Annotated in this window: 46 protein-coding genes and 5 pseudogenes (1 of these 51 running past the window's edge); 26 read left to right on the forward strand and 25 right to left on the reverse strand. The window is 40.8% G+C overall.

Annotated features, from left to right (window positions below; translation table 11 throughout):
- Positions 1–261: 261 nt before the first annotated feature.
- From AAY47_RS04055 to AAY47_RS04065, 3 genes are all read right to left on the reverse strand, one after another.
- On the reverse strand, positions 262–771 hold the full coding sequence (locus AAY47_RS04055; protein ID WP_047767143.1) for a DUF6622 family protein: 510 nt from the start codon (positions 769–771) through the stop codon (positions 262–264).
- A gap of 406 nt (positions 772–1,177) precedes the next feature.
- Positions 1,178–1,990, reverse strand: coding sequence for a VOC family protein (locus AAY47_RS21170; protein ID WP_235428283.1), 813 nt, complete (start codon positions 1,988–1,990; stop codon positions 1,178–1,180).
- 84 nt (positions 1,991–2,074) lie between these two features.
- The gene (locus tag AAY47_RS04065; protein ID WP_047767145.1) at positions 2,075–2,761 is read right to left on the reverse strand and encodes a helix-turn-helix transcriptional regulator; all 687 of its coding nucleotides are present in this window, start codon (positions 2,759–2,761) and stop codon (positions 2,075–2,077) included.
- A 241-nt stretch (positions 2,762–3,002) separates the two neighbouring features.
- Here AAY47_RS04065 and AAY47_RS04070 point away from each other — a divergent pair.
- The 3 genes and pseudogenes from AAY47_RS04070 to AAY47_RS04075 form a co-directional block, all read left to right on the forward strand.
- Positions 3,003–3,257 (forward strand): annotated as a pseudogene (locus AAY47_RS04070) (CDP-alcohol phosphatidyltransferase family protein); the annotation flags it as partial.
- Between the two features lie 16 nt (positions 3,258–3,273).
- The gene (locus tag AAY47_RS19905) at positions 3,274–3,504 is read left to right on the forward strand and encodes a hypothetical protein (RefSeq protein ID WP_053014203.1); all 231 of its coding nucleotides are present in this window, start codon (positions 3,274–3,276) and stop codon (positions 3,502–3,504) included.
- A pseudogene (locus AAY47_RS04075) lies at positions 3,492–4,085 on the forward strand (class I SAM-dependent methyltransferase family protein); the annotation flags it as partial. The gene AAY47_RS19905 and the pseudogene AAY47_RS04075, both read left to right, overlap by 13 nt.
- 171 nt (positions 4,086–4,256) lie before the next feature.
- On the opposite strand, the gene AAY47_RS04080 reads toward AAY47_RS04075, so the two are convergent.
- The gene (locus tag AAY47_RS04080) at positions 4,257–4,634 is read right to left on the reverse strand and encodes a hypothetical protein (RefSeq protein ID WP_047767245.1); all 378 of its coding nucleotides are present in this window, start codon (positions 4,632–4,634) and stop codon (positions 4,257–4,259) included.
- A gap of 314 nt (positions 4,635–4,948) precedes the next feature.
- Here AAY47_RS04080 and dauA point away from each other — a divergent pair, with 314 nt between their 5' ends.
- Both dauA and AAY47_RS04090 read left to right on the forward strand, forming a co-directional pair.
- On the forward strand, positions 4,949–6,637 hold the full coding sequence (gene dauA / locus AAY47_RS04085; protein ID WP_047767147.1) for a C4-dicarboxylic acid transporter DauA: 1,689 nt from the start codon (positions 4,949–4,951) through the stop codon (positions 6,635–6,637).
- 126 nt (positions 6,638–6,763) lie between these two features.
- On the forward strand, positions 6,764–7,675 hold the full coding sequence (locus tag AAY47_RS04090) for an aspartyl protease family protein (protein WP_047767149.1): 912 nt from the start codon (positions 6,764–6,766) through the stop codon (positions 7,673–7,675).
- Between the two features lie 68 nt (positions 7,676–7,743).
- On the opposite strand, the gene kdsA is transcribed toward AAY47_RS04090, so the two are convergent.
- From kdsA to hemA, 5 genes are all read right to left on the reverse strand, one after another.
- Positions 7,744–8,598, reverse strand: a complete 855-nt coding sequence (kdsA, locus tag AAY47_RS04095; protein WP_047767151.1) for a 3-deoxy-8-phosphooctulonate synthase — start codon at positions 8,596–8,598, stop codon at positions 7,744–7,746.
- Between the two features lie 85 nt (positions 8,599–8,683).
- Entirely contained in the window at positions 8,684–9,493 is an 810-nt protein-coding gene (gene sirB1 / locus AAY47_RS04100) for an invasion regulator SirB1 (RefSeq protein ID WP_047767152.1), read from the reverse strand.
- Entirely contained in the window at positions 9,477–10,337 is an 861-nt protein-coding gene (gene prmC / locus AAY47_RS04105) for a peptide chain release factor N(5)-glutamine methyltransferase (RefSeq protein ID WP_047767154.1), read from the reverse strand. The genes sirB1 and prmC overlap by 17 nt, the downstream gene beginning before the upstream one ends.
- Positions 10,337–11,419 (reverse strand): peptide chain release factor 1, encoded by a 1,083-nt coding sequence (gene prfA / locus AAY47_RS04110; RefSeq protein ID WP_047767156.1) that lies wholly within the window; start codon positions 11,417–11,419, stop codon positions 10,337–10,339. Before prfA ends, prmC begins: the two co-directional genes overlap by 1 nt.
- Positions 11,420–11,454: 35 nt before the next feature.
- Positions 11,455–12,717, reverse strand: coding sequence for a glutamyl-tRNA reductase (gene hemA, locus AAY47_RS04115; RefSeq protein ID WP_047767158.1), 1,263 nt, complete (start codon positions 12,715–12,717; stop codon positions 11,455–11,457).
- Positions 12,718–13,014: 297 nt separating this feature from the next.
- Between hemA and lolB the strand changes: the two genes are divergently transcribed.
- The 5 genes from lolB to AAY47_RS04140 all read left to right on the forward strand — a co-directional run bounded on the left by lolB (position 13,015) and on the right by AAY47_RS04140 (position 20,552).
- A complete protein-coding gene (gene lolB, locus AAY47_RS04120) occupies positions 13,015–13,632 on the forward strand; it encodes a lipoprotein insertase outer membrane protein LolB (protein ID WP_047767160.1) in 618 nt (205 codons plus the stop codon).
- Positions 13,632–14,552 (forward strand): 4-(cytidine 5'-diphospho)-2-C-methyl-D-erythritol kinase, encoded by a 921-nt coding sequence (gene ispE, locus AAY47_RS04125; protein ID WP_047767162.1) that lies wholly within the window; start codon positions 13,632–13,634, stop codon positions 14,550–14,552. The genes lolB and ispE overlap by 1 nt, the downstream gene beginning before the upstream one ends.
- Positions 14,553–14,606: 54 nt before the next feature.
- A complete protein-coding gene (prs, locus tag AAY47_RS04130; protein ID WP_120211349.1) occupies positions 14,607–15,554 on the forward strand; it encodes a ribose-phosphate diphosphokinase in 948 nt (315 codons plus the stop codon).
- A gap of 777 nt (positions 15,555–16,331) precedes the next feature.
- On the forward strand, positions 16,332–18,323 hold the full coding sequence (locus AAY47_RS04135) for an autotransporter domain-containing esterase (RefSeq protein ID WP_047767164.1): 1,992 nt from the start codon (positions 16,332–16,334) through the stop codon (positions 18,321–18,323).
- A gap of 246 nt (positions 18,324–18,569) precedes the next feature.
- Positions 18,570–20,552, forward strand: a complete 1,983-nt coding sequence (locus tag AAY47_RS04140) for an autotransporter domain-containing esterase (RefSeq protein WP_047767166.1) — start codon at positions 18,570–18,572, stop codon at positions 20,550–20,552.
- 61 nt (positions 20,553–20,613) lie between these two features.
- Here AAY47_RS04140 and ychH read toward each other — a convergent pair whose 3' ends face one another.
- A complete protein-coding gene (ychH, locus tag AAY47_RS04145) occupies positions 20,614–20,889 on the reverse strand; it encodes a stress-induced protein YchH (protein ID WP_047767168.1) in 276 nt (91 codons plus the stop codon).
- Between the two features lie 263 nt (positions 20,890–21,152).
- Here ychH and pth point away from each other — a divergent pair, with 263 nt between their 5' ends.
- From pth to AAY47_RS21610, 3 genes are all read left to right on the forward strand, one after another.
- Positions 21,153–21,743 carry an aminoacyl-tRNA hydrolase gene (gene pth, locus AAY47_RS04150; RefSeq protein ID WP_047767170.1) on the forward strand — a complete coding sequence of 197 codons (591 nt, stop codon included), beginning with the start codon at positions 21,153–21,155 and terminating at the stop codon, positions 21,741–21,743.
- A gap of 110 nt (positions 21,744–21,853) precedes the next feature.
- Positions 21,854–22,945, forward strand: coding sequence for a redox-regulated ATPase YchF (ychF, locus tag AAY47_RS04155; RefSeq protein WP_047767172.1), 1,092 nt, complete (start codon positions 21,854–21,856; stop codon positions 22,943–22,945).
- Between the two features lie 420 nt (positions 22,946–23,365).
- Positions 23,366–23,548: a hypothetical protein gene (locus AAY47_RS21610; protein WP_152669758.1), complete on the forward strand. Its 183-nt coding sequence runs from the start codon at positions 23,366–23,368 to the stop codon at positions 23,546–23,548.
- A gap of 238 nt (positions 23,549–23,786) precedes the next feature.
- Here the strand turns inward: AAY47_RS21610 and AAY47_RS04160 are convergent, their stop codons facing one another.
- Positions 23,787–24,617: an alpha/beta fold hydrolase gene (locus AAY47_RS04160; RefSeq protein ID WP_047767174.1), complete on the reverse strand. Its 831-nt coding sequence runs from the start codon at positions 24,615–24,617 to the stop codon at positions 23,787–23,789.
- Positions 24,618–25,236: 619 nt separating this feature from the next.
- Positions 25,237–25,380: pseudogene (locus AAY47_RS21175) on the reverse strand (IS5/IS1182 family transposase); the annotation flags it as partial.
- 603 nt (positions 25,381–25,983) lie between these two features.
- Between AAY47_RS21175 and AAY47_RS04165 the strand changes: the two are divergent.
- The gene (locus AAY47_RS04165) at positions 25,984–26,970 is read left to right on the forward strand and encodes a methyltransferase (RefSeq protein WP_047767175.1); all 987 of its coding nucleotides are present in this window, start codon (positions 25,984–25,986) and stop codon (positions 26,968–26,970) included.
- 42 nt (positions 26,971–27,012) lie between these two features.
- On the opposite strand, the gene AAY47_RS04170 is transcribed toward AAY47_RS04165, so the two are convergent.
- Together AAY47_RS04170 and AAY47_RS04175 are read right to left on the reverse strand one after the other, a co-directional pair.
- Positions 27,013–30,105, reverse strand: a complete 3,093-nt coding sequence (locus AAY47_RS04170; protein WP_047767177.1) for a MexW/MexI family multidrug efflux RND transporter permease subunit — start codon at positions 30,103–30,105, stop codon at positions 27,013–27,015.
- Between the two features lie 13 nt (positions 30,106–30,118).
- Entirely contained in the window at positions 30,119–31,255 is a 1,137-nt protein-coding gene (locus AAY47_RS04175; protein ID WP_369813293.1) for an efflux RND transporter periplasmic adaptor subunit, read from the reverse strand.
- 448 nt (positions 31,256–31,703) lie between these two features.
- Between AAY47_RS04175 and AAY47_RS04180 the strand changes: the two genes are divergently transcribed.
- Positions 31,704–32,834 carry a thioester reductase domain-containing protein gene (locus AAY47_RS04180; RefSeq protein ID WP_047767181.1) on the forward strand — a complete coding sequence of 377 codons (1,131 nt, stop codon included), beginning with the start codon at positions 31,704–31,706 and terminating at the stop codon, positions 32,832–32,834.
- Positions 32,835–32,935: 101 nt separating this feature from the next.
- Here AAY47_RS04180 and AAY47_RS04185 read toward each other — a convergent pair whose 3' ends face one another.
- Both AAY47_RS04185 and AAY47_RS04190 read right to left on the reverse strand, forming a co-directional pair.
- Positions 32,936–33,826: a GNAT family N-acetyltransferase gene (locus AAY47_RS04185; RefSeq protein ID WP_053014204.1), complete on the reverse strand. Its 891-nt coding sequence runs from the start codon at positions 33,824–33,826 to the stop codon at positions 32,936–32,938.
- Between the two features lie 38 nt (positions 33,827–33,864).
- Positions 33,865–35,352, reverse strand: coding sequence for a class I adenylate-forming enzyme family protein (locus tag AAY47_RS04190; RefSeq protein ID WP_047767183.1), 1,488 nt, complete (start codon positions 35,350–35,352; stop codon positions 33,865–33,867).
- Positions 35,353–35,523: 171 nt separating this feature from the next.
- Between AAY47_RS04190 and AAY47_RS04195 the strand changes: the two genes are divergently transcribed.
- From AAY47_RS04195 to bhsA, 4 genes and pseudogenes are all read left to right on the forward strand, one after another.
- Positions 35,524–36,702, forward strand: a complete 1,179-nt coding sequence (locus AAY47_RS04195; RefSeq protein WP_047767185.1) for a Cmx/CmrA family chloramphenicol efflux MFS transporter — start codon at positions 35,524–35,526, stop codon at positions 36,700–36,702.
- Between the two features lie 239 nt (positions 36,703–36,941).
- A complete protein-coding gene (gene trxA / locus AAY47_RS04200) occupies positions 36,942–37,262 on the forward strand; it encodes a thioredoxin (RefSeq protein WP_047767188.1) in 321 nt (106 codons plus the stop codon).
- Positions 37,263–37,527: 265 nt separating this feature from the next.
- Positions 37,528–37,650: pseudogene (locus AAY47_RS21625) on the forward strand (thioredoxin-disulfide reductase); the annotation flags it as partial.
- 184 nt (positions 37,651–37,834) lie between these two features.
- Positions 37,835–38,086, forward strand: coding sequence for a multiple stress resistance protein BhsA (gene bhsA / locus AAY47_RS04210; RefSeq protein ID WP_047767192.1), 252 nt, complete (start codon positions 37,835–37,837; stop codon positions 38,084–38,086).
- A gap of 275 nt (positions 38,087–38,361) precedes the next feature.
- On the opposite strand, the gene AAY47_RS04215 is transcribed toward bhsA, so the two are convergent.
- The 6 genes from AAY47_RS04215 to AAY47_RS04240 form a co-directional block, all read right to left on the reverse strand.
- A complete protein-coding gene (locus tag AAY47_RS04215; RefSeq protein ID WP_235428285.1) occupies positions 38,362–39,372 on the reverse strand; it encodes an omptin family outer membrane protease in 1,011 nt (336 codons plus the stop codon).
- 235 nt (positions 39,373–39,607) lie between these two features.
- Positions 39,608–40,177 carry a HutD family protein gene (locus tag AAY47_RS04220; RefSeq protein ID WP_047767195.1) on the reverse strand — a complete coding sequence of 190 codons (570 nt, stop codon included), beginning with the start codon at positions 40,175–40,177 and terminating at the stop codon, positions 39,608–39,610.
- 378 nt (positions 40,178–40,555) lie between these two features.
- On the reverse strand, positions 40,556–41,308 hold the full coding sequence (locus AAY47_RS19910) for an energy transducer TonB (protein ID WP_053014205.1): 753 nt from the start codon (positions 41,306–41,308) through the stop codon (positions 40,556–40,558).
- A 28-nt stretch (positions 41,309–41,336) separates the two neighbouring features.
- Positions 41,337–44,141, reverse strand: a complete 2,805-nt coding sequence (locus tag AAY47_RS04230; protein ID WP_047767197.1) for a M16 family metallopeptidase — start codon at positions 44,139–44,141, stop codon at positions 41,337–41,339.
- On the reverse strand, positions 44,138–45,835 hold the full coding sequence (locus AAY47_RS04235) for an ABC transporter ATP-binding protein/permease (RefSeq protein ID WP_235428286.1): 1,698 nt from the start codon (positions 45,833–45,835) through the stop codon (positions 44,138–44,140). Before AAY47_RS04235 ends, AAY47_RS04230 begins: the two co-directional genes overlap by 4 nt.
- Positions 45,836–45,955: 120 nt before the next feature.
- Complete coding sequence (locus tag AAY47_RS04240; protein WP_047767201.1) at positions 45,956–48,304, reverse strand: TonB-dependent receptor plug domain-containing protein; 2,349 nt, start codon at positions 48,302–48,304, stop codon at positions 45,956–45,958.
- 409 nt (positions 48,305–48,713) lie between these two features.
- Between AAY47_RS04240 and AAY47_RS04245 the strand changes: the two genes are divergently transcribed.
- The 5 genes from AAY47_RS04245 to efeB all read left to right on the forward strand — a co-directional run bounded on the left by AAY47_RS04245 (position 48,714) and on the right by efeB (position 52,725).
- Positions 48,714–49,268 (forward strand): iron transporter, encoded by a 555-nt coding sequence (locus AAY47_RS04245; protein ID WP_047767203.1) that lies wholly within the window; start codon positions 48,714–48,716, stop codon positions 49,266–49,268.
- Positions 49,269–49,358: 90 nt separating this feature from the next.
- Complete coding sequence (locus tag AAY47_RS04250; protein WP_255334751.1) at positions 49,359–49,685, forward strand: cupredoxin domain-containing protein; 327 nt, start codon at positions 49,359–49,361, stop codon at positions 49,683–49,685.
- A gap of 22 nt (positions 49,686–49,707) precedes the next feature.
- Positions 49,708–50,547 carry an FTR1 family iron permease gene (locus tag AAY47_RS04255; RefSeq protein WP_047767205.1) on the forward strand — a complete coding sequence of 280 codons (840 nt, stop codon included), beginning with the start codon at positions 49,708–49,710 and terminating at the stop codon, positions 50,545–50,547.
- Positions 50,537–51,436, forward strand: coding sequence for an EfeM/EfeO family lipoprotein (locus tag AAY47_RS04260; RefSeq protein WP_047767206.1), 900 nt, complete (start codon positions 50,537–50,539; stop codon positions 51,434–51,436). Before AAY47_RS04255 ends, AAY47_RS04260 begins: the two co-directional genes overlap by 11 nt.
- Positions 51,433–52,725: an iron uptake transporter deferrochelatase/peroxidase subunit gene (efeB, locus tag AAY47_RS04265; protein WP_047767208.1), complete on the forward strand. Its 1,293-nt coding sequence runs from the start codon at positions 51,433–51,435 to the stop codon at positions 52,723–52,725. Before AAY47_RS04260 ends, efeB begins: the two co-directional genes overlap by 4 nt.
- Positions 52,726–52,886: 161 nt before the next feature.
- Here efeB and AAY47_RS04270 read toward each other — a convergent pair whose 3' ends face one another.
- Positions 52,887–54,296: a PLP-dependent aminotransferase family protein gene (locus AAY47_RS04270; RefSeq protein ID WP_047767210.1), complete on the reverse strand. Its 1,410-nt coding sequence runs from the start codon at positions 54,294–54,296 to the stop codon at positions 52,887–52,889.
- Positions 54,297–54,432: 136 nt separating this feature from the next.
- Between AAY47_RS04270 and AAY47_RS04275 the strand changes: the two are divergent.
- Positions 54,433–54,747: pseudogene (locus AAY47_RS04275) on the forward strand (molecular chaperone); the annotation flags it as partial.
- Between the two features lie 545 nt (positions 54,748–55,292).
- Positions 55,293–56,258: a hypothetical protein gene (locus tag AAY47_RS04280; protein WP_047767215.1), complete on the forward strand. Its 966-nt coding sequence runs from the start codon at positions 55,293–55,295 to the stop codon at positions 56,256–56,258.
- 487 nt (positions 56,259–56,745) lie between these two features.
- Here the strand turns inward: AAY47_RS04280 and AAY47_RS04285 are convergent, their stop codons facing one another.
- Both AAY47_RS04285 and AAY47_RS04290 read right to left on the reverse strand, forming a co-directional pair.
- A complete protein-coding gene (locus AAY47_RS04285) occupies positions 56,746–57,147 on the reverse strand; it encodes a hypothetical protein (RefSeq protein ID WP_047767217.1) in 402 nt (133 codons plus the stop codon).
- A 25-nt stretch (positions 57,148–57,172) separates the two neighbouring features.
- A protein-coding gene (locus AAY47_RS04290) for a hypothetical protein (RefSeq protein WP_047767219.1) crosses the window boundary here: on the reverse strand, positions 57,173–57,671 show its final stretch. It continues 611 nt past the right edge of the window; 499 of the gene's 1,110 nt are visible here — the last part of the coding sequence; its start codon lies beyond the right edge, outside the window — the gene reads right to left on this strand; the stop codon is at positions 57,173–57,175.

The following is a 57,671-nucleotide window of genomic DNA, read 5'->3' on the forward strand; positions in this document are numbered from 1 at the left end:
GAAAGTGTGTATACGTGAAAACGTATCGAGGGTTCGAATCCCTCCCTCACCGCCATTTTCTATAAAAGAGCCTGACTATCCGTTCAGGCTCTTTTTCATTCCCAATACCCAATAAAATCGCCTATACCACCAGCCATAAGATCAACCATCACATTGGCACCACGTCTATTAGGCGCTTGATTTATTTCTCCTTATTCGATCATATGAGTGTTACTATCGGACAGCCATTTTTATTAAAATGAAATATAAAATATATTCAACTTATTCCTTTTTATTATTTTTATAATAAGGAATAAATAAATTAAGCGTTCCTCCCCAAAAGACACCATCCGATAGACCACAGATAAAACCGAACAGCAAATTAAAATTGAAAGAATATAACAAATTAGAGTTAATACTCATCATGGCAGAAATAATAAACTTCACTATAAAAACAGTAAGAATCAGACTCAAACTCAAAGGGGTTCCTGAACGAATGATTGAGCCATCTTCATTACCCTTTCTTAACCTTGGTTGACTACGCCATAAGCCCCATCCGACACCCCCTCCCACAACAATACCTGCAATAAGCGCCAGGAATGCCGAATTTGGAAATGTCGTTTCATTTAATACACTGTAAACAGCCCATATTAAAAACAAAACTGGCATAAAAAACAGTCGATCAATACGCATTTCTCTGTCATATAACGCATCGATACCCCGTTTAATCAGAAAAACAAATAAAATCCAAACCCAGATAGGCGTACCTTTAATAATGGCTAAAATTGACATATTACTCACCCTTCTTACATTGAGCATTAAGCCCTTTACATTTTAAATAGTCCATTCGTCATACTTATTCATCATTAAACGGTTAATTCTTAATATGATATGGACAAAATCGTTATGTCAGTATCAGTTACTGATAACATTCAAGGTTAATAGTAACAAATGGAAACAATATCAAATATAAACCAATTGTACTTTGATTTACATTATCAGTAACCTTATGACAAATAAAAACTTACTCAATAATCACCTTCTACTTTTAACCACAACATAGGGATAAGCAGTGACATTTTGAGGAGTAGCCAATAGTAAAGAATAGAAGAATACGCCTACCGCGTGTGCCAAGCGGGTTGAGGTATGCCTGGATACCTCGTCGGAAAGATTTTCACCCAACGTATCTTCATTTCCCTTAATCCAAAAGACAAACCCGAATCATATGACCATCGGGATCTTTCGCGAGAAAAGTGCGACCAAACACGTCAGTATAGGGTTCCTGCTGAATGTCAATATTTGGATTTCGTTGCCATTTTTCAAAGAGTTGATCAACCTCTTCGCAAGTGGGTAACATAATACCAATTTCTGAAAACCGTGGCATTGTGTTGTCTGGCTTTGTTCCTCCACTCCAAATAGCAAAAATAGCTTCTTTACCTACAGTAAATGCGACATAACGCGGGCTGGAAAAAACCGGTTCCGCATTAAAAATAGTTGAATAAAAGGCCGTAGAACGTTCGATATCAGAGACATAAATCAGTTGAAGATTAGGTTTAACAACAGAAATGGGGGTTTTTGTCTCGGTTTTTTCAACCACAGCTTTAAGCCTTGAAAGTGTTTCTACCAAGTCTTGCGTCACTTGCTTAAAAAAACTGACTGCCTGGGAATCAGAAAGATGCTTTTCAGGCTCAAAAGAAACACGCACCTGAATGCCATTTGCCCTGTTACTTTCGTCGGTCAAAATTTGGTGACAGAAAGTTAACTCTCCCATCTGTGGCAGATTGACCTGATCAGTGAATTCTTTATTGATTTCAATATTTGCAAGATAGAAACGAATTTCCGGCATACCACTCAATACCATTTTGCCGTATTGTCCTGTTTTCACTTCACTTTCAAATTCAAAATATTCAAGATCCACTTCCCATTTTTTTCGTAAGTCAAAATCGACATAATGGGACCAAATATGAGAGGGATTTGCATTTACCGATGTAGAAAAAGTGAGGGTTAACATAAAAAAACTCCAACAGTCAGATAGCGGGCTAGTACATTAAGAACCTTCAAGGTAACAAACCCGTGTGACAGTTTTTGTCAGTAGTTAACGCGATATTTTTTCCATTTCCCGCCATTCTTTAAGTAAAGACTGCCTTGAACGGGGATAACACTGTTGTTCTATCTTCAAATGGCTCATTCTATCCGATCTGAAATGGCGAAATGATTTTCTTAATTCACACCAGCCAATAACAATACTGATATTCTCAAAATATCCCAATGCAAATGGCCAAATTGTTCTTGTCGATTGATTGTTTTTCAGATCTAAATAAGTGAAAGTGATTTTATGCCGATGACTGATCGCTTGCCGTATTTGCGGAATATCAACGGAGGGTTCAATTTTCGCAGCCGCAGGCCCAATTAATAATGCGTTCGTTTCAAGATATTGTCTGAGTTCTGTTGGGATAACTGAGGCAATTTTATTGATTGCACTATTGGCAGAGGCGTTTAATTGTGAATCAGCGCGTCTAGCCACCCAACCAGCCCCTAATGCCAGGGCTTCTATCTCACTTTGCGTTAACATCAATGGGGGTAAAACAAATCCCGGTCGTAAAACATAACCAATACCCGCTTCTCCCTCGATATTTGCCCCTTGATCCTGCAAAGTCACAATATCCCGATAGAGAGTTCTTAAACTAATATTCAACTTTTGCGCCAATACCTTGCCCTGTACGGGAAAGTGATAACTCCGCAATATTTCCATCAGAGTTAACAAACGTTGTGTCCTAGACAATTTATCATATCCTTAAATTAAGCCATTGATTCATCTAAAATTTGTAACAGAAACCATCATGTCTCCGTAATAATTTCTGTTATTGAATAATTAAAACATTTAATTATGGATAAAAATCAATAACACATCATCTACCTCAATAAATTATTAATCACCAAAAAAAAAATCTATTTTATTTGTTCACTCTTTTCTGTTATTTATTCTATTGATATCAGTTTGGCCTATAAAGGACTTAGGTAAGATGACCCTCTATCATCTAAAACCACTTTTCCAAAACCTATTACGCCCTCTCGTCATTTGTCTACAAAAATATGGGATCACTGCCAACCAGGTCACATTAAGTGCGATGTTCCTGTCAATCGTCGTTGGCCTATTGTTGAGCCTGTTTCCTTCTACCCGTTTCTATTGGCTACTGCCTATTTTTCTTTTCATTCGTATGGCACTCAATGCCATTGATGGTATGTTGGCACGAGAATATCACCAGAAATCTCAAATCCAAATAAGGCATTAACATGACACTCTTGGCAAAAACACCAGCTTCAAAAACGCAAGCATTAAATCAACGCATTGCCGAAGAACATGATTTCACCACATCAGATCAGGCTTCCCTGTTTTATCGTTATTGGCCCCAGGAGCAGGATAAGGCAGAAAAAGCGATTATTATTTTTCACCGAGGCCATGGACATTCGGGGAGAATTCAGCATGTTGTTGATGAACTCAATCTTCCTGTATGGAAACCTTAATCCGTCAAGCAATTCACCAGCTACATCAACAAAACCAACCGATTCATATTGTAGATATCGCGGCCGGACATGGACGCTATATTTTTGATGCGATCAACGATTTCAGCAAAATTGACTCGATTTTGTTAAGGGATTACAGCGAGATTAATGTTAATCAAGGCCAGGCTTATATTGAAGAACGTAATCTTACCGATAAAATCCGTTTTGTCATCGGTGACGCTTTTGATACTGAAAGCATGACAGCCATTTTCCCCACACCAACTCTGGGCATAGTTTCCGGTCTTTATGAACTGTTTTCTGACAATACGCTAATTAAAAATTCCCTGCGTGGTCTTGCTGATGCAATCGCCGAAAATGGGTATCTGATATATACCGGACAACCTTGGCATCCACAACTTGAAATGATCGCCCGCGTTCTTTCCAGTCATCGCGAAAATCAGCCGTGGATCATGCGACGACGTACCCAAGGCGAAATAGACGCATTGGTAGAAACAGCGGGGTTTGAAAAACAGTATCAAATAACAGATAACTGGGGGATTTTTACTGTATCGATTGCCAAGAAAGTCCATATTGAGAATTGATTTATTATCGCCTACGCCTCCTCAGAGGCGTAGAAATTAACCGATTAGTTTGATACTGGAAGATTATATTGGATCTTTAGAAAGTCGTTTTCATTAAATTCAATGTTTGCTTTTTCTCCCTTATCATTTAATATTTTTTCCACAATAAGATTGTTCAATGGCCTAATAATATTAAGAAGCTGATTGATCATTATCAGCAGAGTGCTCAGACCAGAAAAAGTCATCATTACCAATGCCGCCATATCCTCCTGTTAACCAAATTATCGCCGGATATTTTTTAGTCTTATCGACTGGTGGTGTGCTAAGAAAGGCAGCCATGTTCCCATCTTCAGCAGGATAATGTATTAAAGAAAAAATATCTTTTGGCGGTATGGCCGGTTGTCCATCACCAACAAAACTGCTATCAACAATTTGAGTTTTGAATTTATTATGTGCTTCAGCATAAGCATCTTCACGTAATTTAAAACTGTAATTGTCTTCATCACACGCCGAGAGTAAAGAACTAAAAACAAGAGGAACAACTTTTAACCATTGGTATTGTTTTTTCATAAAAATTAGCCTAATAATTCTTTGTTAAACGTTATATTTTCTTCTCTTTATTTTTATCATTTAGACCTAGACTTTAAAAGCTCAAATATAAGTGTAATCCAACAATTATCTGACTGTTTTAATAACTTCAATACAATTTCCCCATCGATAAAACTCGTACTACAATGATTGAGAAAGAGCATTTTCCAAAAGCTGACAAGTAAAATTAGTTAACTTTTTGACATATAACACTTTTCTTAGCTGATAAAAGCGATATGCTAATATCACTTTTATCAGCTCATCACTTGCTATCTTATTTTTGGGTTCTCAATTAAATGAATACTCGTAAAATTAAGGGAATACGTCCATTTAGTGCGCTTATTGACGCTTGTTGGAAAGAAACTTACTCTTTCCACCGTTTTATTAAAGACCTGATTGCCGGGATCACCGTGGGAATCATTGCTATCCCACTGGCGATGGCGCTGGCAATCGGCAGTGGTGTTGCACCACAATACGGCCTGTATACTGCGGCCATTGCCGGCATGATTATTGCTGTGACCGGAGGATCACGCTATAGCGTTTCCGGCCCTACTGCGGCTTTTGTTGTGATACTCTATCCTGTATCACAACAATTTGGCCTCAGTGGCTTGCTCATTGCCACGCTCATGTCAGGCATCATTCTGCTTATCATGGGATTAGCGCGATTAGGCCGACTGATTGAGTACATTCCATTGTCTGTTACGCTTGGATTCACTTCTGGTATTGCTATTACCATCGCTACCATGCAAGTGCAGAATTTCTTCGGCCTGAAATTAGATCCTGTGCCGGAAAATTATATTAATAAGGTGATTGCCCTCTCCCAAGCGTTTCCTTCATTACAACTCAGCGATACCCTCATTGGTTTAACAACCCTGCTGGTATTGATTTTCTGGCCAAAGCTTGGGTTAAAGTTACCGGGTCACTTACCGGCTTTGATGGCAGGTACGGGTATTATGGGGATCATGCATCTGCTAGGCCACGATGTGGCAACGATTGGTTCATCATTTAGCTATACGCTGGAAGAAGGTACACAAGGCCAAGGTATTCCCCCTATTCTTCCTCAATTTGTCCTGCCGTGGCAATTACCTGATACTCATCCGTTTGATATGAACTGGAATACAGTATCAGCATTACTGCCCGCTGCATTTTCGATGGCAATGTTAGGGGCAATTGAATCCCTGTTGTGCGCTGTTATTTTGGATGGCATGTCCGGAAAAAAACATCATTCCAACAGTGAATTAATCGGTCAGGGAATGGGTAATATTGTCGCCCCTTTCTTTGGCGGGATCACCGCAACTGCGGCTATTGCGCGTTCAGCCGCCAATGTGCGGGCAGGCGCAACCTCACCCATTGCCGCTGTTGTTCACTCCCTGCTGGTATTATTAGCGCTGCTGGTTCTTGCCCCAATGCTTTCTTATCTACCGCTTGCCGCCATGTCAGCCATTTTGTTGATTGTGGCGTGGAATATGAGCGAAACCCATAAGGTGGTGGATCTCATCCGCCGTGCTCCCAAAGACGATATCATCGTGATGTTGCTGTGTATGTCATTAACTGTTCTGTTTGATATGGTAGTGGCAATCACGATAGGCATTGTGCTGGCTTCACTGCTGTTTATGCGCAAAATTGCCAATATGACCCGAATCAGCATTTCTCCTGTCACAAATCAGGATACGGGTTTGTTGGTTGTGCGAGTTAATGGTCCTCTGTTTTTTGCAGCTGCGGAGCGCATTTTTGCTGAGCTGAAAGAACAAGGAACCGATTATCACACCATTATTATGCAGTGGGATGCGGTTCCGGTTCTGGATGCAGGCGGGTTACATGCCTTTCAAGGGTTTGTTCGGGAGATGGGAAAAGAGAAACATCTCGTTGTGTGCGATATCGCCTTCCAGCCCTTGAAAACGCTGGCACGCGCCAAAGTCGAACCGATCAAAGGGCAATTGAGTTTTTATGCCACTTTATCCAACGCGCTGAAAGAAATAAATTAACCTAAATCTCCGGATAAGAATATTAGATGATTTTTTTGGTCTAATATTCTTCTTGTCAGTCTCAAAATAAACTCACTTTTCACCCCGAATTTGACATAACTATGAATGCAGATAGGGAGAATTTTCATGCTTTTTTCACTCAATAAACATCTTACGGCAATTATATTAATTGTTTTCTCTTCCGTTACGCCAGGGTTTGTCACAGACTCCATGGCTGCTGAAGAAGTCATACATATAGATTTTCAGTTTGATGAATTTTCTACACCAATAGCAAATCTCGAAATTGATGGAAAAAAGCAAAATTTAATGTTCGACACGGGGGCATCTCAAAGCCTCCATTTAACGAAAGAGTTTATGTCGGAAATCCCAGGCTTAGAGATAGATCCTGAAAAAGCACGCTCTACCGACGTTACAGGCAAAGTTTATTTTAATGACCAATTTAACATTCCAAAACTTTCAATAAACGGGATGATATTTAAAGATATTACCGGCGTTTCGCTAAAACCATGGGGAGTGACCTTATTAGGTAAAGAAAAGAAACTTCCCACTTCGATGGTAATAGGCCTTGGTTTATTCGAAGACAAAGTTATTCTTATTGATTACAAAAAACAACGATTGTCAGTTTCTGACCATTTACAAGCATTGAGCGTCAATATATCTGATGGTTGGAACGAATTACCGCTGAGGCTCACGCAAGAAGGCATTGCTGTCAAAGTTTCACAAAACGCCAAGAGTTACAACATGATCCTGGATACTGGTGCGTCAGCTTCGGTTTTTTGGAGAACAAGGCTGCAATCACCTCCCGTTATCCTTCCCTGTGGGGCGTTAAGAGAAGATCTGGCCAATGAAGAATGTACTGTATCGGCATTTCAACTTGATGAGGCAGGCGCTAACGCCATAAAACTGAATTCATTACTGGTTGATGGGGAGTTTAATCAGTTAAATGCTGATGGACTCATTGGCAATAACTTCTTCAATCAATATGCAGTATTAATTGATTTTCCTGGCAAGAGATTATTTATTAAAAATAATACGTAAAAAAATCAGCGGTTACAGAGTCAAGTATCTGTAACCGCATTCTCAAAAAAATTCGAAAGCTCAAATGATTATTTGCTGGTATCCAGCTCTGGGAAATTTTTCACCACATCATCAATGGCTTTTATCTGCATCAGGAATGGCTCCAGTTTTGCCAGCGGCAGTGCTGACGGACCATCACATTTTGCATTTTCTGGATCAGGATGGGCTTCAAGGAACAAACCGGCAATTCCTACCGCCATACCCGCACGGGCCAGTTCTGACACTTGCGCACGACGCCCCCCGGAAGCTGCACCAAAGGGATCACGGCATTGCAATGAGTGAGTGACATCAAAAATCACGGGTGAGCCATTGGTTGCCTGTTTCATGACACCAAAGCCCAACATATCGACAACCAGATTGTCGTAACCAAAATTACTGCCACGGTCACACAATATTACCTGATCGTTGCCGCCTTCTTGAAATTTGTCAACGATATTCCCCATCTGGCCCGGGCTAACAAACTGCGGTTTTTTGACATTGATCACTGCACCCGTTTTCGCCATCGCTTCAACCAGATCAGTCTGGCGGGCAAGGAAAGCGGGAAGCTGGATAACATCCACCACATCTGCAACAGGCTGGGCTTGCGCGGGTTCATGTATATCAGTGATGATTTTCACGCCAAAAATCTGTTTCAGATCCTGAAAAATTCTCAGGCCCTCTTCCAAACCAGGCCCGCGATAGGAATGAATAGAAGAACGGTTAGCCTTATCAAAAGACGCCTTAAAAACATAAGGAATGCCCAGTTTTTGCGTTACGGTCACATAGTGTTCACAAATGCGCATGGCCAAATCCCGTGACTCAAGGACATTCATACCACCAAACAGTACAAAAGGCAGATCATTTGCGACCTTGATGTCACCAATATTAACCACTTTCTGTTGCATGTTTATACCTTCTCTTGTTAAGGGCAAATAAATTTGTATCTATAAAAATAAATAAAGGGCAAAGAAATGCTGCCTTATAACGCCTTTAATGGAGGATGAGCGTTCTCTGATCAATAGAGTTAATCTGCATTTTTATCATTTCTGAGATAGGGTCTTCAGGACAATGCTCCACGAAATAACTCAAATCTGAAACAGCAATGTGATTACAATCGAGCTGCGCATAAATCAACCCTCGGTCGCGGATTTCATATGGATCATCGGGATCGAACATCAGCACGATTTCGCTGGCTTTTAACGCCAACTCCATCTTTTTCTCTTCCATTAAGGAAATTTTGATAATATCGGTAACTTTTCGCACAATGCTGTTATTATCGGCTTCCTGTAAATCCTTATTTTCCAAACGGATCATCGGGCCAATATTACCTTTCAACCAGACATCAAGGATATGTTCGTTGAGCGTATCGCCATTCATCGGGTTAATAAACCATGTCGGCTCATCAGCCAAATCAAGTCGCAAGATTAACTGGGTCGGGAATATAACAGGCTGTACGGGCAATGCCAGCGCCTGAGCAATATGGGTAAATATTGTTCCCAATGTTACGGGAGCGCCCTGGCGTGAACGCAATACATTATCCAACCACAGGGTATCAGATAAACAATACACTCCATTCGCGCCGCCAAATTTCCATTCTCGATAGAAAAGTGTCAATAGTGCTTGTAATTTTGCTTTGGCATCAGTAATAGAGGAAAGTTTTTGGCGTGCTTCTTCAATCAATACAATTAACTGCTCAGTCACCATTGTGTGGTGGAAATCAGGACGAATGGCCCGCGTTACCAGAATAATACCCTCTATCAGGGAAGCATTATTGAATTCATAATTAACTATGGTTTTCATCTTTATTCCATCGACCTACCGTGATACGTTCGTTACCACCATAATCCTGAAAAGTTGCTATCTGTTGATAACCTTTTTCCAAAAATAGGTTTCTGACAACGATTCCCTGTTTCCAGCCATGTTCCAATAATAGCCATCCGTTTGGTAACAGGAAGTGGCGAGCCTGCTCTATAATTGTCTGCAAATCGGCTATACCATTTTGTGCAGCGATCAATGCAGCGGCTGGTTCAAACCTGACATCTCCTTCGCGCAGATGAGGGTCAAGCTCATCAATATAGGGAGGATTACTGACAATCATATCAAATTGTCTTTCCCCAACCGCAGAAAACCACTCACTTTGCAGAAAATTCACATTGTGAACAGGCAATTTTCCCGTGTTTCTTGCCGCATTATGTTTTGCCAATGCGACTGCATCAGGATTGATATCCACGCCAGTGACACCGCAATCCTGCCGCTCACTTGCCAGCGCCAGTGCAATGGCTCCGGTTCCCGTGCCGAGATCCAGGATCTGTGCCGATGATTCAGGCAATAGTTCCAAGGCTTTTTCAACCAGGCATTCCGTATCAGGACGTGGGATTAACGTTGCGGGTGATACCGTAAGAGACAGCGACCAAAATTCACGCTCCCCCACAATATAAGCAATCGGCTCTCCCTGAATGCGACGAGCCAGCAAAATATCAAGCTGGCTCGCTTCCTCTGGGGAAACAGGCGTTTCATTGAATGCAATTAAATAAGTACGGGAACGCCCTGTTACATGTTGCAACAGGATTTCTGCATCACGCTTCGGGCTATCACTTGTAATCAACTGCGCAGCCGCATGCTGGAGCCAGTGTTGATAATTCATCAATCCTGCTCTGACAATGCAGACAGTTGGTCTGCCTGATATTCAGTAACAATAGGCTGGATAAGCATATCCAGTTTGCCTTCCATCACTTCCTCAAGACGGTATAACGTCAGGTTGATACGGTGATCAGTAACCCGCCCTTGTGGGAAGTTATAGGTACGGTTGCGATCTGAACGGTCACCGGAGCCGAGCAAATTACGCCGTTCGCAAGCTTCAGCTTCTTGACGCTTCCGCATCTCAGCGGCACGAATACGCGCACCAAGCACCGACATTGCTTTTGCTTTGTTCTTATGCTGGGAGCGCTCATCTTGGCACTCGACGACAATTCCCGTTGGTAAGTGGGTAATTCGAATTGCAGAATCCGTGGTGTTGACGTGCTGTCCACCCGCACCGGAAGAACGAAAAGTGTCAATTTTCAGGTCGCCCGGATTGATTTCCGGTAATTCTGCTTCTGGAATTTCTGGCAGAACAGCCACGGTACACGCAGAAGTGTGAATACGCCCCTGTGACTCTGTTTCCGGCACCCGCTGAACACGATGACCACCAGACTCAAATTTCAGGTGACCATAAACTTGCTCGCCCGAAATTTTGGCAATCACTTCCTTATATCCACCATGCTCACCCTCATTAGCACTCATAAGCTCCACTTTCCAACGACGGGATTCTGCATAACGGCTATACATACGGAATAAATCGCCAGCAAATATCGCCGCTTCATCACCACCGGTTCCGGCACGGACTTCAAGGAAACAGTTGCGCTCATCATCCGGATCTTTCGGCAATAACAGCAGTTGCAGTTGCTGTTCCAGCTCTTCATTACGAATTTTTGCGCTTTTGAGTTCTTCCTGTGCCATTTCCCGCATTTCGGGATCATCAAGCATCATTTCAGCTGTTCCAATATCATCCTGAACGCTTTTCCAGGCTTTAAAACAGTTAGTCACATCGGTCAGCTGGGCATATTCCTTTGATAACGCGCGAAAACGTTCTTGATCAGAAATGACTTCTGCATCACCGAGGTGAGCCAAAACTTCTTCATGGCGTTCTTGTAGTGCTTCCAATTTAGCGACAATAGAAGGCTTCATTCGTAATATCAGACCTTATTTAGAATAGGGTTAGGTTAGTTATGATCCAGCCCGAGGCTGTCCCGTAATAGATTCAGGCGTTCCAAATCGCCATCACTGGCAGCCTGTTGGAGAGATTTAGTCGGTGTATGGATCAGACGATTCGTCAATTGGTGGGTCAATTGGTTAATGATCTGTTCGGCATCAGCACCCTGCCGTATGGACATCAATGCCTTTGCCGTCATCTCAGCCCTGATTTTCTCTGCCTGTTCTCGATATTCGCGAATTGTATTAACCGCGCCTTGAGAACGCAACCAATCCATGAAATAGCTGCTTTCTTGTTGCACAATCCCTTCCGCAACCACTGCCGCAGCTTTACGTTGGGCAAGATTTTGCTGAATGATAGCCTGTAAATCATCCACACTGTACAGATAAACATCACTCAATTTTTCCACATCCGGTTCAATATCACGAGGAACGGCAATGTCAATCAGCAACATGGGTTGGTTACGACGTAATTTCAACGCCCTTTCGACCATGCCTTTGCCGATGATCGGCAAGGGGCTGGCGGTGGAGCTAATAACAATATCCGCTTCAGCCAATCGGGTATCGATATCTGGCAGGGAAATGACTTCTGCATTGACTTCACTGGCAAGCATCTGTGCCCGTTCTTTTGTCCGGTTGGCGATCATCATGTGATTCACACCATGCTCTTTTAGATGACGGGCAACCAGTTCGATCGTTTCCCCCGCGCCCACCAGCAGGATATTCAATTGGGAAAGGGATTCGAAAATTTGCCGTGCAAGTGTACAGGCCGCAAATGCTACGGAAACGGCATTGGCGCCAATTTCTGTTTCTGTTCTGATCCGCTTCGCCACCGAGAAAGATTTTTGGAATAAACGTTCCAGTTCACTCGACAGAGATTGATAATTTTGCGACTCAGCGAAAGCCTTTTTCACCTGTCCCAAAATCTGCGGTTCCCCCAATACAAGGGAATCCAGGCCACTCGCAACCCGCATTAAATGGCTGACGGCCGCATTGTCTGAATACCAGTAGAGGCTTCCTGTCAAATCATCAGGGTTAAGTTGATGATATCGGCATAGCCAATTAATCAGCTGTTCTTCAAAATTACCCTGTTGTTCAACACTGAGGTAAAGCTCTGTACGGTTGCAGGTGGACAGCACAACGCCGCCTCGCACCATCGGTTGCTGGAGCAAGTCATCAAGCGCTAATCCTATCGTGTCAGGAGAAAAGGCCACCCGCTCACGTAAAGAAACAGGCGCGGTTTTATGGTTAATACCGAGTGCTAATAAAGTCATCTTAACTGCATTGAGTTATCATAGGAGGCAAGGTTATGATGATATCGATAATTATTCTCATAAACTCACACCCTTCATAAGGACTCTCATTGGTCGAGCATTCTACTTGATGCATCAGTGCAATAAAAGTCAATCAGGTGATTATGCGGTAATTTTATTTGAGAATTCTCAGCGAACTTTCGCTAAATTACGTTATATGATTATAGGCTTGGGGAGCATACTTTAAGTTGTTATATAAATATTGCCATATTTATAACCGATAAAATACCACGCTCTCTTACTACCAAGGGTTACCGTATGAAAATGTCTGTTTTTTTTCGCTTACTTCCTCTCTCCGGCGTTTTACTGACTGCCTGTACCGTCACGCAACCCCCTATGGGCACGGGATCAGCGGATACACCACAATGGCACGCCCGTGAACAGCAATTGCAAAAATTAGGGCATTACCAAACCCGAGGTTCTTTCGCTTATCTGGCAGATGAAAAAAAAGTGTACGCCCGATTTTTCTGGCAACAATATTCGCCTGACAATTATAAATTATTGCTGCTCAATCCCCTGGGTACAACAGAGTTGGAATTATTCGTTAAACCGAATATGATTCAGGTCACGGATAATAATGGTAAAAAATATCTCAGTGATAAACCCGAATCTTTAATTTACCAACTGACCAATATGAATATTCCTCTGGATAATCTACGGAGCTGGATCATCGGACTGCCTGGTAGCGCTAACGTTTTTCAGTTGGATGCCAATTACCTGCTTAAATCCGTTAGTGACAAAAATGATGGTGAAGTTTGGCGAGTGAATTATCAAGGATACGATACCTCGATCACGCCAGCCTTACCCACCCGACTGGAGCTGACGCAAGGAAACAACCGCATAAAATTAAAGATGGATAACTGGACAATTCAATAATGACGTTAACCTGGCCTTCTCCGGCAAAATTGAATTTATTTTTGTATATTACCGGGCAGCGGCCTGACGGCTACCACGAACTGCAAACACTGTTTCAATTTTTAGATTATGGCGATGAAATCACCATTTCACCGCGCCAAGATAATCAAATCCGCTTACTGACGCCGGTTGCGGGTGTAGCCCATGATGACAACCTGATCGTACGGGCAGCCCGATTATTGCAGAACCATCTATTACAAAAACGCACATTACAGCATCACCATGCAAACACTCAATTCGGCACCGGGCAATCTGTCACCGAACATTTGGGCGCCGATATCTGCGTTGATAAATGCCTGCCGATGGGCGGAGGTTTAGGCGGCGGCTCTTCCAATGCTGCAACGATATTGATTGCCCTGAATTACCATTGGCAAGCCAATCTGCCCGATGATGAATTGGCACAGCTTGGCGTCTGCCTTGGGGCAGACGTTCCCGTATTTGTCAAAGGCCATGCCGCTTTTGCCGAAGGTATTGGAGAAAAACTCCAGCCTGCTTCACCGGAAGAAAAATGGTTTTTGGTTGCCCACCCTGGAATTGAAATATCAACTCCGACAATCTTCACAGATCCTGAATTAAAAAGAAATTCTCCGATTCGCTCTCTACCCGCATTATTACAGGCACCATTTGCCAATGATTGTGAACCAATCGCAAGAAAACGTTTTCGTGAGGTTGAACAGCTTCTTTTATGGCTGTTAGAATACGCACCGTCACGCCTGACCGGAACCGGTGCATGTGTTTTCGGCGAGTTCGAATCAGAAGCATCGGCCCGTAAGGTGTTAAATGAAACTCCAGAGTGGATGCAGGGTTTTGTTGCGCGTGGCGTTAACATTTCGCCATTGCATACATTCCGCTCTGGGATACCCGTGTTATTGAACCAATGAGTTTGTTTGATTGGTCAACAATATCTCTCTGGACGCAAGCCTGAGGTTTTTCTCGTGCCCGATATGAAGCTTTTTGCTGGTAATGCCACACCTGAACTAGCACAACGTGTTGCCAACCGCCTGTACACTAATCTGGGAGACGCTGCTGTCGGTCGTTTCAGCGACGGTGAAGTCAGTGTTCAAATCAATGAAAATGTACGTGGTGGTGATGTTTTCATCATTCAGTCCACCTGTGCACCGACCAATGATAACCTGATGGAATTAGTTGTTATGGTCGATGCGCTACGTCGTGCTTCTGCTGGTCGTATTACCGCTGTTATTCCTTACTTCGGTTATGCCCGTCAGGATCGCCGTGTCCGTTCGGCACGTGTACCTATCACTGCAAAAGTTGTTGCTGATTTTCTGTCCAGCGTTGGTGTAGACCGTGTTCTCACTGTTGACCTACACGCCGAGCAGATCCAAGGTTTCTTTGATGTTCCAGTTGATAATGTATTTGGTAGCCCAATTCTTCTGGAAGATATGCTCCAGAAAGAGCTGGAAAACCCCATAGTTGTCTCCCCAGATATCGGCGGTGTTGTTCGCGCCCGTGCGATTGCCAAGCTACTGAATGATACAGATATGGCTATCATCGATAAACGTCGCCCACGAGCAAACGTTTCTCAGGTCATGCATATTATTGGTGACGTTGCTGGCCGTGATTGCGTTCTGGTTGATGACATGATCGATACAGGTGGCACACTGTGCAAAGCAGCTGAGGCATTGAAAGAGCGCGGAGCGAAACGGGTATTTGCTTATGCAACCCACCCTATTTTCTCTGGCAATGCAGTGGAAAACATCAAGAACTCAGTGATCGATGAATTTGTGGTCTGTGACACCATTCCTCTGTCTGATGAGATTAAGGCGTTGAACAAAGTTCGCACTTTGACACTGTCTGGCATGCTTGCTGAAGCTATCCGCCGTATCAGTAATGAAGAGTCAATCTCTGCGATGTTTGAGCACTAATGTTTTAGTTTTTAGCTTAAATGTTGAGCTAAAACTTATTCAAGTGATTAAATAAATCATTGCCTGAAAAACCCCGTTGTTGCATTTGCAGCAGCGGGGTTTTCTGTTTATTTGATATATTTAGCTAATGTTTTCGCCTTGAATTAATTATCATTATCAATAGTTTTTATTTGAAAATGATTAATTTTTTCAAAAAGTTACCTAACCGTTGTAAATTTCATTCAATAAAATAAAACGATTAAATTGACATACAATCTAATATTAATATCCCACAATTATTCCAACTCATCTGGTACGTCCAGTTCCAAACTCTCTAACAATACTGGTGTCATTGGATAGTTGCTGCTAACCTGTCGCACGCTTAATGGCGGGGGTTTTATTTCCTTGCATCACACAATAGTATTGAAAAACAGGTATTATTTCTTATCTAAAAAAATAAATTATCTTAATATATAAGCTATCAATATCCAGAAGCGAAAAGAATAATTTTTGACTGGTTATTTTATATTCAGGTTTAAGAGCGGAACTTTTTAAGCTCACATTATCCATAAAAAATGCAAAGCAACATGGCAGTTCAATAACCAGAAACCATAATTAATCGTAGGCAGCCGTTATTAATAAGTCAGCTGTCTTATATGGGGTTATTTCAATATTAAACATATCAACATCTCTAACCTGCTGAGGAAGAGTTGCAGGATGCTTTTTGTCCAAAAACAAGCTTTTCCAAAGACAAGATGTTGATTAATAGCAAAAACGACCTTTTTAAGGAGAGTGCCAATGAAAAAGGCATTTTTATTTACACCTGCACTGCTAGCGCTTTCAATCAATGCTATTTCTAATGCTCATGCTTATAGCCAAGTTTATGTTTTTGGTGATAGTTTGAGTGATAGCGGGAATTTGGGCCGTTTTACCAGTGATGGCAAGAATAGCGTATTGTATGATGAATACTTTACCCAGCAAATAATCGGCAAGACATTGATGCCTTCCAACCGTAAAGGAACTAATTATGCTCAGGGAGGCGCAACCGCTCTTGAAATTCACCGCCAAGATCCTCGATTGAATGCCTTAAATCCTACTACAAAAAAACAGGTTAGCGATTATCTCAGTCAAAACAATAATCAGGCAGATTCCAATGGCATATTCATTCATTGGGTAGGTGGTAACGATCTCGCCGAAGCCTTAGTTGTTGGACTGAAAAATCCTTCTGAGGCTTATAAAATGATCAATACCAGTGCTACCGAAGCCGCTAATCAAATTGATGAACTCATCGATGCAGGTGCAGGGCTGATTGTCGCACCCACAGTCCCTGATATAGGAACGACGCCTACTCTTTTGGGTGGCTTAATAAAAACAGGGTTGGAAGAGAAAGGCGTTTCCGAAAACACCAGTAATGCTATTTTACAAGATGTTCATGTAGGACTTAATAAACATGAAATTCCCAATGATCAGGCTCGTGATATTGCCCTAAAAACAGTGTTTCACACCTTAGCACAAAAAGGTACAGAAATAATTCCAGGGGCTTCTGCGGAACAAATTGAAAAAGAGCTTACGGAGAAATATGAAAAAGCCAGCAAGGATGCCACAGACTCCACAAATCTCTATAACAAACTCATAGATGAGAAGATCAGCCAAAAAAAGGCCAATATCTTGCGTGCCGATATCAATGGCTTGTTGAATGAAGTCATTGCCAATCCTCTGATTTATGGCATCCAAAATACATTAGGTTATTCCTGCGCATTAAATGTAGGTGCCAATAAATGCTCCGTCAACGATCCAGGGTTTACTAAAGACAAAGAATTTTTATTCTCTGATTCTTTCCACCCAACTCCGTTGGGACATAAAATAATGGGCCAATACATAACCTCTATCTATATTGCCCCATCACAGGTAATGACCCTGACGCAAGTTAACCGTACCTCCGTTAAAAGCGCCCTCTCCTCCCTTGATGGTCACCTGCAACAACTGCGTAACGGTGGCAACGAACAGGGCAAAGTCGGTGTCTTTGGCGGCTACACAGGCAACCGGGATAAAACCTTTACACTGGGTAGCGATTATCAGCTGATAGATAACCTGCTGCTGGGTGCCATGTACTCTAACTATAAAGAGGAGCGCTCACCTATTGCCGACTTTTCTTATGCAGGCCGTGGTCATGTTTTGACAGCGTATACATTGTGGAACTATTACAACAATGGTTGGTTAAGCGGTGACTTCCATTATTCGCGCACCGATTATGACAGCCTGACCCGTGCCATCCAGCTTGGAGAAGCGACACGCAGGGAAACCGGTTCTACCACAGGTAAACAATGGGGAGCACGCATTACCGCTGGTTGGGATATTCCTGTTACTCACTATCTGACCACCAGCCCAATCATCCAGTATGCCTGGGATAAAGGTGAAGTTGATGGCTACCGTGAATCCGGCAACAATAGTACTTCCATGCATTTTAGCGATCAGGATTATACCTCTAACGTTGGCACCCTGGGTTGGCGCGTAGATACTAAACTGGGCCATTTCAATCCTTACGCTTCTGTTCAGTTTAATCACCAATTTAGTGATACACGCTACAAACTGAGCAGTGCCATTAATTCCACCAAAACGTCTTTTGTACAGGAAGGTGGCAAGCAGAGTACTAACTGGCGTCAATATACGGTGGGTTTGAACGCAAACCTGAACAAGAACCTGCGCGGATTTGCTTCCGTCACCCGTAATGACGGCAATAGCCAAGATCCTAGCTACCATTTCAGCTTAGGTATCAACGCGAGTTTCTAAGAAAGCACTGACTCAGGGACGCAGGGCTATAAATATTATGGCCCCGCGTTTTTATTTCATAATCGTTCAACATTTGCATACCTTAGTTAACATTTCATTTAATTTTCGTATATGCAAAGGGAAGTAGTATCGGACTGAAACAATCAGAAAATCAGCCATCAATCGGAGGAGAATGGGTAAATACCCTTTTAAATCAAGGTGTTTTGGCTGGTATGAAAATAATGCGCTGTTTTTCAGGAGAACGATATGAAAAAAGCACCCTTTTTAGTATCAGCCACGACCGCACTGCTAGTTAACCTCATCACAAATGCTTATGCCTATAACAATGTGTATGTTTTTGGGGATAGTTTGAGTGATGGCGGCAATGTTGGAAGATTCACAACCGATGGAAAAGACGCTGAACTCTATGATGAATATATAGCCCGAAATCTCACTGGCAAAAAACTGACCCGCTCTAAAAATGGCGGGACCAATTATGCATATGGAGGAGCAACAGCCCGTGATACAGGGGATCCATTCTATGATTATATTTTCCACTCAACACAAAAACAGCTTGATGACTATTTGCAAGCGCACTCAGGACGGGCTGATCCGAACGGTTTATACATACATTGGGTGGGAGGCAATGATATATCTCAGGCTCTGCGAGATTCGGCGCAAGGTGACGAAAAAACAGCACAACAGCGTATCAATGACAGTTCTGCATCCGCCGCATCGCAGATTAATCGACTCATTAAGGCTGGAGCGGGGTTAATTATTGTACCTAATGTTCCCGATATTGGTACGACCCCTAAAATTATGGAAGCCGTGCTTAAAGGCGCATTAGAAAAAAGCAAAATACCCAAGGACGAAATCGACAACATTCTGAAACAGGCTCATGAAGCTATCAACAAGTACCCGACACCGAATACGAAAATCAGAAATGGAATCATTCAGGGGGTGTTTAAAAAAATTGCTGAAGGTGCTTCTCCCCAGGATCCAGACAAAGCAAACGAAATTTATCATCAATTGCTTGATGCTTATAATAATACCAGCAAAACTGCTTCCCAATTTTCCAACACATTTAACCAAAACGAAGAAAATCAACTTATTGACGGCAATATCCTGTTTGCCGACGTCAAGCATCTCTTACATGAAGTCATTGAAAATCCGACCATTTATGGTGTTTCTAATACTCTTGGTTATGCCTGTCCATACGATAAGATGGCGTTTGTTTGTTCTTCTTCCGATCCCGGCTTTGATAAAAGCCAACCCTATTTATTTTCCGATAGCTTCCACCCGACCCCTTACGCACACAAAGTCATCGGCCAGTACATCACGTCTATCTACAACGCACCTTTACAAGTGATGGCATTGAATCATATCAACCGAGTCCCAACGACTACCGCACTAAGCTCGCTTGATGGTCACCTGCAACAACTTCGTAATAATCATCAGGCCAAAGGTAAAGTTGGCATATTCGGGGGCTATACAGGCAATCGCAATAATACCCTCTCATTGGGCAGCGATTATCAACTGACAAATAATTTACTATTAGGCGCAACAATTTCACGTTATAAAGATGAACAAAATGCAACACCTAATTTCAACTATGCTGCTACGGGTCATGTCATAACCGCTTACACACTATGGAACTACTATGGCAGCGGCTGGCTGAACGGTGATGTCCATTATTCACGTACCAATTACGACAATCTGTCGCGCTCCATTCAGCTTGGTCAAGCCACGCGCAGGGAATCAGGTTCAACGATGGGCACACAGTGGGGTTGGCGGATTGCAGCAGGCTGGGATATTCCAGTCACTCGTTACCTGACTACCAGCCCGATCATCCAATATGCATGGGATAAAGGGGAGGTTGATGGCTATCGTGAAACAGGTAACAACAGCACCTCCATGCATTTTGCAGATCAACGCTATCACTCAAAAGTTGGCTCGGTGGGTTGGCGCGTAGATACTAAACTGGGCCGTTTCAATCCTTATGCTTCTATTCTGTTCAACCATCAATTCGATGATGAACGCTATGCTCTTCGCAGCGCGATCAATGCGACCAAAACAAGTTTCGTCCAACCGGGAGGGAAACAGAATAGAGATCATGTCCAATATACGGTCGGTGTTAATGCCAACCTGACCAATGACTTTCGCGCATTTGCCGCCGTATCACATGAAAAAAATGATAATGAACCGGATCATGACTACTATTTCAATCTCGGCTTCAATGTCAGCTTTTAATATACTGAACAGTTAACCAATAAGGATAAGGCGGTAGCCATGACCGCCTTATCCAAAATAATCACGAATGTCGCTGGTTTTTACGGCAATAACGTTCATTGTAATTCTTCAGCCACCAATATTTATCAGTAACCTGTTCGCGGCCGCCAATACTGGCTCCTACCAGCCAAATAAACGCCCCAACAAACAATCCCATTAGTGAGAGGCTTGTCAAAAACTCCGAAAGACCAAAATTAAAGATATGACTAAGCAATACATACGCTAAACTAATAAGCATTGCCGCCATGCCCACTCCCATGAGAATATTGCCAAAAATAAAAGCCTTTTTACGTCTCATAACCAACCTCCAATACTTTTTGTGAACGCTAATTTGCAAAGACAACGAACGCAAAAGCACGAAAGTAGATATCTTCTTCAAGATTAATTATAGGCTTATTATATGAAAGGTTATTGCGGCGGCGATCACAAGCTGTACAAATTTAAGCCTAATTTTTTTACATTCCATCAGAATAATCTTTGTTAAATCAGTTTTGTACTCAAGCCTTGAGATAGGTAAACTAATCTCCTTTTTGTTCTATTGCCAATAAGCGAAATTAAACCGTGAGTAACATAAAATTAATCGTTGGCCTGGCAAACCCTGGAGCCGAATATGCACAGACCAGACATAATGCCGGAGCATGGTTTGTTGATTTGTTAGCACAACGCTATAACCAATCCCTGAAAGAAGAGAGTAAATTTTCTGGCTATACCGCCCGTATCAACGTGAATGGGCAGGATATTCGTTTACTGGTCCCCACCACTTTCATGAATCTAAGCGGTAAATCTGTCCTTGCCCTTGCTGGATTTTATCGTATTCTGCCGGATGAAATCCTGGTGGCCCATGACGAGTTGGATCTACCGCCTGGAGTGGCAAAAATGAAACTCGGTGGCAGCAATGGCGGTCATAATGGCTTAAAAGACATTCAGAACAAACTCGGTAATAATCCTAACTTCCACCGTCTGCGTATCGGTATTGGTCATCCGGGCGATAAAAACAAGGTCGTCGGTTTTGTCCTCGGCAAGCCGCCTGTCAGCGAACAAAAACTGATTGACGATGCCATAGATGAAGCGTTGCGCTGTACTGACATCCTGATTAAAGATGGCATGAACAAGGCAATTAATCGTCTGCATGCCTTTAAAGCCAGCGCTTGACTGGGAGTGCATGGCGCATCGGGCTATTGCGTGTATAATAGCGCCAATTTTGTAAACTCACCGACAAGCCTATTCTTGTTGGTTTATAAGTGATTTAAGGTGATAAATATATGGGATTCAAATGCGGTATCGTTGGCCTGCCTAACGTCGGGAAATCTACATTATTCAATGCGCTGACCAAAGCAGGTATCGAAGCAGCAAACTTCCCGTTCTGCACTATCGAGCCAAACACAGGTGTTGTACCGATGCCAGATCCGCGTCTTGAACAGTTGGCTGAGATTGTGAAACCACAACGCATTCTGCCAACCACGATGGAATTCGTAGATATTGCCGGTCTGGTAAAAGGTGCATCAAAAGGTGAAGGTTTAGGTAACCAATTCCTGACCAACATCCGTGAAACAGAAGCGATTGGCCATGTGGTGCGTTGCTTTGAAAACGACAACATTATCCACGTTTCTGGTCAGGTTGACCCTGCCTCTGATATTGACATTATCAATACAGAACTGGCACTGTCGGATTTGGATACCTGCGAGCGTGCTATCCATCGTATCCAGAAGAAAGCCAAGGGTGGCGATAAGGACGCTAAAGCAGAACTGGAAGTCTTAGAAAAATGCCTTCCACACCTTGAACAAGCAGGTATGCTACGCGCTTTAAATCTGAGTGCGGAAGAAAAAGCGATCATTCGCTATCTAAGCTTCCTGACCTTGAAACCGACCATGTACATTGCCAACGTCAATGAAGATGGGTTCGAAAATAATCCACACCTTAATACCGTCCGCGCCATTGCTGAAAAAGAAGGTTCCGTTGTTGTTCCTGTTTGTGCAGCGATTGAAGCCGATATCGCAGAGTTGGAAGATGCTGACCGCGAAGAATTTATGGCAGAGTTAGGTCTGGAAGAGCCGGGTTTGAACCGTGTCATTCGTGCCGGTTACCAGTTGCTGAATCTGCAAACCTACTTTACCGCAGGTGTGAAAGAAGTTCGTGCCTGGACGATCCCGGTTGGTGCAACCGCCCCACAAGCAGCAGGTAAAATCCATACTGATTTTGAAAAGGGCTTTATCCGTGCTCAAACTATTTCGTTTGAAGACTTTATCACTTACAAAGGTGAACAAGGTGCGAAAGAAGCGGGCAAAATGCGTGCGGAAGGAAAAGAGTATATCGTTAAAGATGGCGATGTGATGAATTTCTTGTTTAACGTCTAAATCGCTTGTGTAATCTCATGAGGTTCCACTGAAACTCACGTAGACAGAGAAACCACATAAAATCCACGCAACCGCGTGGATTTTAATTTTTATCTGGCCGCGAATACAATAAATAACCCTAATAATTATCACACATAAAATAAAACATTCCCTTAACGTTATTTAAAATATATAAATCCATTCAAAACGCTTTTTTATCTCTTTTGTGATCATTTTTTCTATAAAATAATAAAAAACAAATTGTTAAAAAAATGTAAATAGAACATCAATACAATAAAAAAATCAATAGCAAAAAACACAGAACACTTGTAAAAATGAGTATGTTGACATTAATCCTCGTTCTAACGTCAACTTCGTTTCTACATAATTTATCGTTATGTTTTTATTCATGTTAATTCCTAACTCTATGAGGTACAGATTATGAAAAGAAAATTAGCTGCTTGTATGCTTTCATTACTCGTAGGAACAATCATCACAACTAACGCAAATGCGTTTTTATGTAAAGCGTTTAATCCAGATGTACGGGAATCATGTGACAATTTATGTAATATAATACCTGATGGCGGTACCGCTCTTAAACTCGCTAAAGGCTTTTGCTTATAACTGTAACTTAGTTATAACACTGTACGAAAAACAAAGATATTCTTGTTTTTATTGAATTATATTCTAGCCTGAATTTTGCTATTACAGTAAAAAACTGAGGTTAGAATAGAGATAACAGTGAAGTGATGACACCTTAAAATATAATAGTGGGAGCGCTTTTACGTGTTTTACTAAATAAATAGGTAATAAAAGTCTCCCTCTATTATTTATCATAATCAATGGATTATTACACTTAGTTTCATTGAAAATCCTTAAGAAATTTGACCAGGATAGGATTAAATAATTCCGGTGCCTCCCAGAACGGGGCATGACCAACACCAGACAAATTAAATACCTTTCCTTTCCAAAGAGTTAGGTAATTCAGACCATTAATATAATCAAAATTAATATAAGGATCATCTGCTCCATTAACAATCGCCAATGGCATTTCACTGGATTCGGCCAATAGTTTTTGATCCGTTGCCTGAGAAGAAAGAAAGGCCTCAAACATAGACTGCCGGGCCAATCCCTCTGTTCTTACCACCGCTTCAATGATAAAAGGTTCATGAGGAGCATTAACACCATAGGTATCAGATACAAAAATTTTGATATCTTCCTCAGTAAATTCCACCTTACCGGCAAGCCCCAAACCAGGGCGGAAACCCAGAGCCACGTTATCGGCACCGGCGGATACCGGCGGCGTACCGCAAATCATTAAGCCAATCATCTTAGGAAATAACGCCAACATTTCCAACCCAATATGACCACCTAATGACCAACCAAACACCACCACTCTGTTAATGCCTATTTTTTCCAGTACCTCAATGACCGTATGTGCATAACCCTGCATTGAATAGGCCTGACGTGGTTCACTGGCATTTGATGATGAACCATGCCCTGGCAAATCTAACGCCAAAACCCGATACTGTCCTTTTAATTGGTTAATTTGATGACGAAATATTTCTTTACAGCTTGAATTGCCATGAATTAACAAAACGGGCAATCCATTTCCGCCCGTATCGATGACCGATATATTTGCATAACGAGTGCGGATATTATAGTGATGAATATGATGATGTGTAGTAACCATTATTTATCTCCTCAAGGGTCAATAACAGATTGGTTTAAGGAAATGTTAGAAATTTCGACTGTTCTACCGAATTGAGATTAGTTTAACGTTAATATTAATTTTATTTATAATAACCTGATTTTTTTATCCTCTGCAATATATACAGTGCTCTTTTCCCACTTAAAATCTATCAGTGACTGCATATTTTTCGCCTATTTTTTAGATATACAAAACACCTATCACAAATTTTCAACATCAAACTTTGAACCAGATAAGTAATGTTGTATACCAAGCCAACTTCAAGATGCGGGGAAATATAAGACCTTGCGTCTTCGCAAGGCTGGATTTAATTTTTTCGGGCGATCTACGACACCTGAATTTGATACGAACTGCACGACTGAAGCACTTGTTTATGGTGCACCAACGCGCAATCCTTGGAATTAATGAACGCATTCCAATCACTTAGCTTTTGGTACTGTGCGAGAATTGAGAGATGAGGCGTGATTCCTCTCAGATTTCCGGCCTTATAGTGTAACCGTCCGGTGATCTCACCTTGCTTTGCCAATGTTAGTAATTCAGACTTAATCTGATGAGATGGACGTCCCACATGGCGTCAATTGTACCAAAATGAATAGCATACTCATTTTACGGGAGAGTCCATACTGGCATAATTCCGTTCAAATTTATCGTATCTCGTTGCTATTGCTCGAAAATGTTTTATTCGAGCAATAGCATTTTCCACCAAACGGCGATGACGGTATAAATATTCATCAATGCTTTGGTCTGTTTTTTGACTATTTTTGCCGTGAAATTTTTCGGTTCGAGGCGACAGAACCGTCCTCCATCCAGACACAGACTTGCAAAACGTTTTTGGCGAGGTCAATGTCAATGACTTTAATCGTATTCATGAGATGTTCTCCCGAAATTCAGTGCATCAGAAAAAAAGATGGCACTATTTGCTGCTGAAAAAGGGACGTCCATCACATCACTACATTATAATGTTTATCAATTTCATACTATTATTTGATGCCATGTAGTGGTAACAGTTCATATAGAATGATAGGCAAGATCTCACATTTTTAATATGGTTATCATGAGCAAAAGTAACACTCTTTTCTTTCAATAAACATACAGACCAGAGATAGGAATCTATCAATGATATCGTATTGAATGTATAAAATTATCAATACCTGACTAATGATTAATTTTTAATTAAAGTGGAATCCCGCCCTGTATAGAATGATGTAAGCTAAAAAGATAGCGTAACCAGATAGTTAACAATATTTCGTAATTGAATTTTTTCATACTAATGAATTCGCAAAATAAAATTTTCGGTAAAAAATATTTTTCGACCCTATTGATAAAATTTGAATAAGGAAAATAAATAATGTTATTTGAACTGACGGTAGCTTATCGCAAATCGGCAGCACTATTTGCCTTTGTAGAGAGCAAAGCACCTTTATACTTAAATAACCAAGCAGGGAGAACGGTGAAAGAACTTGCCCAATTATGCAATATTCCACAAGATAAAATCGAACGGTTATGTAACTATATGCAATCCCTTAAAGTGTTAGAAAAAAAAGAGGATAAGTTTTACCTTACTGAGCCATGCTTATCACTCAGTAATCCAAACAGTTTTAAAACAACGCATATAAAATTCGAGCTAAACCCAGCAATCTGGAACGCCTGGTCACAATACAGCGCATCCTTAACTGAAACGAACAGTAAATCTGCCTTTGAGCTTTATCATAATGAACCCCTTTATGATTATTTCAATCATGAGGAAAACCATTCCCACAAAATGGACTTTGATAATTTAATGGCAAAAATGTCTGAGGTAATGAGTAAACATATTATTAACTCTATCTCTTTAAATGGGATTTCTTCAATTATTGATATAGGTGGAGGGTTAGGCTCTTTGGCAAAAAATATAAAAATGCACTACCCTGATATTCAATGTCATGTCATGGATCAATATGATTTCACCCGAAATGAGTCAGAAGGAATTACATTTATCAATGGAGATTTCTTTTCTACTATTCCATCCGGATATGATGCCTATTGTTTAAAAAATGTCTTGCATAATTGGCCGGATAATCGGGCGATTAATATTCTGAAAAATTGCCATGATGCAATGAGTGAAAACTCTGTTTTATATATTATTGAGATGGTTAAAGAACCCAACATTTCAGATGCTGCATCATTTGATCTATATATGGATATTATGTTGTCAGGTAAAGCACGATATCAGTCTGAATTTCAATCGATCGCAGAACACGCTGGCCTGACAATCACCAATATACAAGACTTGAAACTTTCCCTAACCGGCAGTAGGGAGTGTATTATTGAAATGAAGAAACAACCTAAATTATAAATAAGATATCTCCCCGCTCTGCGGGGAGATATTGGCAGCAGGTTAATGTTTTGAGTTCAGTATCTCATCTGCTTTATTCAATAGCTGTTTTCTCGGTGTTACCGCTGCTGCTGTGTGATTTCTCGCCAAAAATACGTATATCGTCGGCAACACAAACAAGGTGAAAAACGTTCCCACCAACATTCCGGTGACGATCACAAGCCCAATACCAAAACGACTGTTGGCACCGGCTCCACTTGCAAATAGCAATGGGATCAAACCAATCACCATCGCCGCCGTTGTCATCAATACTGGACGAAGGCGAATTTTCGCCGCCTGTACGATGGCAGAACGTTTATCCAGCCCCTCACTTTCCTGCAATTTATTGGCAAACTCCACCATCAGGATACCGTGTTTACTGATAAGCCCGATTAATGTCACCAGACCAATCTGGGTATAAATATTCAAGGTGATATAACCCATCGCCAACGGTATCAGGGCACCACAAATTGAAAGTGGTACGGTGATAAGGATAATCAACGGGTCAACCAGGCTTTCATATTGCGCTGCCAATACCAGATAGATGATCACCAATGCGGCCAGAAACGTCAGAGCCAATGCGTTCCCTTCCTGCTTATATTGGCGGGAGTCTGATTGCCAGTCATGGCTGTAACCTGCCGGCAGATCACCCGCAATACCCTCAAGAAGATCTACTGCTTGCCCTAATGTGACCCCAGGGGCGGGAATAGCCTGAAAAATAGCCGCATTCTGTTGGTTAAATTGGGTCAGTTTGTTGGGTTCGACTCTTGTCGAGACAGAAACGAGGGTCGAAAGCGGGATCATTTTTTGGTCTTCCGTCCTGACATAATGGTGAGACAATGCTTCCGGCGTTAATCGCTGACGACTGATACTTTGCGGAATAACATCATAAGAGCGGCCTTGCATACTAAACCGGTTGATGTAGTTTTCCCCGACCAGCACCGCAAGAGATTCGCCAATATCCTGCATTCTTATCCCTAAGCTATTGGCTTTGGCACGATCAATCTGCACTTGTACCACAGGATTGTTGTAATCCAGATCGCTGTCCACAACAACAAACAGCCCACTTTCACGCGCACGTTGTTTGATCTCTTCCATCGTCCGGTATAGCGCAGGGTAGTCTTCAACACTGCGGAGTACCATTTGAATCGGCAAGCCTCCCGTAGAACCTGGCAATGGGGGGAGCTGGAAGATAAAGACACTGCTTCCCTCAACATCATTGACCTCACTTTGCAATTGCGCCTGAATCTCTGCCGCTGAGCGCTTACGTTCATCCCATGCCGATAAATTCACTCCACCAAAACTGGCCGAAGGCCCATCAGTACCATTGACAATCCATGTTTCGACCGCCTCTGGGATTTCGCGGAAGATGCCACTCAGTTTATGAGCAAAACGTTCTGCATAATCCAAATTAGCATATTGCGGAGATTTGATGGCGGCCAGCACCACGGCTTGGTCTTCCGAGGGGGCCAACTCCTGCCGAGCATGTTGATACAGCAAAGGCAAACTGATCACAACCAGTAAGACAAACCCGCCCATGACCCAACGGTAGCGCAATGAAACATTGAGTACGAGAGAATAATAATGCGCCAATTTTTCGAAAAAAACCTCAGCCGACCGAGCAATTCGCCCCTCATTCTGTTTAGAATGAAGTAAAAAAGAACTCATCACTGGGGATAACGTTAACGCCACCACGCCAGACACGATAACGGAACCGGCTAATGTCAGCGCAAACTCTTTAAACAGTGCTCCCGTCAGCCCTGACATTAAGCCAATCGGCGCATAAACAGCAGCCAGTGTAATCGTCATCGCAATGACCGGTCCTGCCACTTCTCTTGCACCGATTAACGCGGCAATAACTGGTGGTTTCCCTTCTTCAATATGGCGGTGAACGTTTTCAACAACGACAATAGCATCATCCACCACCAACCCGATAGCTAACACCATTGCCAATAGCGTCAATAAATTAATGCTAAAACCAAAGGCCAGCATGAGTCCTGCCGCGCCCAACATCGATAAAGGAATGGCGACAATTGGGATCAGTACGCTACGTAATGAGCCTAAACAGAAGAAAATCACGGTAATTACAATGATTAGTGCTTCCAGTAAGGTATGTACGACTTCTTTAATTGAAGCATTAATAAAACGAGCAGTATCAAATGACAACTCTACTTCCACACCGGGTGGAAGAGTTTTCCGGATATCGGGAAACAGCTTATTGATGCCATCAACAATCACTAGCGGATTTCCCGTTGGGGTGGAAAATAACGCCAGATACACCGCCATTTTATCATTGTATATACCGCTGCTGTCTGTTGTGGCAGAACCTAACTCCACAGTGGCAACATCTTTCAGACGGACTAATGCATTGCCGTCATTGCGAATAACGAGATCACGAAAATCCTCGATACTGGTCAGATCAGTATTCACATGGATATTTGAAATAACAAACTCCCCTTTGACTTTACCCGGTGCCGCCTGATAGTTATTCTGCCTGACGGCGGCGGCAACATCGGCGGCCGTCAATCCACGCCCTGCCAGCTTGTCCACATCCAGCCACAGGCGCATGGAGAGTTTCTGCCCGCCAAAAATTTCGATTTTTGAAACGCCCTCAATCGACGAATACATGGGTTCAACCACGCGGGAGAGGTAATCAGTCAGTGCCGATGCCGACAGAGTATCACTGGAAAATCCAACATAAGCCACAGCCGTGGATTCTCCCGATGAAAGTTCAATGACGGGATCATAAGCTTCTTTCGGCAGCTTGTACCTGACCTGATTGACCTTGGCCATGACTTGTGCCAGGGCTTGGGTTGAATTACGGTTCAATTCCATACGGACAGTGACAACACTCCTACCCTGTACAGAAGACGAAGATAGATAATCCACCCCTTCGACAGAAGAGACGGCTTGTGCAATTGGTTGGGTGACAAACCCTTGCATCAGATCGGCGGATGCCCCCGGATAGGTCGTTGTAATGGTGATGGTTGAGCTTTCTAGTTGTGGATACTGCCGAATGTTAAGTTTGCTCACGGCAAACACGCCCAGTAACAGAATCAATGTGCTCACCACCAATGCGAGTACCGGACGACGAACGAAAAGATCGGTAAAAGTCATTTTTCCGCCTCCATCAAGAATCCGTAGCCGCTGATTCCGCTGCCTTCAGCGTATCGACGGCAATGGCAACAACTGCTGTCCCATCCGTTAATTTCATTTGTCCTGATGTGACGACCTGCTCCCCCTGAGACAACCCTTTTTTGATTTCAACCAAGCCATCCCAACGCTGGCCAACGTCAACCGAAACCCGTTTTACGGTCATTCCCTGCGAAGTGACCGGCTTGCCTGCTTGATTTTCCTCCTGCTCCGTCAGTTGAGTAACAAAAACGGTGTCACCATAGGCGGTATAGGTGACGGCAGTTTCCGGGATAACCAGCGCTGGCTGGTTATTCTGGCGCATAACCTGAATGTTGGCATACATGCCGGCTTTCAGTTTTCCGCCGGCATTATTCAGCCGAGCCTGTACTTGCACCGTGCGGGAATTACCAATCAACGGATCTATCGCATTGACAGTGGCGGGGAAATTTTGATTCGGATACGCATCAACCTGTAGGTTAACGGACTGCCCGACATGCAATTCAGGGCTTGTCTGTTCATTCAGAGAAAAATTGAGTTTCAGATTGTTAGCATCCACCAAAGTGGCAATCGCATCTCCGGCATTCAGGTATTGTCCCTCGTGTATTTGCCTTATTCCCATCACCCCTGAAAAAGGTGCCCGAATGTTTTTTTGGGCAATCAGTGCTTCTGTTTGACGAATGGCTGCTGATGCCATATCGCGCTCTGCTAATGCCTTATCCAATTCTGATGTGGAAACGACCTTGCTGGTAAATAATTTATTAGTGCGTTGATATAACCGCTCCGCATTTCTCCATTGCGCCTTTAGGCGGGCAAGATCTGCCTTTTCAACCGCATCGTTGATTTGCACCAATAATTGCCCTTTTTCTACATATTGACCCGATTCAAATTCAATTTTGACGACCCTGCCACTGGTTTCTGCCGCCAGATGAACTTGTCGCTCAGCTTCAAGTTCTCCGACGCCATATAATGCTTTTACTAAAGTGGTTTTTTTTACCTCTGCCAGAGCCACTTTTACTGGAGGGTAGTCGATATTTCCTGAATTATTCCGGTCAGAACCCTGCTGGACATAAACGAAGAACCCGATTAGCGCCAATAAAACTATTCCTAGACCAACAACAATTGTCTTATTCATCATCTCTCTCAATCCTTAGTCATATACCAATTCAACTTCGAGATGCGTGTTATCACTCTCCGCTTCGTGGGGGAGTAATAACGCTTCGCGTCGTCTTGCACGCTGTATCTTGAAAAGTGGTGGGTATACACATGGAAATAACGATCTCAAATAACCCGCTTTTAAACAATCAATTATTATATTGAATATGAAGTCAAGTCAATAATCTTTTATCTTGTCATTAATATCAAACAAAATAGTTACATAATTTAATTATAAAATTAATAATAAATTGCATTGAAACTATATCAGTAAGGTATTATTTTTTTGTTTTTCAGCCTTTTTTATTCACCTTTTATCAAAAAACAAGCATTGACATAAATTTAACTCAATTAAATAATTGAATCTTCATAACAAATAGTTATAAAAACACAATTTCACTAGTAAATATTCTATAAAGGTAATTAGGATGATAAAAGTAAAATATAACGTTTTATTAACGGGTGCAACCGGTTTTATTGGCTCACATCTTTTGGACTTTTTTTTGCAGAAAGAAGAAATAGGCACAATTTATTTATTATGCAGAACCGTTGATGATGAAAACAAATTATCTCGTGTAGAAGAAGCCTATAAAAAATTTTCTATAGAAGGTATTCACTACTTAAAGTCCGCAAAAAATATTAAAGTTATAGAAGGAGACATTACTTTACCCCAGTGTGGAATTAACCATTCAGATTTTCAAGAATTGTGCAATGAAGTCGATGTTATTTATCATATAGCCGCACGAGTGAATCACGTGCGTCCCTATGACGTACTAAAAGCGCCTAATGTTGATAGTGTCAATGACATGATTACTATGGCTAACACAGGTAAAAAGAAAGTGATAAATTATGCCTCTACGCTTTCAGCCGCCTCTAAAACGGATGAATACGGGAATATTGTGGAGGATTTTCCCGGAGACACCATGCTCAATTCTGAAATGGGATACTTAATTTCTAAATGGGAAGCTGAACGCCTGTTGGAAAGTTTCGTAAAAAAAGGGGGTAAAGCAAACATATTTCGTTTGGGTTATATTTCAGGGCACAGTAAAACAGGAGAGGCACCCTTTGCTGATAATCAATTTATGCTTTTCATGAAGAGCTGTATTCAGTTAGGTTACGCTCCTATTTTTCCGGGTCTTATGAATTTTACCCCTATTGATTATACCGTATCCATCATGGCGTTAACTAAATATACCATTGAAACCGGCAATGTCCTTAATTTATTTAATTATGAAGGCCTGATAAATTGGAGCGATATTATTGCCTGGCTAAATAACTGCGGATTTAATATAGAACTAGTAGAATATTATCAATGGCAAAAAAAATTACTTTCCAGCGGTGAAAGTAATGCCCTGTCCCGTTTCTTGCCACTCTATGGTGTAGAAGACTCCTATGATAAGTTATTAAGTCTCTGGCAGGAAATAGATAAATTTCACCATACAAAAACAAAAGAAGCAACGGGGATGATTGATATGACATTGCCAAAATTACGTTATGATTTACTGAATACTTATTTGGCTTATTTGCAAAAGAAGGATTTTTTACCGATGCCAATTTAACTTCACAGAGCATGTTATCTCTCCCCCGTATCGCGGAGAGAGATAAGTCTTATTTCCGTATTATTGATGGCAACTTGAAAGATGGTAGCTAGCTTACAAAATTACCCTAAGTCTAAATTAGCAATACCATACATATCATTTGGCATATTCATTTTAAAACTACCATTGTGCATATAAACAACATGATATTGTTCAAATAACTCTCTTTTTCTTAAAAAAGAAAAAAATGATCCATGTACATATTCAGGTAAGAAAATAGAGATTTTTGTGTTTTCCGGCAAGCCTGAAGTTAATGCGTTAAATAACTCCTCCGCATCGGCTGGCGTTCTTGCGACTAATGGCCCAATACGGAAACCATCGGGCAAAGGCCGAATCACACCATAACCATAAATGTCTCCATTAACCGTTTTTAAATATGAGGTATGTCCAGGGAAAGATAACCAACTGTTTAGAAAATTTTGCCGTAATGTTGGAAAAAACAGACCGTCATATTTTATGATATTGTCAATATGATGGGGTTTAACGATAGATATTTCTTTTATATTTTCTGATGCTATTTTTTTTAGTTTTCCCGTATAGTGAACGATATTATAAATAGGCTTTAACCCTGACCTTGTATAATTAGAAACCATGTGAGGCATTGCATTTGAACCGATATCCCGATTACCTGAATGGGATCTCGCAACTTTACATACCGCTTTTCCATATCCTTTTCCCCTAAACTCATTATTAACTAAATAGTTACCCCATATCGCATACTGTTCTGAGTGATTGATGAGAGAAACAGCCGCAACAGCCTGATCAGCAAGCCATCCAATGAAAAGCCCATCATTATCCACTGAATACATACAATCTGCGTCATGGTAACCAATATTCCAACCTTCTTTATTCCCCCATTGAACGACACACTCCCAATCCTGACGTGTGGCTTTTTTAACTGTAAAATCATTTGACTTATTTATAAAGATTATCTTTTTCTCTGATGAGTTCATTATTTATTATTTCCTGGCTAATTATTTTTAACGATAACTTAATTTCTTAAGTTATTATTAATAAACGTTAAAAGTTCAGTATGATTTATTTTTCCTACTGCCGTTTTAGGTAATTTATCTATGGTAAGAAAATGTTTCGGTATTTCATAAGGCAATAATTCTTTATGACACAGGCTAACTAACTCATTGACTTTTGAATATTTATTTGAATTGGTTTCGATAACGGCGACAGGAATAGTATTAAGCCTAACATCGGGAACGCCTACTATTGCGGCCTCATTAACCCAAGGGTGAGTTTCCAGTAAATTCTTTATTTTCTCAGGCTGGATTTTAAATCCACCTCGTATAATCATGTTATCGGCTCGCCCTAATATCCAGAGAAAACCATCATCATCAATATTCGCTAAATCACTGGTACGGCTCCACCGGCACTTATTCTCCTCTGAGATCCTTCCTTCCGGGCAAACTTCTAAGAAACCGGCTTGTCCAATGGGAAGTTCGTGACCAAATTCGTTGGTAATTCGAAGCTTTATACCGGGGTATGCTTTACCTGCACTACCTGATTTTAAGGTCCACCATTCCCTATGTAATTCGTAATTCCAGCCTGCAACAGCACCCGCAAATTCAGTTGCGCCATAGGACATTAACACTCGTATTCCGTAAAGAGCCAGAATTTGATCAATTAATTTAGTGGGACAATAGGTTGAGCCAGAGGTAATTATCTTTAATGAATTAATTTTAGCCGGATCAATATTGGCGCTTTGTAAATCATGCAAAGCAGCAGGTACAAGAAATGTTGCTCGTATTTTGTGGCGCTCGATGGCTTCAACCCAAGGTTCTAACACAAATTTAGGCATTAATACTATTTTTCTTCCGGTATATAGAGCGCTTAATACTCCCCATAGACCAGAGATGTGAAAAATTGGCATTGACACTAATGAGACTGAATCAATTAATAATTGATTGTTCCTGGGTGTTTGCCCGCTTGCTATAAGAGAGTTTTCTATTTCTTTATAGCTTAATTTTATTTGTTTAGGTATTCCCGTTGTGCCTGACGTTAATATTTCAATGGCAATATCAGAAGCAGTTATATTATTTGTGTGTAATTGCCTCCCAATAGAATAAATTTCCCCACTATGATTTAATTCAAAAATCACAGTATTCATCATTATTTCGCTCAGCAATCTTTTATCTTGAAATAATGTCGCTCCGACTATAATCACCTTGATATTTAATTGTTTGACATCTTCTAATAATTTTTGTGCCAATTTTAAAGGGTTTAATACAACTATAGTCTGCTTGCTCTCCAAGAGTTTCAAAAGAACCGCAATATGTTCAGGACGATTTTCCAGAATAACGCCAACTCTTTCAAATTTTGGCACACCTGTTTTTTGTAATAACTCATCAATCCTATTTGTAATGCCACGTATTTTTGCCCATGTCCACCAAGATTGAAGATATTCAATTGCATTAGCATCGTCCGGTGTTTCATAGAGTAATCGCTTAAAATGTTCACGAATTCCCATAAATGCTCCTTACATTTATTAATAGGTTTCTTGGATTCGCCTAATAAGTGTAATTTCTAAGAAAGGCGACACGCATCTTGAAGCTGGGTTGATATAGATATTAAAAATTCAATTTATAAATTGAATGATAATAATGTAATATACTTAAAGTCAATCACTATGGAGTCCATGATGGCCATTTCAAATGTTACTCAATCGCGTATTCCGGTGGTAGTTTACCTCTTAGGAATCAGCCTGTTTGCGATGGGAAGCTCTGAATTTTTGATCTCAGGTGTGTTACCAAAAATTGCTGAGGACTTACAAATTTCTTTACCGCTGACAGGAACGTTAATTTCCGCTTTCGCAGTAGGGGTTTTACTTGGAGCTCCCCCTATGGCAGTGGCAACACTACACTGGCCCAAACGCACAACGTTATTGATCAGTCAGGCGTTATTTATTGCCGCCACTGCCGCCGGAATGCTTTCACAAGGTTATTGGTCATTATTAGTTAGCCGTATTGTGGGAGGCGTGGCTTATGCCGGATTTTGGGCGGTCGCGGCAACGACAGCGGTTAATTTGGTCACCAAGGAGCACACAGCAAGAGCACTGTCCATTATGGTGAGTGGGCTAAGTATGGCAATGGTGATTGGAGGGCCGCTTGGCACCATGATCAGTGATATTGCCGGATGGCGGGCTGGATTTTGGGTGATTGCCGTGGTCACGTTGATTACCGCGATTGTCTTGTGGTTTATGCTGCCCGACATACAACAGGGGCAGTCTCCCGTATTACATATTGAGTTAAAAACGATGGCCCGTCCCGGATTATGGGTGGCTTATGGTACGACAATCCTGACAACCGCTGCTTATATGGCAATCTTCGGCTATTTAGGAGCGCTGCTTATTGATACCAGCAAACTGACCGTCACCTGGCTTCCGGCGGTTCTCTCCCTGTTTGGTATCGGGGCTTTTTTCGGACTCACTATTGGTGGCCGTACAACTGATAAATACCCTTTCAGGACGCTGATTATTGGCACATTGGGCGTTATACTGATCTCTGTTGCATTAGCCTTTTTAGCCGAAAATTTGATTCTCACCATTTGCCTGGTATTTTTGCTCGGTATATTCGGCTTCGTCGTCAATCCTGCGGTCATGAACCGGGTTTATACCATTGCCGATGGTGCCCCCACATTAGCCGGAGCAACCAACGTCTCGGCCTTTCAGCTTGGGATTACATTGGCCCCTTTACTTGCCGGGTTAGCTATCAATGCCGGTTATGGTTTAGCTTCTATTGGTTGGGTGAGCGCACTACTGGCAATGACCGCTCTTATTCCGATCCTGCTTGATTATTATGTAAATAAAGTAAAATGTTAGTGATACCCGTTGTCTGACCCCATGACAAACCTCATTGAAAATCATGATTTTTTTTAACATTCGCCGCTTTTTATCCCTGAGCGCATGTGATTTCTCAGCAATTCATTGGCACCTGATGCGATATGTCTTGTTCAAGACACACTAAATTAAAATAACATTCAATATAATAATTGACTATGTGATATCAGGTATTCTAAGATAACCATAACCGTATGCATAATCCTGATTAAGGATCCAATATGAGTACATTAATTGAACTAACCGAAGCGAATTTTGATAGTGTTATCAATACGAAAGGGGTTTGTGTTGTCCGGTTCTGGGCACCGTGGTGTGGGCCTTGCCTTGCCGTTGCTCCTACATTCAGCCAATTATCAAACGACATGAAAGAGAACGCCACTTTTGGAGAGGTTAATATCGATGATTTTCAGAATATTGCCGTAAAATATGGTATTCGCAGTATACCCACGACATTAGTTTATAAAGATGGAAAACCCGTAGATTCTCTGATTGGCGTTGTTTCACTATCACAATTTAAGAGTCTGGTTTCTCAAAATTTGTAGCCCTGTCTGAATTAATTCAGTAAATTATTGGGCTGATTTATTTTGTTAATCCCGCTTTAGATCCCAGGATTATCATTTACGGATAAAACAAGGAGCATTTAATGTCTTTTTATACGAAAGTGCTAATTATAGGAACAGGCCCTGCGGGATATATTACGGCGATATATGTCGCCAGAGCGGGTCTTTCTTTTATTGTAGCCTTCGGTGATAAAAATAAATATCAGGCAGAGAGTATAATCATTGCAACCGGGTTAACCATACGTTCTCTGGTGTATTTGCCGCCGGAGATGTTGCTGATGGCAAATATCATCAGGCCATTACTTCTGCGGGTTCTGAGTGTATGGCTGTGCTTGATGCGAAAAAATGGTTACAGATTAATAATCGGTAACCACTATTAATTTATATTCTATTCTCAAATTTTATGCTCTCAAATTAATATGTTTATATTTTTCTCTATATCTCTTGACCTAAAGCTAACTTTAGATTTTGTAGTAAAAACCTGACGTTTCTGTCAAATTTATAAAATACTATATAGATTTTTCGCAAACTGAAAATTAACATAGGATTTCAAAATGAAAAATTCAAGATACATTACTTTATTATTTGTATTAAGCGCTATTTCATTTGGCTCATCGGCCGCAATTGAGGTCAGATCAGCTGTAGGAGAGAAGATTGGCGTTATTTCTGTAACAGGAGCAGAAACTTTGGATGCACTCACTGATAAATTATCCAAAAAGGCTGATGAGGCTGGAGCAAAATATTTTCGAATCACTTCTGCTGTTGGTCAAAATAATTTAAATGGAACTGCCGAAATATATAGATAATTGATAGTGCCCCATCCAATAATGGCATTATCCTATACCCATCCAACCTTCAAGATGCGTGTTATATTTCCCCGCTGCGCGGGGAAATATAAGGCCTTGCGTCGTTCTGCGGATTGCAACCTGAAATTGATCAAGTGACATATTAACATGTACCTGAATCAAATTTTAGGTGTGATCTAGTACGGAATAATTAGTCGGACTTGGCACCGACAATGCTTTTTAAACTGACAGATACCGAAAAAACGGTAACTGTCAGTGATATCATCATAAGAAAATTAAAAATGGTACTGTAATCCAAGATCGATACTGTAGTTTCGGTTTTCAATTCCGCCAGAATTATCACCTAAATCTTCGGTGTAGCCAGTATCATAATAGATGAGCTTCGTTTGACCTTTACCTTCACGATATTTGTTCCAGGTAAACGCCGTATATACCTTCGTATTTTGAGTTAAATAATAACCGGCATCTATACTGGCACCAAAATAACGCACTTTATCAGATCGCTGAGGAAAGGTTAAACGACGCATATAGTGCTCATCGTTACCCCAGGCTTTTACCCACGGGCTATATTTTAGTAAAAGGCTAAATTCAAAATCCTGATAGCGGTACTGTCCAGTTAATCCAATATAGGGCAGGCTATATTTTTGTTTATAGCCAACTCCGGCCACCCCCGCAGGAAATTCTCCGATATCAGCGCCATTATCATAGACATAATTACCGCCATAAGCCGTCCAACTAAAACGCGTTTCCTGATAACCTAATACCGCCCCCAATTTATAATTAAATTGTTTAATCAACCAACCTGCGGCATTTAAATCAAATTCATTGGCATCGTTTAGAGAAGTATCAGGGCTGGATGACCAATGAGTCCAATGACTCTGGTTTACATCCAGCCAGTCGTAATCAACCATTTTGCTATCACGTGACGATAATTTGACCCAACCACCCGCATTCATGGTTAGCCTGTCAAGGAGATCCCAGGAAACTTTGCCTCTGGCAATCAGAGCATCGCCAATTTTCCAATTCAATTGGCTACTTTTGTATTTTTGATCCTTAGTATATCCATAAAGATGTTCGTTAGATTCTCCTTTTAGCCAACCAAGCCCAAATGCAAAAGATACATTACCATCGTACCAATCTAATTGTGATAGAGCAGGTTCTGCCATGACTCCAAAAGAAAAAGCCAATAGTGGAGTCGCTCTCAAGATTTTTTTCATAATTATTAATGACCTTACCAGAGTGTAAATTAAGTTTTCACTACTTCTGTTATTTTGATAGCGATCCAAAACCAGCAGAGATAATTTATTTAACTATTAATAACAGAAATAATAATATCTTGGATATATTACTTTTATCGTTATATGTCTATAGTTTAAGATTATACGCTTTTAGCTATTTTTCATTTTTTTAGGTTAAATTTTTTTAACTAAAACTTGAAACCATTGGTTTTGAGCACATAAAACTAAGCGGCCCACTATAAAGCAGGCCGCTTATTGTATTAATTTTCAATGAGTATCCCATTCACCCAATCGGGCGTAAATCAACCCACAAAAGCTTGCTATCCACAATCAATGGCTTAATTACCCCTTCTCGTATATCTGGTAACCACCATGCACCTTGACCAAAAGCAAGCTGGACACAATTCGCCCCTGTCATTTCCCAGCGCCCTTTTAAAACATAAAGTACACCACTGTGTGACGTTGGCAGTAAACGTTCATCAGAAATCACTGAAATCTCAGAAGCCCAACATGAACGGCGAGTCATGATATTGAAACACTGTACAGGACCATCCAATAATTCCTCATGGGTCAAAATATCACCTGAAAAATTAAATGGCGTCATCTTTTTTACCAATTCGTGTTCCAAAAAGCCCGGACTGGTCAAGCGGACGCCCTTTCCTTCTAATAAAATGATTGAGCATTCAATATCAGGGAATTGCCCTAATATCCCACTTTGATGGATCGTCGTAAAACACGCTCGCCAGGCGAAATCATCAGACACAGGCCAGCAAACAATATCCCTAGTTTCGCCTTCCCCTCCAGACCATTGCACTCTTGGTAATGTTGCATAATCGAAACATTTCATTTTCATGCCACTCCTTCACCGCTTTTAAATTTTGTTTACAGAACTAAAAGATAACCCGTGTCAACTTGTTAACAGAAACATTGGCAAATAATTTCCCTTACGACAATATTGAGATAGTTGAAATGTGATTGATTCCCCGCATTCTTTTAAGAGCATGTTTACGCTCTCTGAATAAGTTGTACAACATGGGGATGAGAAAAAAATAGCCACGTGATCTGAGACGGGAATCGTTCGAGCAAATAAAGCCATTGCTGGAGACTGTACGCAAGCAGACTAAGCCTCGCTTGGTTGATCTTTATCACAATATTCTGTAGGGTGCTGTAGGTACTCAAAAATGGTTGCCAGTAGCGAATACTGCCAACTAAATGGGCATCTGCCCGGAACTTATTTTAAAAACTCTATATAAAAAGTCACTGTATTTTCAAATCCCTCTGGTGGTACTCCCACAGATTGACTATGAATAACAGCTATTAATGCCTCTTTATCTAATTTTCGGTTACCTGAACTTTTTATTAAAGTAGGTGATTTTATTTCACCTGTTGGCGTTACTAAAAATCTAACCTCAACGAGACCTTCAATTTTCTTTATTAGATTAGGATATTTGGTGTGTTTCGCAATTTCTTTGCGTAAATTCTCTCTGTAAAGATCTATTGCGCTAGGGTCAATATTACCAGACCGAGAGTTAAACTGTGGTTTTTTCGCATTGTCAGTTGCAGAAGAATCTGAGTTTTCAAGTTCATCACGTTTGTTTTCAATAGCGGATATTTTTTGGCTCTCACGGATTTTATTTATCCTTTTAGTTTCCCTTACAAGTTTATCCTCTGTAATATCTTTATTAACCTTATTTCCTTGTGTTTGTTTTGGTTTCTTTTTCATCTGAATTTCAGCTTCTTCTATATTATCAATATCAACGTTTTCTAAAGTTGGATCTTCACTGAATAAAGTGTCTTTTTTATGGTTAATCTCGTTAAATTCCTTAAATTTACTCTCGGCTGTTAACAATATAGGTGAAAATGACATATGATTGAGTGATTGAGACTTGTAATCTACCTGCTGAGTTGATGCAAATAATAACGAAAACACACCGGCATGAAGCAGTAATGAAAGCATTAAAGTAAGTAAATTATTTTTATTCATAGTTGTTCCATAAATGCATTCCATTTCACTACTTTACTGTTTTACTTGGCAATAAAACAGCTTCAAAGATCTCAGCATTTTCGAGAAAATAGCGAGAAATACGCTCGATTTTATCTTTCGTGGCTTCTTGATTAGCGCGCAAAGTGGCATCTATTAATAGTGGACTATCAGTTAGCATGTAACTACGCTCGATTAGATCAAGCATACCCTGCACTGAACTATGTAAACGATTAATATTATCTCTACTCTGAATGAGAGTATTATTTAGCACCTGAGGATCAATACCATTCTTTGCAATGCTATTAAGAACTTGATGAGTCAGATTTATCATTTCATCAACTCTCTCCGGTGCACAAGAAAACATAATCCGGCCTTCATTCTGAGGCTCTTTTGCATTGTGCCAAAACCAACTTGTAACACTGTAAATTCCAGATGCCTGTTCGCGTAATTTTAAACGCAATTGTTCCTGAACTAATTCACCAACCAGTTCAAGATAATAAGCATCATCAGGACGCCAACCCGCATTCATTGTGAGATAAAGCTCAACTTCAGCTCGCGGTTCTGATGAACTTGCTTTTATTAGTCGTTGCTTTGGTGTTTTTGCATATAATGGGTATAATTGGGGATTATCCGAATTTACCCTTACAGACGCTAAGTATTTTGCGGCTAATTGTTCAACTTGCTGTTGTTCAATATCGCCTACAATGAAGTAGGTATAATCCGTTCTTTGCGCGATATATTTGTTATAAACATCATTTAATTTATCTGTTGTGAGCGTATTTATATCATTGATATTCACATCGTAAATAGTCTTTTGTCCAGGATAGCGCAACGCTGAAATCTGACGTGTAAATTGATACTGACTATCCGCATTATCTTCAGACAATTGCTGTTGCATTTCTGTTTGATATTTACTTAAGACTTTGCTGGAAACTGAACTTTCAGCAAGTTTCAGATGAAATAAGGTCAGTATATTTTCAACATTTTCACTTTCTGCCCAGCCAGAAAAACCTTGTTGAAAATCATCTATTAAGGTAGCCATTACGATAGGACTTTGATTAAAGAGGTTGCGTAGATCATCCACAGGTATTGAACCAAAACCGGTTTCATCAACCAAATTAGCTGCAATTCGTAATACATGATAATCTTCGGTGGGTACAGAGCGTAGTCCACCTTGAGTTAATGCCTTAAAGAATACTTTTCCTAGATTGGTATCATTATATTGATAAACCAATTTGCTACCACTACTGAGTCGATATTCGATAATGTTATATTTATCCCATTTATGTAATATCTTAAGTTTTCCAGGGCGGAAATCTAATTGTGGAAGTTGGGTAACTTTTACCTTATTTTGCTGCCAACGAGGTTGAGATGTTTTTATCGCTTGCTCCCAATTTAAAGATAATGTGTCTTTATTCATAAGAGGAACTGCATTTTTACTCGTTTGCGTTGCTAAAACTAAGCGCGAATGCGCATCAATGATACGTGAAAATGCATCATTAATTTCTGCTAATGAAAGTTGTTCAAGTAATGATTTATTAAGCTGGTATTTATCCTGTTTACCTATTAGCCATTGCTGGCTAGCAGCGCTAACCATAACATCTGCTGCTAAATCAATACTATATGTAGCCTTTTTGCTGTTTTTTTCATTCAGTTGTGCTAACCGCTTAACCTCTTCATCAAATTCAGCCTGACTAAAACCATTTTGTTTTATTTCGGCTAAAAAATTGAACAATGCTAACGTCGCCTGATCAAAATCATCATGGTTTAGTTGCAGAGAAAATACAGATTGTGTTGTCTGACGCCCTATATTTGATGAAAAATAGTTAGCCGTGTTAATTGCATGCTCATTCTCTTTTTCAAAACGCTGTAGACGGATATTCAGTAAACGAGTTGCGATCTGATTAGCAAAATCTTGACGATAGCGCTCTATACTATTATCTTCTTGATAATTATTAAAAAAACTCACTTCAACGGCGGGAGTTACTCTATCCGCCTCATAAACAGAGGCACTGCGCCATTCTGCGACTAAAGGGATCGTGTAATCAATTTCAGTTAATTTTGTTGTAGCGATTGGCTGAGAACCTAATTTATTTTCCAACATTGTCAGGATCTTTTGTTTGTCAATATCACCAATGACAATGACAGACATATTATCAGGGCGATACCATTGGTGATAAAAATCGGCTACACGTTGCGCACTGACTGTTTTTATTGTGTCTACATCGCCAATCGGATCGCGTTTTATATAGCGTGAACCCGCCATTTCTATTGCGCTTTTTTTATCGCCAAGACGTAATGTCGGCCCTAACCGTGAACGCCATTCTTCAAGAACAATACCCCTCTCAGCATCTAAATCATCTTTAAATATCGTTACGTGCCTTGCCCAATCGGCAACAATATCTAAAGCTAATTCAATGGATTTCTTATTATTGGCAGGCAAGTTAAGCGTATAAACTGTATTTTCAAAATCAGTAAACGCATTGATATCAACCCCAAACTTTAAACCCGCTTTTTCTAATTCAGTAATCAATTGATTACCGGGAAAATGTTTAGTGCCATTAAAAGCCATGTGTTCAACAAGGTGCGCGACACCGCGTTGATCATCATCCTCATTCATTGAGCCAGCATTAACGACTAAACGAATATAAACTCTGTCTTTAGGCGTTGTATTTTCTGCCAAATAATAACGAAATCCGTTATTAAGTTTTCCTGTTTGTATTTCAGGTGCATATCTTAATGAAATAAGCGATGAAGTTGGATCTAATGATGCCGTTGTCTGACAGCTTATCATCCATAATAAACCCGTTAATATAAGTGTGATCTTTTTCATAATGTGAATTGCATTTGATTAAATTGTTGCCCTGAACGATGGGAAATTTCAATAATGTGGCTATTCGCTAATTTTGTTCTGAGCAGTTGGCTCAATGCGATATAACTTTGATGATCCAGTGCAGATAGCGCTTCATCCAGGAATAACCATTCTGGTTTTTGTACCAAACACCGGGCTATCATCAGCTTTTGTATCTCTCCGCCAGACAATTTATGTTGCCAATTGTCAATAACATCTAATTTATCAATAAGTTGTTTAAGACTGACATCATTCAAAGCCTGTTTTAATACCCAATCATCATAATGGCAATCTATGTTTGGATAGCTCAAAATTTCTCTTAATGAGGCTTTTGGTAAGTATGTTTTTTGCGGGATAAACATACAACTATCATCACAAGGCATTGATAATTGTCCTTTATAATGAGGCCACAATCCGGCAATAGTGCGTAAGAATGAACTTTTGCCACAACCTGACGGTCCGCAGATGGTACTGTTTTGGATAAATGACCCGGTCATATTGCTTTGTATCACCTTATTATCAGGCAGCATAATGTCTAAACCAGACCATGATGGCTGAGTTGTGCGATGAATTCTTTCCGTAGGGGAAATGGATTCGAGTTGAGTATAAAAGGTGATTAAACGCTCTGTTACTGCTCGCCAATTTGCAACAGATTCATAAGAATCCACAAACCAGCTGAATGCTTCCTGAACGCGGTAAAAACCGGTCGCTGTTTGCATCATATCGCCAAGTTGTAGACCTCCCGTCATGAGCCGAGGTGATGCAACAAGATAAGGAAAAATACGAGCCACTTCATTATATCCACTGGTAAAAGCCCCATATTTAACCTTCATTCCAGTAAGATGCTGCCAGTTCTTCCAAATTTTAGAAAACAATTTTTTAGAGCGTGCTAACTCTGCTTTTTCCCCACGAAGAAAAACGATAGATTCAGCATATTCTTTTATTCTCATTAAATGAAAACGAAAATCAGCCTCACATTTTTCTTGTTCAAATGTTAACGGGATCAAACGCTTAGTTATTTTGTGTGTTAGCCATGTTCCGATGACTGAATATAGAATGGCAACCCATAACATATAACCAGGAATAACCCATGAGATACCGGCAAACTCAAAATGCAAAGTTCCAGAAAGTTCCCATAAAATAACAGTAAAGGAAATTAGACTGGTTATCGTGCGTAATAAACCGAATCCGAGATAAAGTGTTTGATCACAAAACTCTTTTACATCTTGAGATATTCGCTGATCTGGATTATCACTATTACTGTATAATAATTGATGGCGATATAACCGCTTATGACTCAACCATTGATTCAGAAAAACATTTGTTAACCAATTACGCCAACGAATTCTTAAAGTCCGACGAAAATATTCTTCAGCAAGATCAATCAGAGAGTATATCGCCATAATTAAAATAAACTGCCCTAACATTGGCCAGAAATTATGCCACTCTTTATTTTGCATTAAATTGAAGAAATCACGGTTCCAATCACTGTATTTCACCGCAACTTCAACAATAAAATAATTAAGCGCAATAACGAGAGTTAATAAAAACCATGCAATTCTTTTTTCTTCACTTCGCCAATAAGGTGCAGTCAGAGAGTAGATTTGCTGCAAAAATCGTTTGTTACTCAGATTTAATTGATTTTTCATCTTGTATTTATATTCGCTAAACTTCAAGTTGCAATCCGCAAGACGACGCGAGGCCTTATATTTAAGTTGGATTGGTATACAATAATCACACCAACCAGACTAATTTTCTGGTTGGTGACTGATAAAAAGAGAATTTAATTAACTTTATTAAAATTCATACCCTACTTCCAACCATAATTGGCGGCCTGGAGTATATATTCCGTACTCATTAGAGCTATATCCGCCTGTTTCAAGTTTGCGTACTTGATTGAGTACATTAAGCAGTTCTGCCTGGAAATATATTTGATGTGAACCGAGTAATTGTGGTTGCCAACGAATACGAGTATCCCATTGAACATGGGTGCCAAAATCAATGCTTTTATAGAGAGTTAATTGTTCCGTATTATTGGTTTCTATATAGCTATGGATGGGTGCCTTAACATACACTTTATTTGACCAAGTTATATTGTACTGCGGCATTTTCATGTCTAAACCTAATCGGATTGTCCACTCTTCTTCATTGCTATTAACTTCTTTTTCCATTTGGGCGCGAGTCATTAATTTGCCATCTAAACTGACCATTTCATCAGCGTCAAGTGCACGATCTAAATTTGCTCTTCCCGTATTAAGCCAATCCGCACCTAATGTGGCATTCCATTCTGTTGCACCTAATACCCATGGTGTTTTGTTACTTATCTGCAAGGTATAAATATGGGCATTGAAATCATCACCATTAATAAATGAATCATTTTTTTTATCACCAATTTCATTACGTTTAACGACAATACGTTGTTTGTAATTTCTGAAGGTATAATTGGCTGAAATAAGCCAATTGCTCCACCCTTGATTAACGCCAAAGCTAAGTTCATTTGAATAAGGCGTTTTTAAATTTTCGATAGAGCTATAATCACGAACATGATCATCGCTCAGTTTTAATATTTCACCTGAAAGTTTCATTTCTGCAAATGAGCGACCGTAATAACGATTCAAGCCAAAATTAACTTTAGTCTGTGGCAATGCTTGCCAATTAACCATAAATCGTGGCGCAATATTTGTATTATTAAGATAGTTATCTCGCTCAATACGAACACCGGGGCGAATAGTAAAATCACCCCATTTAACCGTATCCTGAGTATAAATAGCATAATCCTGATGCTCTGTATTTATCTGCCCTTCGTGCGCAACCAATATGTCAACAGGTGGGGTCTTGCTTCCATCAAATATGGTATAAATAGCAGAAGTTACATCTTGATCACGATTAAATTCATATTGAGTTCGACGATAATCTGCTCCCAGATTAAAGACATGCTGACTATTTCCTAGCGTCATGCTGTCCATAGCATAATCTAAATTTAAATGAATATTTTTCTGAGTTAACTGACTATCTCCATAACCACCTAGCTCAAAATCTAATCCACTACCAAAATCATTAATCACTTCAGCTTGTGCGCTATTTGAATCACGCTTATCGGTAAATTTATCGTAGGCCGCTGTTGTGGTTAATGTTCCGTTATTTACATTTTTTATCCATCGTACTGTTGAGCCATAAGCTTGATGTGTATCGGATACATTACCATCAATATTTGTCGCGTAAAATTTTCCTTCACGATAATCTGAATAACGCAATCCGATTTCTAACGTTTGATCAACATCAGGAGTCCAATTAAAATTAGCAAGAATATTATCTGAACGGCGAGTGTGATTACGCTTATCCGTTTCACCTTCTGGATTAAGCATCCGTGTTTGTTGGATATTAGAATCTCTACGACTAAAACCCAAAACAACGCCAACATCATCAGTCAGGCCATACTCAGCGACCATATTGAAGAAGTCTTTTTTATAAACAGGCTGAAATTCTGCGTTAAAACCGTTTGGAATGGCATTGTCCATCGCTTGTTTTGCATTTTCATCAACTCGTAGCGATGACCAACCAGAACGTGTAGTTCTATAACTCGTTGAAAAGTGATTTTCACCACTATATTGCCGCGTTTTTGCTACAACAGCGCCGCCAGTAAATCCGCCTAAATTAGCAGGCACATTGTTGTTATATACCGTAATCCCCGCAAGCATATTGGCGTCAAAAAAGTATGCTTGCTCTGCACTTTTATTAGGATTAACGCCCATTGTTCCATCAAAAAATGAAGATGTGGGATCGATATCATTATTAATATTAACCCCATCAATCATATATGCAGTTTGTTCTGATGGAGCGCCATTAATAGAAATTGGCAATGGTTTTATTTCACCATTATTAAGACCATTTTGAACGCTATTATCAACACGAACGCTAGGAACGGTTTGCAGATAATCATTCAAATTACCATTATTGGCAGGTGTGTCTTTTATCTCATTAGCCCCTATAGTCTGCTTTGACAAAACATCCGCAGAACCCTCCTCTTCTGCTTTTACTGTTATTGTCACAGATTCTTTACTAAGATTTTTTTCTGCATGTACATAAAAACTGGCAAAAAAACTACTAATAACAGCAGCTAACATCGTTTTATTTGTGTGTGTCATCTCATCATCCATATGCAAATAGTAATGATAATCATTTACATTATCATTAATAACAAGATGTTAGCATGTGAAATAAAGAAATCGCAAATAATATCTTCCCTAGTTAAGTAAAATATAACGACGATAGCAATCACGCTATAAGACTGTCACACAGACCTTTAATTAACCTGGCGAATCAAAAAAGCTCAATAACTTGATGGATATCGGCAATCAATCATCAACATATCGATTAAATTATCTTCAAAAAACACGTTGTTTACTGATGCGCTGATACCGCGCGGGCAATTCACTGGGGTCACCAATGCCATTAAAAAAATCCAGGATAAATAACAATTTTTCTTGAATAATAAATGTGATAATGATTATCATTATTAGTAAACTATTTGCACTATAACAGCGAGGTATCAAAATGCGTATCGGGATGAGTGTCATGGCAACGTTACTGGGAGTGGTATCAACATCGGCTATGGCATTGGAATACCCTCTTGGGCAACCGGTTATCAAAAATGGACTGGAAATTCAAGGGGTTTACTTGCAACCGATCACCATGTCATTGGAAGGCAAACATAAAATGCATCATCTGGCGGCGGAAAAATCCGATATTCATCTGGAAGCGGATATTCACGCCGTCGAAGAGAATCCAAATGGTTTTGCCGAAGGGGATTGGATCCCATACCTGAAAGTCGATTATAAGGTTACTAAGTTAGATGAGCCGGAAAAAACACAATCCGGCACATTTATGGCCATGGTCGCCAGCGATGGTCCTCACTATGGTGAAAATTTGAAACTGAATGGTTATGGAAAATACCGTGTGGAATATCGTATTTCCCCGCCGAGTATGAATGATGAGGTTACATTCGGGCGTCATATCGATAAAGAAACTGGCGTAGCGGCCTGGTTTGAACCCATTGATGTTTCGTGGGACTTCGATTACGCCGGAACGGGCCGCAAAGGCAGATATTAATTCATTGAAAACAGCGAGCAATAATAAAGCGCTCGCTGTTATTAGACATTGGACGTCCCGCTCTCATCGAGGTTTATCTTGAAATCGTTCATTTTCACTCTGTGTATCGTGGTCATATCGTTGATTTATACGCCCATGACGATTGCCGCTGAAAAATTTACTGTTGAACTTGAAATGAATAACGGTGAGTTAACGCCACCGGTGTTAAATGTGCCAGCGAAAACCCCCGTTCGGATCAAAATTCGCAATACCGGTACGGAGCCTGTTGAATTTGAAAGCACGCAATTGCGTAAAGAAAAAGTCCTGGCACCCGGTGCAAGATCAGTGGTAGTCATCGCACCGCTTAAACCGGGAAAATATACATTTTTTGATGATTTTCATCTCGCGCACCCCGCCGGTGAGATAATAGTTAAATAATCATTTGTTTGTAGGATACGGAATGGGACAAGTTCTTTTTGTGGTATGGCGCGAAAGCTTTGAGGCGCTACTCGTGGTCGGCATTATTTATGCGTGGATCAAACAACACCCTGATGCAGAGGCAGGACGCCGTTATTTATGGGGTGGTGTCGCGCTTGGGAGTGCCTTATCCCTCTTTTTAGCTCTGTTAATTTACGGCGTATTTCATGTGCTCGATGACAGCGGACAAACCTATTTTATGATTGGGATGTCGCTCTTTGCCTGTATCCTTATCGTACAAATGGTGTACTGGATGAACCAGCACAACGCCTCACTCAAATCGGGTATTGAACACGAAATGGTTCGTGGCGCACAACATCACTCTTGGTGGGGCGCATTGGTTATCGTCGCAATTGCGATTGCACGTGAAGGCAGTGAAATCGTTGTGTTTCTCTCCAGTATCGTAATGGGGCTAACGCGAGATTCCATGTGGTCATTTGCGGGAGAAGTGATATTAGGGATCGTGATAGCCGCACTGACGTTGTATCTGTTCTCACTTAGCTATCGAAAAATTGCGTGGAAATGGTTTTTCCGTATTACCGGTATCGTGCTGCTTTTCTTAGCCTGTTCATTGCTTCTTAAAGGCGTGGAAGAGATTTCCAATGTGCTGTTAGAACACGATATTGAGCTGAATGATTTTCTCATCTACCCAGTATGGGATACCAGCAATGGGTTAGATGACTCCGGGTTAATCGGGAATTTTATGGCTACCTTATTTGGGTATCGGGCGCAACCTATTGGGATAAGTGTGCTGGCGTTTGCTGTTTATTGGATCGTTGTGATTGCATTATTCCGTCGTCAGGGGCGTCGTCATGCAGCGTAATACGTTGAGAATGACGGTTTCGCTAATGCTGTTATTGAGTTTAGCTGCGGGGGCGGAAAAGTATCGTGCGGGGCGTCCAGACATAGGCAATGAAGTCGTTATTGCCAAAGGAGATATTCCTACGCCGACGCAATATCAACCGATAATTGCGGTCTATATGAAAACGATGGGCGTACAAGTGGCGGCCATCGAAGCGCAGTTAATCACATTGCAACGTGCATTAAACGCAGGAAATTGGCAAGCCGCACAGCAAGCGTATATTCAGGCTCATTATGATTATGAGACGATCCGCGCGGTGGTGGTTGTTTTTGGTCATGCCGATCGTGTGATTAACCCCCATGCCCGTTATTTTCTTGAACAGGAGCGCGATCCGAAATTTATCGGTTTTCATTGTGTTGAATACGCCCTGTTTTCAACGAACGATAAATCGGATGCTTTGGCAGCAACGCAAGCGCTACTGCATAATGTACAAGATTTAAAACAGCGTGTGGCGGTGGAAACGCTTCCGATAGCAAAATTAGTGCAATCCGCAGATGATGGCATTGAGCTTATTTTAGAGACAAAACTCGGCGGTGATGAAAACCGCTACAGTCGCAGTGACTTAGCGGATATTGCGGCAAATTTGCAGGGTGCTCGCTGGATAGTTGACGGGTTGGCACCCTTTTTATCCCCTGAAATAGTGACATCACTCAATACGCAATTTGATGCACTTGATTCCGTCATGGCGAATTATCGCTCTGCACAAGGGCAATACTTCCGTTATGAGCAACTCTCTCGTCGGGATAAACATAAGCTTTACGCCCAACTGACACAGTTAGCGCAGACGTTGTCTGGACTGCGGGCGGCATTGAAGATAGATGTGTATTATAAATACCGGAACGAACCATGAAGCACGAAAAAAACACGATCCCCAGTGAGAATGAGTCGATTTCGCTGAGTAAACGCATGACATTAAAATGGCTGGGAGCAGGCAGTGTTCTGTTATCCAGTAAGGCGCTGAGTTTACCGACAATGGCGACACCGGAAACGAAAGCATGTGACAACCTCAGCCGCACACACGCCATTCCCTATTTAGGAAAACATCAGGCTGGCGTGATTACACCAGAACAAAAAGAAGCGATTTTTTTGTCGCTGAATTTAACCGTTTCCACGCTTGATGAGGTTGAAGACATTTTTAAGCGCTTAACGCAATGTATTGCTCGATTAACGCAAAACCGTCAGGCGGAAAAAAACACGAATGACCGGATGCCACCAGCAGAATCTGGGATCCTCGGGCGTTATTTAGCGGCGGATGATTTAACCATAACGGTTTCACTCGGTCATTCGCTCTTTGATAACCGTTTCGGGTTAACCTCGCTAAAGCCGAAAAAATTTGTTGCGATGACCGCGTTCCCAAATGATCGCTTAGAAGCATCGTGGTGTGGGGGGGATCTCTTACTGCAATTGTGTGCCAATAGCCGAGAAACTGTGATTTATGCATTACGTGACGTTTTACGTCAATTATCGGGAAAGGTTGCACCGCTTTGGAAGATAGATGGTTTTTTACCTGCTCGCGATATTGAATGTAAAACAACGCCCATTAATTTGTTTGGCTTTAAAGATGGCACCGGCAATGCCGATGCGAAAGACAATGACTTAATGGACTCTCTCGTCTGGATTACGCAAAAAGAACCCGCGTGGATAGAAAATGGCAGTTATCAAGCCGTTCGTCTCATCCGCTTTGCCCTGGAGTTTTGGGATAGAACACCGCTTGAAGATCAAGAAAATGATTTTGGACGACATAAAGCTAGCGGGGCACCGATGGGAAAACAGCATGAGCACGACGAACCCGAATTTAATCGTGATCCGCATGGCGATCGGGTATTATTTGACTCCCACATGCGTCGGGCCGAGCCTCGAACAACCGAACGACATGTTTCCAAATTACGTCGGCGCAGTTATAGTTACTCACTTGGATTAACATCAACAGGCCAACTCGATATGGGGCTGATTTTTGTTTCATTCCAAAATGACCTGAAAAAAGGCTTTATTGATACCCAAAAACGGTTAAATGGTGAACCCTTAGAGCGTTACATTAAACCTTTCGGTGGGGGTTACTATCTGGTTTTACCGGGTATATCATCCACATATGACTATCTTGGTGAGAGTCTGATCCGAGCCGCTCGTGCCCTCACTTAATTTACGACAGGTACGCATGGGCAATAACGATTCGATACCTTTTTTGGTAAACACCGTTTTGCCCAATGCACATTGACAGCTCACTCATACTCCCCGATGCTCCGCTCCCTGTTTGGGTTTGTTGCAAAAAAACAGGTCACGACGCATATTGTGCATGGCCACTACAAAAGCATGTGGCACATATTCCCCAATTCTTTCATTGCCAAGGCCTGTGTTTCATTCCAGGCAAATGAAGTATTCAAGCGGAAGGCATGATCAAACTGGGTACTCGTGGAAAACATGCTACCTGGTGCGATACTGATATTCTTTGCCAATGCCAGTTGATAGAGTCGGTTGGCATTAAAAGGGGGGTCAAACTCCAGCCAGAGAAAATAACCACCACGTGCACTGTTTACTTTCACAGATTGGGGAAAGTATTCACTGATTGCCCATAACATCCGATTTTGCCTCTGCTCCAACTGCCGCCTCAATCGACGCAGATGATTGTCATATCCTCCCTGCGACAGATAGTCTGCAATCGCCAACTGGGTTGGCGTGCTGGCAGATACCGTACTCATCATCTGTAATTGCTGAATTTTCTTCGCATGTTTGCCTGCTGCAACCCAACCTACCCGATAACCGGGCGCAAGACATTTTGAAAATGATGAACAGTGCATGAAATTATTTTCGCTATCCCATGCTTTGATTGGTGCCGGTGGTTCCTGCTCAAAATACAATTCACCATATACATCATCTTCAATCAGGGCGATCTGGTTTTGGTTCAAAATCTCTACCAATCGCTGTTTATTTTCAGGGGGCATTGTGCTGCACAGTGGGTTTTGAAAACGTGACATCAGCCAGCACGCTTTTATTGAATATTTCTGCACGACGTCTTTCAAAGTATCCAAATCAATGCCTGTGTGGGGATCTGTCTTAATAGCAATAGCTTTCAATCGTAACCGCTCTATTGCCTGCAACGCGCTATAAAAAGCTGGCGATTCAATCACCACCCAATCCCCTGGCGAAGTGACAGATTGCAAACTGAAACTTAATGATTCCATTGCTCCGGCAGTAATCACAATTTCATCTGGGGAAACATGGATACCGTGAGAAGCATAGCGCCGAGAAATATTACGCCGTAACTTTTCATTGCCTGGCGGCAAATTTGCCAGCGAACTGTGTGGCACGAAACGGCGAGCGACTGAAGCCAGCATTTTTGATAATTTGGGTTCGACTAATAAAGAAGGATCGGGAAATGCCGAACCGAAAGGAATAATTTGCGGATCTTTACATGCCTGTAATACATCAAATATGGACGCACTGATCTCCACATTTTCACTTAAGTTGAGTCCCTTCCCCCCTTTTGCCGCCGCAAAGGGTTTTAACCGAGTGGCAACATAATACCCTGATTGTGGACGTGCCACGATCCAACCCTGACTTTCCAGCAACTGGTAAGCTTGTAGCACTGTCATCAAACTCAAACCCGACGATTTCACCGATTCCCGCAATGATGGCAATCTATCACCCACTTGCCAAATATCGTCTTCTATTTGTTGGCGGATCACGCCAGCCAATTGTTCGTAACGCGTCATATACTTGGCCTTTGTCTAAACTGTTACAGGCATAAAGTGAAAATTTTCAATATATTCGCTCAATATCTGGAAGATCCTCAAGAAGTTTATTACATTAAATCGCCAAAGTCTTTTCTGCTGGAAAAACCTATCTGTGCGCAATGACAGCTTACTGGCGCACACAGGTCAACGCATCGGGGGAAATGATTTAGATATTAATCTAACCTTTAAACAACTCATGCATCCTTTTGGATTAGGCAGCAAAGTCTCTTCGGGTATTGACATGCCCCTGACGCAGTTCTGGAACCCGATTTCTATCAATGACATACAAGCTCAGAAAGCGTTTTACTCTCGCCAGAATTTAACGACATTAAAATCCTTGCACAGAGACGCCCAAGAACCCGAAAAACTCGCCCGTTTATTGAAAGTGCACCAAGAGACATTAGGATACAGCCTGGCACGCTGGGCAAAAATTTGTTTTGCATAATAGGCATAAGCAGACTCAGTATCATTGAGTCTGCTTTAATGCTACCGATAATTTTTTGCTCAGTCATATTCTGCCAGCTTAAATAATATGAATATCACTAAGCTATTTATTCTTAGGGTTAATTTTCACATCAAACAGTGCCATATTAATAAGCTTCACCGTGTTTTTCAAAGAGACAAATTAGTTCCATTATCGCTATACATTAATTGACTCTATAAAGTAGGGGGAGTATTGTAGCTTCTACTTCTAGTAGATAGCCTGTAGCCACCAAAGACAACGATGACCATCATCTCCAAGTTTTTATGCTGTCCTTAATTGCCCTACGGGAAAAATGAAGCGTAACATAATGACATGAAATCGAAATTTTTATTTATATAAATCAATCTTATTTTGTCTAGAATTAAGATGTGTTTTATAAACATATCATTTTTAGCCCCATAAATTCAGCCTGAAACGAGGGACGTGTTGAGTATTCTCTTTTAGAATGCATCTTCATCAATACATGATCATAATATAAAAGGGGAAATTATATGTATAAAAAAATTTTCAAATCATTAAAAGCATTTTCTTTATTCAGTTTTATTTTACTTATAGCAACGGTTCAGGTTCATGCTCAACCTCAACCTCAACCTCAACCTCAACCTTCTCATTTTGACCCATCTGATCCAGCCTATAATCATGTTGGCTTCATGTTTGAATATGAAACACTGCACACTAACCCTACGCCATATTCAGCAGTACACCATTATGGACCTTTTATGCATTATTACATAGATCCACAAATGACAATTCATTTTAATATAGAAGGTGGTGGGGGTGAAGATATTCGTTTGCAGCCTCTTGTTGATGAAGCGGCAACATATTGGAATGAAATTCTTAGGGATCGGGGCCTAGTTATAGAACCATTTGTATCAAGTCATGGTTTTCCAAATTTTGTCGTACGAACAGTTCCAAATTCTTATTTTTCAAACATGCAATCTTCTATGGCAATTACATATGAAGCAGGTTATCACGAATTAGTAAATCTTACTAGACGATATCCTTTTATTACATCGCCTGGAATATACCTTCGCCAAAGTGATGAAATAAGTAGCGAAGAGTTACAACAATTAGAAACTAACTTTGGAACCAACGATAGGAGGGTTTTACTAGAAAATTTCACTTATACACTTATTCTCCATGAATTTGGTCATGCGGTAGGGCTTACTCATCCAAGAACAAGAACAAATGCAATTGCGTTTTATCCACCACCAAGAGAAAGATGGCATCTTTATAGTGAACTGGGTGTTGCCTCTCTTGAAAATTTACAAGATAGGCCACAGCCAGGTCTTATGGAAAATTATCAATTTGAATTTTTGCAAGCCCTTTATCTTTATAATCAACCGCAATATCAACACCTTGCAAGACATATGATCCATTTATCCGATGGTGAGAGGCTTTGGGTCCGAAGCATGGTTTATTGCACCCGTAGGTATAATCCAATTCCTCCTCACTGATGAGGAAAAAAGAGAGCTAAATTCTAATATCAACAATCAAGCGTATTCAAAATTTGTTTTTCTCAATCGGAAATACACCCGTAGAACAGCTTAAAATGATACGATTTCTCAGTTTATTTATTATCAGATAACACATTAAATATCAATCTGACAGGCGATTATATCTGGCAAAGCAATCACACATCCGCTTCCGGTAAATCCCCAAGCCTAAAATTGTAAAAGGTTTTTAATTTTGATACAAACATAAATAAATCACCCACCGCCTCGAGGCGGTGGGTGATTTATTAACGGACTGAAAGCCCAGAGCTGCCATATCTGTATCCATATTGCACCTCTCGTGTAATACGGTATCGCAGCTAAAGCTGACCAACTAAAGTCGGTTTTAACCTTTCATATGGAAAAATAAATAAATATTTATACACTTTTAAAATTAAAATGATGAAATCTGCTTTAATCATTAGTGTTTTAAATATTTCGGTAATTTGCGTTAATAAGAATCAGGTCCAACCGACAAATATTTAATATAATTATTGGTGTCACATTGAATAATAACTTTTTGTCCACTCGATGCAGCATAAATTGCCGTTGCAAGGGTGGCTTTCCCTGCCGGAGTATCAACTTGATAAGCTCCCCAATACCAAGCCCTGTCACCTTTTTCATTTTTAATTGTATAAGTTGCCCAGTTTGTATTACCACCATATCCTACAGATAAAGAAATAAGATAACCCTGTTTGATAGAAGAGCAGTCTTTTGCAGAATCCAGCATAATTATTGGGTCACCGATATTTAATTTGGCTTGTGTATTATTTGTAGTGTCTTTAGGTGTTGTAGCAACCGCTATGTTGCTAATTAAACTTAAAAACAAAGCAAGTATGGTAAATATTTTCATCTTATTTAACCTCTTTTTAACGTATTTATTCATATGTAGTATATTCAATTTTCCAACTGATTGTTTTAGCTTCGTTCCAACAATTCCACCACCTGATTCCATGATAGGCATTGCTCGTTTTTATATTAATAAGATAAAATGTGCCTGAATTAACATAAAATGAACTAGGGCCTGTGGAATGATAACAACTAGAAGTAATATATGAAATTTTTGCAGTACCACTGCCTTTATTTTCAAACATCATATTATTGATTGATTCTAGATTGATCGGACGGTGAGGTACATTACTTTTTTCTATGTTTTGAAGACGTTTAATAGACTCTTTTTTATGATTTTTTTCATCATCATATATAATTAATTTAAATTGATTTTTTGTGGAATAATCTCCAACAGAAGGGGAACACGAGTTTTCACTTCCATCACAAATTAACTTAAGTTTAATCTGACAATCTCCCTTAGTAATGAAAGTACTATACCATGAACTAAAAGCCCAAGTCTTTGTTGTGTTTAACTCAACTTCGCAT

Origin of the sequence: Xenorhabdus griffiniae, from assembly GCF_001028135.1 — a bacterium.
GTDB classification, from domain to species: Bacteria; Pseudomonadota; Gammaproteobacteria; order Enterobacterales; family Enterobacteriaceae; genus Xenorhabdus; species Xenorhabdus bakwenae.

Excerpts from the sequence above, each read along its gene's own strand:
- AAY47_RS04220 (WP_047767195.1), bottom strand. The coding sequence starts at position 40,177 with ATGAAAATGAAATGTTTCGATTATGCAACATTACCAAGAGTGCAATGG.
- AAY47_RS04285 (WP_047767217.1), bottom strand. The coding sequence starts at position 57,147 with ATGAAAATATTTACCATACTTGCTTTGTTTTTAAGTTTAATTAGCAAC.
- AAY47_RS04170 (WP_047767177.1), bottom strand. The coding sequence starts at position 30,105 with ATGACTTTTACCGATCTTTTCGTTCGTCGTCCGGTACTCGCATTGGTG.
- AAY47_RS21170 (WP_235428283.1), bottom strand. The coding sequence starts at position 1,990 with ATGTTAACCCTCACTTTTTCTACATCGGTAAATGCAAATCCCTCTCAT.
- trxA (WP_047767188.1), top strand. The coding sequence starts at position 36,942 with ATGAGTACATTAATTGAACTAACCGAAGCGAATTTTGATAGTGTTATC.
- AAY47_RS04080 (WP_047767245.1), bottom strand. The coding sequence starts at position 4,634 with ATGAAAAAACAATACCAATGGTTAAAAGTTGTTCCTCTTGTTTTTAGT.
- hemA (WP_047767158.1), bottom strand. The coding sequence starts at position 12,717 with ATGACTTTATTAGCACTCGGTATTAACCATAAAACCGCGCCTGTTTCT.
- lolB (WP_047767160.1), top strand. The coding sequence starts at position 13,015 with ATGAAAATGTCTGTTTTTTTTCGCTTACTTCCTCTCTCCGGCGTTTTA.
- AAY47_RS21610 (WP_152669758.1), top strand. The coding sequence starts at position 23,366 with ATGAAAAGAAAATTAGCTGCTTGTATGCTTTCATTACTCGTAGGAACA.
- AAY47_RS04055 (WP_047767143.1), bottom strand. The coding sequence starts at position 771 with ATGTCAATTTTAGCCATTATTAAAGGTACGCCTATCTGGGTTTGGATT.
- ychH (WP_047767168.1), bottom strand. The coding sequence starts at position 20,889 with ATGAGACGTAAAAAGGCTTTTATTTTTGGCAATATTCTCATGGGAGTG.
- AAY47_RS04195 (WP_047767185.1), top strand. The coding sequence starts at position 35,524 with ATGGCCATTTCAAATGTTACTCAATCGCGTATTCCGGTGGTAGTTTAC.
- prmC (WP_047767154.1), bottom strand. The coding sequence starts at position 10,337 with ATGAATTATCAACACTGGCTCCAGCATGCGGCTGCGCAGTTGATTACA.
- prfA (WP_047767156.1), bottom strand. The coding sequence starts at position 11,419 with ATGAAGCCTTCTATTGTCGCTAAATTGGAAGCACTACAAGAACGCCAT.
- bhsA (WP_047767192.1), top strand. The coding sequence starts at position 37,835 with ATGAAAAATTCAAGATACATTACTTTATTATTTGTATTAAGCGCTATT.
- sirB1 (WP_047767152.1), bottom strand. The coding sequence starts at position 9,493 with ATGAAAACCATAGTTAATTATGAATTCAATAATGCTTCCCTGATAGAG.
- AAY47_RS04160 (WP_047767174.1), bottom strand. The coding sequence starts at position 24,617 with ATGGTTACTACACATCATCATATTCATCACTATAATATCCGCACTCGT.
- AAY47_RS04255 (WP_047767205.1), top strand. The coding sequence starts at position 49,708 with ATGGGACAAGTTCTTTTTGTGGTATGGCGCGAAAGCTTTGAGGCGCTA.
- AAY47_RS04185 (WP_053014204.1), bottom strand. The coding sequence starts at position 33,826 with ATGAACTCATCAGAGAAAAAGATAATCTTTATAAATAAGTCAAATGAT.
- ychF (WP_047767172.1), top strand. The coding sequence starts at position 21,854 with ATGGGATTCAAATGCGGTATCGTTGGCCTGCCTAACGTCGGGAAATCT.
- AAY47_RS04240 (WP_047767201.1), bottom strand. The coding sequence starts at position 48,304 with ATGACACACACAAATAAAACGATGTTAGCTGCTGTTATTAGTAGTTTT.
- kdsA (WP_047767151.1), bottom strand. The coding sequence starts at position 8,598 with ATGCAACAGAAAGTGGTTAATATTGGTGACATCAAGGTCGCAAATGAT.
- AAY47_RS19905 (WP_053014203.1), top strand. The coding sequence starts at position 3,274 with ATGACACTCTTGGCAAAAACACCAGCTTCAAAAACGCAAGCATTAAAT.
- AAY47_RS04280 (WP_047767215.1), top strand. The coding sequence starts at position 55,293 with ATGTATAAAAAAATTTTCAAATCATTAAAAGCATTTTCTTTATTCAGT.
- AAY47_RS04270 (WP_047767210.1), bottom strand. The coding sequence starts at position 54,296 with ATGACGCGTTACGAACAATTGGCTGGCGTGATCCGCCAACAAATAGAA.
- dauA (WP_047767147.1), top strand. The coding sequence starts at position 4,949 with ATGAATACTCGTAAAATTAAGGGAATACGTCCATTTAGTGCGCTTATT.
- AAY47_RS04140 (WP_047767166.1), top strand. The coding sequence starts at position 18,570 with ATGAAAAAAGCACCCTTTTTAGTATCAGCCACGACCGCACTGCTAGTT.
- AAY47_RS04090 (WP_047767149.1), top strand. The coding sequence starts at position 6,764 with ATGCTTTTTTCACTCAATAAACATCTTACGGCAATTATATTAATTGTT.
- AAY47_RS04135 (WP_047767164.1), top strand. The coding sequence starts at position 16,332 with ATGAAAAAGGCATTTTTATTTACACCTGCACTGCTAGCGCTTTCAATC.
- ispE (WP_047767162.1), top strand. The coding sequence starts at position 13,632 with ATGACGTTAACCTGGCCTTCTCCGGCAAAATTGAATTTATTTTTGTAT.
- AAY47_RS04190 (WP_047767183.1), bottom strand. The coding sequence starts at position 35,352 with ATGGGAATTCGTGAACATTTTAAGCGATTACTCTATGAAACACCGGAC.
- AAY47_RS04230 (WP_047767197.1), bottom strand. The coding sequence starts at position 44,141 with ATGAAAAAGATCACACTTATATTAACGGGTTTATTATGGATGATAAGC.
- AAY47_RS04245 (WP_047767203.1), top strand. The coding sequence starts at position 48,714 with ATGCGTATCGGGATGAGTGTCATGGCAACGTTACTGGGAGTGGTATCA.
- AAY47_RS04180 (WP_047767181.1), top strand. The coding sequence starts at position 31,704 with ATGATAAAAGTAAAATATAACGTTTTATTAACGGGTGCAACCGGTTTT.
- AAY47_RS04175 (WP_369813293.1), bottom strand. The coding sequence starts at position 31,255 with ATGAATAAGACAATTGTTGTTGGTCTAGGAATAGTTTTATTGGCGCTA.
- AAY47_RS04260 (WP_047767206.1), top strand. The coding sequence starts at position 50,537 with ATGCAGCGTAATACGTTGAGAATGACGGTTTCGCTAATGCTGTTATTG.
- AAY47_RS04165 (WP_047767175.1), top strand. The coding sequence starts at position 25,984 with ATGTTATTTGAACTGACGGTAGCTTATCGCAAATCGGCAGCACTATTT.
- efeB (WP_047767208.1), top strand. The coding sequence starts at position 51,433 with ATGAAGCACGAAAAAAACACGATCCCCAGTGAGAATGAGTCGATTTCG.
- AAY47_RS19910 (WP_053014205.1), bottom strand. The coding sequence starts at position 41,308 with ATGAATAAAAATAATTTACTTACTTTAATGCTTTCATTACTGCTTCAT.